At 51.4% G+C, this 57,671-nt stretch carries 53 protein-coding genes (1 of these 53 running past the window's edge); 32 read left to right on the top strand and 21 right to left on the bottom strand.

What is annotated here, in order from left to right:
* From GW590_RS03855 to GW590_RS03840, 4 genes are all read left to right on the top strand, one after another.
* A protein-coding gene (locus tag GW590_RS03855) for an iron-containing alcohol dehydrogenase (RefSeq protein WP_211186630.1) crosses the window boundary here: on the top strand, window positions 1-617 show its 3' portion. It extends 550 nt beyond the left edge of the window; the window shows 617 of its 1,167 coding nt (coding positions 551-1,167); its start codon lies beyond the left edge, outside the window; its stop codon occupies window positions 615-617.
* A gap of 48 nt (window positions 618-665) precedes the next feature.
* The gene (gene attM / locus GW590_RS03850) at window positions 666-1,457 is read left to right on the top strand and encodes an AttM family quorum-quenching N-acyl homoserine lactonase (protein ID WP_211186629.1); all 792 of its coding nucleotides are present in this window, start codon (window positions 666-668) and stop codon (window positions 1,455-1,457) included.
* Between the two features lie 392 nt (window positions 1,458-1,849).
* On the top strand, window positions 1,850-3,280 hold the full coding sequence (locus tag GW590_RS03845) for a DNA cytosine methyltransferase (RefSeq protein WP_169401713.1): 1,431 nt from the start codon (window positions 1,850-1,852) through the stop codon (window positions 3,278-3,280).
* A 5-nt stretch (window positions 3,281-3,285) separates the two neighbouring features.
* A complete protein-coding gene (locus GW590_RS03840; RefSeq protein ID WP_169401712.1) occupies window positions 3,286-3,771 on the top strand; it encodes a very short patch repair endonuclease in 486 nt (161 codons plus the stop codon).
* 73 nt (window positions 3,772-3,844) lie between these two features.
* Here GW590_RS03840 and GW590_RS03835 read toward each other — a convergent pair whose 3' ends face one another.
* The 5 genes from GW590_RS03835 to GW590_RS03815 all read right to left on the bottom strand — a co-directional run bounded on the left by GW590_RS03835 (window position 3,845) and on the right by GW590_RS03815 (window position 9,116).
* Window positions 3,845-5,044 carry a type II restriction endonuclease gene (locus tag GW590_RS03835; RefSeq protein ID WP_169401711.1) on the bottom strand — a complete coding sequence of 400 codons (1,200 nt, stop codon included), beginning with the start codon at window positions 5,042-5,044 and terminating at the stop codon, window positions 3,845-3,847.
* Between the two features lie 335 nt (window positions 5,045-5,379).
* Entirely contained in the window at window positions 5,380-5,925 is a 546-nt protein-coding gene (locus GW590_RS03830) for a Fic family protein (protein WP_328803045.1), read from the bottom strand.
* Window positions 5,926-6,003: 78 nt separating this feature from the next.
* Window positions 6,004-7,965 carry a patatin-like phospholipase family protein gene (locus tag GW590_RS03825; RefSeq protein ID WP_169401709.1) on the bottom strand — a complete coding sequence of 654 codons (1,962 nt, stop codon included), beginning with the start codon at window positions 7,963-7,965 and terminating at the stop codon, window positions 6,004-6,006.
* Window positions 7,966-8,252: 287 nt separating this feature from the next.
* Complete coding sequence (locus tag GW590_RS03820) at window positions 8,253-8,474, bottom strand: hypothetical protein (RefSeq protein ID WP_169401708.1); 222 nt, start codon at window positions 8,472-8,474, stop codon at window positions 8,253-8,255.
* A gap of 141 nt (window positions 8,475-8,615) precedes the next feature.
* A complete protein-coding gene (locus GW590_RS03815; RefSeq protein WP_169401707.1) occupies window positions 8,616-9,116 on the bottom strand; it encodes a GNAT family N-acetyltransferase in 501 nt (166 codons plus the stop codon).
* A 254-nt stretch (window positions 9,117-9,370) separates the two neighbouring features.
* On the opposite strand from GW590_RS03815, the gene GW590_RS03810 reads away from it, so the two are divergent.
* Window positions 9,371-10,150, top strand: coding sequence for an ABC transporter substrate-binding protein (locus GW590_RS03810; protein WP_169401706.1), 780 nt, complete (start codon window positions 9,371-9,373; stop codon window positions 10,148-10,150).
* Window positions 10,151-10,209: 59 nt separating this feature from the next.
* Window positions 10,210-11,319, top strand: a complete 1,110-nt coding sequence (locus tag GW590_RS03805) for a DUF2817 domain-containing protein (RefSeq protein WP_169401705.1) — start codon at window positions 10,210-10,212, stop codon at window positions 11,317-11,319.
* A 38-nt stretch (window positions 11,320-11,357) separates the two neighbouring features.
* Here the strand turns inward: GW590_RS03805 and GW590_RS03800 are convergent, their stop codons facing one another.
* Window positions 11,358-12,137, bottom strand: a complete 780-nt coding sequence (locus GW590_RS03800; RefSeq protein ID WP_169401704.1) for a HalD/BesD family halogenase — start codon at window positions 12,135-12,137, stop codon at window positions 11,358-11,360.
* Between the two features lie 103 nt (window positions 12,138-12,240).
* The gene (locus tag GW590_RS03795; protein ID WP_211186628.1) at window positions 12,241-13,764 is read right to left on the bottom strand and encodes a glycoside hydrolase family 28 protein; all 1,524 of its coding nucleotides are present in this window, start codon (window positions 13,762-13,764) and stop codon (window positions 12,241-12,243) included.
* Window positions 13,765-14,030: 266 nt separating this feature from the next.
* On the opposite strand from GW590_RS03795, the gene GW590_RS03790 reads away from it, so the two are divergent.
* Window positions 14,031-14,753: a GNAT family N-acetyltransferase gene (locus tag GW590_RS03790; protein WP_169401703.1), complete on the top strand. Its 723-nt coding sequence runs from the start codon at window positions 14,031-14,033 to the stop codon at window positions 14,751-14,753.
* 105 nt (window positions 14,754-14,858) lie between these two features.
* On the opposite strand, the gene ada is transcribed toward GW590_RS03790, so the two are convergent.
* Both ada and GW590_RS03780 read right to left on the bottom strand, forming a co-directional pair.
* The gene (ada, locus tag GW590_RS03785) at window positions 14,859-15,929 is read right to left on the bottom strand and encodes a bifunctional DNA-binding transcriptional regulator/O6-methylguanine-DNA methyltransferase Ada (protein ID WP_169401702.1); all 1,071 of its coding nucleotides are present in this window, start codon (window positions 15,927-15,929) and stop codon (window positions 14,859-14,861) included.
* 89 nt (window positions 15,930-16,018) lie between these two features.
* Entirely contained in the window at window positions 16,019-16,540 is a 522-nt protein-coding gene (locus tag GW590_RS03780) for a GNAT family N-acetyltransferase (RefSeq protein WP_169401701.1), read from the bottom strand.
* A 74-nt stretch (window positions 16,541-16,614) separates the two neighbouring features.
* On the opposite strand from GW590_RS03780, the gene GW590_RS03775 reads away from it, so the two are divergent.
* Both GW590_RS03775 and GW590_RS03770 read left to right on the top strand, forming a co-directional pair.
* A complete protein-coding gene (locus GW590_RS03775) occupies window positions 16,615-17,211 on the top strand; it encodes a helix-turn-helix domain-containing protein (protein ID WP_169401700.1) in 597 nt (198 codons plus the stop codon).
* Window positions 17,180-17,662 (top strand): GNAT family N-acetyltransferase, encoded by a 483-nt coding sequence (locus tag GW590_RS03770; RefSeq protein WP_169401699.1) that lies wholly within the window; start codon window positions 17,180-17,182, stop codon window positions 17,660-17,662. Before GW590_RS03775 ends, GW590_RS03770 begins: the two co-directional genes overlap by 32 nt.
* Here the strand turns inward: GW590_RS03770 and GW590_RS03765 are convergent.
* Window positions 17,659-18,297 carry an NADPH-dependent F420 reductase gene (locus tag GW590_RS03765; protein ID WP_169401698.1) on the bottom strand — a complete coding sequence of 213 codons (639 nt, stop codon included), beginning with the start codon at window positions 18,295-18,297 and terminating at the stop codon, window positions 17,659-17,661. The genes GW590_RS03770 and GW590_RS03765 overlap by 4 nt on opposite strands.
* 135 nt (window positions 18,298-18,432) lie before the next feature.
* On the opposite strand from GW590_RS03765, the gene GW590_RS03760 reads away from it, so the two are divergent.
* Entirely contained in the window at window positions 18,433-19,362 is a 930-nt protein-coding gene (locus tag GW590_RS03760) for a LysR substrate-binding domain-containing protein (RefSeq protein ID WP_169401697.1), read from the top strand.
* Here the strand turns inward: GW590_RS03760 and GW590_RS03755 are convergent.
* Genes GW590_RS03755 through GW590_RS03745 form a run of 3 tightly spaced genes read right to left on the bottom strand, consistent with a single transcriptional unit; the run spans window position 19,299 to window position 23,063 of the window.
* Complete coding sequence (locus tag GW590_RS03755) at window positions 19,299-21,041, bottom strand: M28 family peptidase (RefSeq protein ID WP_169401696.1); 1,743 nt, start codon at window positions 21,039-21,041, stop codon at window positions 19,299-19,301. The genes GW590_RS03760 and GW590_RS03755 overlap by 64 nt on opposite strands.
* A complete protein-coding gene (locus GW590_RS03750) occupies window positions 21,041-21,841 on the bottom strand; it encodes a transporter substrate-binding domain-containing protein (RefSeq protein WP_211186627.1) in 801 nt (266 codons plus the stop codon). The genes GW590_RS03755 and GW590_RS03750 overlap by 1 nt, the downstream gene beginning before the upstream one ends.
* Window positions 21,842-21,875: 34 nt before the next feature.
* On the bottom strand, window positions 21,876-23,063 hold the full coding sequence (locus GW590_RS03745; RefSeq protein WP_169401695.1) for a M20 family metallopeptidase: 1,188 nt from the start codon (window positions 23,061-23,063) through the stop codon (window positions 21,876-21,878).
* Window positions 23,064-23,251: 188 nt separating this feature from the next.
* Here GW590_RS03745 and GW590_RS03740 point away from each other — a divergent pair, with 188 nt between their 5' ends.
* Both GW590_RS03740 and GW590_RS03735 read left to right on the top strand, forming a co-directional pair.
* The gene (locus tag GW590_RS03740) at window positions 23,252-24,106 is read left to right on the top strand and encodes a LysR family transcriptional regulator (RefSeq protein WP_169401694.1); all 855 of its coding nucleotides are present in this window, start codon (window positions 23,252-23,254) and stop codon (window positions 24,104-24,106) included.
* A 44-nt stretch (window positions 24,107-24,150) separates the two neighbouring features.
* On the top strand, window positions 24,151-25,434 hold the full coding sequence (locus tag GW590_RS03735) for a lysine N(6)-hydroxylase/L-ornithine N(5)-oxygenase family protein (protein WP_408014907.1): 1,284 nt from the start codon (window positions 24,151-24,153) through the stop codon (window positions 25,432-25,434).
* Window positions 25,435-25,443: 9 nt separating this feature from the next.
* On the opposite strand, the gene GW590_RS03730 is transcribed toward GW590_RS03735, so the two are convergent.
* Together GW590_RS03730 and GW590_RS03725 are read right to left on the bottom strand one after the other, a co-directional pair.
* Window positions 25,444-26,325 carry a PhzF family phenazine biosynthesis protein gene (locus GW590_RS03730; protein WP_169401692.1) on the bottom strand — a complete coding sequence of 294 codons (882 nt, stop codon included), beginning with the start codon at window positions 26,323-26,325 and terminating at the stop codon, window positions 25,444-25,446.
* A 22-nt stretch (window positions 26,326-26,347) separates the two neighbouring features.
* Complete coding sequence (locus GW590_RS03725; protein WP_169401691.1) at window positions 26,348-26,881, bottom strand: class IV adenylate cyclase; 534 nt, start codon at window positions 26,879-26,881, stop codon at window positions 26,348-26,350.
* A gap of 145 nt (window positions 26,882-27,026) precedes the next feature.
* Between GW590_RS03725 and GW590_RS03720 the strand changes: the two genes are divergently transcribed.
* Window positions 27,027-27,467: a DUF1198 domain-containing protein gene (locus GW590_RS03720; RefSeq protein ID WP_169401690.1), complete on the top strand. Its 441-nt coding sequence runs from the start codon at window positions 27,027-27,029 to the stop codon at window positions 27,465-27,467.
* A 51-nt stretch (window positions 27,468-27,518) separates the two neighbouring features.
* On the opposite strand, the gene GW590_RS03715 is transcribed toward GW590_RS03720, so the two are convergent.
* Both GW590_RS03715 and GW590_RS03710 read right to left on the bottom strand, forming a co-directional pair.
* Window positions 27,519-27,854 (bottom strand): DUF2002 family protein, encoded by a 336-nt coding sequence (locus GW590_RS03715; RefSeq protein ID WP_169401689.1) that lies wholly within the window; start codon window positions 27,852-27,854, stop codon window positions 27,519-27,521.
* 135 nt (window positions 27,855-27,989) lie between these two features.
* Window positions 27,990-29,183: an MFS transporter gene (locus tag GW590_RS03710; protein ID WP_169401688.1), complete on the bottom strand. Its 1,194-nt coding sequence runs from the start codon at window positions 29,181-29,183 to the stop codon at window positions 27,990-27,992.
* A gap of 367 nt (window positions 29,184-29,550) precedes the next feature.
* Between GW590_RS03710 and GW590_RS03705 the strand changes: the two genes are divergently transcribed.
* The 5 genes from GW590_RS03705 (at window position 29,551) to nrdF (ending at window position 34,235) form a co-directional block, all read left to right on the top strand.
* Window positions 29,551-29,859 carry a DUF883 family protein gene (locus GW590_RS03705; protein WP_169401687.1) on the top strand — a complete coding sequence of 103 codons (309 nt, stop codon included), beginning with the start codon at window positions 29,551-29,553 and terminating at the stop codon, window positions 29,857-29,859.
* A 573-nt stretch (window positions 29,860-30,432) separates the two neighbouring features.
* Window positions 30,433-30,672, top strand: coding sequence for a glutaredoxin-like protein NrdH (gene nrdH, locus GW590_RS03700; RefSeq protein ID WP_169401686.1), 240 nt, complete (start codon window positions 30,433-30,435; stop codon window positions 30,670-30,672).
* A 7-nt stretch (window positions 30,673-30,679) separates the two neighbouring features.
* On the top strand, window positions 30,680-31,090 hold the full coding sequence (nrdI, locus tag GW590_RS03695) for a class Ib ribonucleoside-diphosphate reductase assembly flavoprotein NrdI (protein WP_169401685.1): 411 nt from the start codon (window positions 30,680-30,682) through the stop codon (window positions 31,088-31,090).
* Complete coding sequence (gene nrdE, locus GW590_RS03690; protein ID WP_169401684.1) at window positions 31,066-33,216, top strand: class 1b ribonucleoside-diphosphate reductase subunit alpha; 2,151 nt, start codon at window positions 31,066-31,068, stop codon at window positions 33,214-33,216. Before nrdI ends, nrdE begins: the two co-directional genes overlap by 25 nt.
* Window positions 33,217-33,251: 35 nt before the next feature.
* Complete coding sequence (nrdF, locus tag GW590_RS03685; protein WP_169401683.1) at window positions 33,252-34,235, top strand: class 1b ribonucleoside-diphosphate reductase subunit beta; 984 nt, start codon at window positions 33,252-33,254, stop codon at window positions 34,233-34,235.
* 162 nt (window positions 34,236-34,397) lie between these two features.
* Here nrdF and GW590_RS03680 read toward each other — a convergent pair whose 3' ends face one another.
* Window positions 34,398-35,918, bottom strand: a complete 1,521-nt coding sequence (locus GW590_RS03680; protein ID WP_169401682.1) for a lytic polysaccharide monooxygenase — start codon at window positions 35,916-35,918, stop codon at window positions 34,398-34,400.
* A 44-nt stretch (window positions 35,919-35,962) separates the two neighbouring features.
* Window positions 35,963-36,898 (bottom strand): lytic polysaccharide monooxygenase, encoded by a 936-nt coding sequence (locus tag GW590_RS03675; RefSeq protein ID WP_169401681.1) that lies wholly within the window; start codon window positions 36,896-36,898, stop codon window positions 35,963-35,965.
* A gap of 860 nt (window positions 36,899-37,758) precedes the next feature.
* Here GW590_RS03675 and proV point away from each other — a divergent pair.
* From proV to emrB, 10 genes are all read left to right on the top strand, one after another.
* Window positions 37,759-38,958 carry a glycine betaine/L-proline ABC transporter ATP-binding protein ProV gene (gene proV / locus GW590_RS03670; RefSeq protein ID WP_169401680.1) on the top strand — a complete coding sequence of 400 codons (1,200 nt, stop codon included), beginning with the start codon at window positions 37,759-37,761 and terminating at the stop codon, window positions 38,956-38,958.
* The gene (gene proW, locus GW590_RS03665; RefSeq protein WP_408014911.1) at window positions 38,958-40,148 is read left to right on the top strand and encodes a glycine betaine/L-proline ABC transporter permease ProW; all 1,191 of its coding nucleotides are present in this window, start codon (window positions 38,958-38,960) and stop codon (window positions 40,146-40,148) included. Before proV ends, proW begins: the two co-directional genes overlap by 1 nt.
* Window positions 40,149-40,161: 13 nt before the next feature.
* The gene (proX, locus tag GW590_RS03660; protein WP_169401679.1) at window positions 40,162-41,172 is read left to right on the top strand and encodes a glycine betaine/L-proline ABC transporter substrate-binding protein ProX; all 1,011 of its coding nucleotides are present in this window, start codon (window positions 40,162-40,164) and stop codon (window positions 41,170-41,172) included.
* Between the two features lie 226 nt (window positions 41,173-41,398).
* Window positions 41,399-42,589, top strand: a complete 1,191-nt coding sequence (locus GW590_RS03655; protein ID WP_169401678.1) for an MFS transporter — start codon at window positions 41,399-41,401, stop codon at window positions 42,587-42,589.
* Window positions 42,590-42,769: 180 nt separating this feature from the next.
* Window positions 42,770-43,528 (top strand): AzlC family ABC transporter permease, encoded by a 759-nt coding sequence (locus GW590_RS03650; RefSeq protein ID WP_169401677.1) that lies wholly within the window; start codon window positions 42,770-42,772, stop codon window positions 43,526-43,528.
* Window positions 43,518-43,862, top strand: coding sequence for an L-valine transporter subunit YgaH (gene ygaH / locus GW590_RS03645; RefSeq protein ID WP_169401676.1), 345 nt, complete (start codon window positions 43,518-43,520; stop codon window positions 43,860-43,862). The genes GW590_RS03650 and ygaH overlap by 11 nt, the downstream gene beginning before the upstream one ends.
* A 168-nt stretch (window positions 43,863-44,030) precedes the next feature.
* Window positions 44,031-44,546 carry a transcriptional repressor MprA gene (mprA, locus tag GW590_RS03640; protein WP_169401675.1) on the top strand — a complete coding sequence of 172 codons (516 nt, stop codon included), beginning with the start codon at window positions 44,031-44,033 and terminating at the stop codon, window positions 44,544-44,546.
* Between the two features lie 27 nt (window positions 44,547-44,573).
* Window positions 44,574-46,028, top strand: coding sequence for an efflux transporter outer membrane subunit (locus GW590_RS03635; RefSeq protein ID WP_169401674.1), 1,455 nt, complete (start codon window positions 44,574-44,576; stop codon window positions 46,026-46,028).
* 26 nt (window positions 46,029-46,054) lie between these two features.
* A complete protein-coding gene (gene emrA, locus GW590_RS03630; protein ID WP_169401673.1) occupies window positions 46,055-47,233 on the top strand; it encodes a multidrug efflux MFS transporter periplasmic adaptor subunit EmrA in 1,179 nt (392 codons plus the stop codon).
* Between the two features lie 17 nt (window positions 47,234-47,250).
* Entirely contained in the window at window positions 47,251-48,786 is a 1,536-nt protein-coding gene (gene emrB, locus GW590_RS03625; RefSeq protein ID WP_169401672.1) for a multidrug efflux MFS transporter permease subunit EmrB, read from the top strand.
* A gap of 174 nt (window positions 48,787-48,960) precedes the next feature.
* Here emrB and GW590_RS03620 read toward each other — a convergent pair whose 3' ends face one another.
* Window positions 48,961-50,094, bottom strand: coding sequence for a tRNA/rRNA methyltransferase (locus GW590_RS03620; RefSeq protein ID WP_169401671.1), 1,134 nt, complete (start codon window positions 50,092-50,094; stop codon window positions 48,961-48,963).
* Window positions 50,095-50,310: 216 nt separating this feature from the next.
* On the opposite strand from GW590_RS03620, the gene trxC reads away from it, so the two are divergent.
* The 4 genes from trxC to pssA all read left to right on the top strand — a co-directional run bounded on the left by trxC (window position 50,311) and on the right by pssA (window position 55,950).
* Window positions 50,311-50,730: a thioredoxin TrxC gene (gene trxC / locus GW590_RS03615; RefSeq protein WP_169401670.1), complete on the top strand. Its 420-nt coding sequence runs from the start codon at window positions 50,311-50,313 to the stop codon at window positions 50,728-50,730.
* A 165-nt stretch (window positions 50,731-50,895) separates the two neighbouring features.
* Window positions 50,896-51,600: a tRNA-uridine aminocarboxypropyltransferase gene (locus tag GW590_RS03610; RefSeq protein ID WP_169401669.1), complete on the top strand. Its 705-nt coding sequence runs from the start codon at window positions 50,896-50,898 to the stop codon at window positions 51,598-51,600.
* 60 nt (window positions 51,601-51,660) lie between these two features.
* On the top strand, window positions 51,661-54,336 hold the full coding sequence (locus GW590_RS03605) for a bifunctional acetate--CoA ligase family protein/GNAT family N-acetyltransferase (RefSeq protein WP_169401668.1): 2,676 nt from the start codon (window positions 51,661-51,663) through the stop codon (window positions 54,334-54,336).
* Between the two features lie 258 nt (window positions 54,337-54,594).
* Entirely contained in the window at window positions 54,595-55,950 is a 1,356-nt protein-coding gene (gene pssA, locus GW590_RS03600) for a CDP-diacylglycerol--serine O-phosphatidyltransferase (RefSeq protein WP_169401667.1), read from the top strand.
* Between the two features lie 88 nt (window positions 55,951-56,038).
* Here pssA and hpxO read toward each other — a convergent pair whose 3' ends face one another.
* Window positions 56,039-57,196 carry an FAD-dependent urate hydroxylase HpxO gene (gene hpxO / locus GW590_RS03595; RefSeq protein WP_169401666.1) on the bottom strand — a complete coding sequence of 386 codons (1,158 nt, stop codon included), beginning with the start codon at window positions 57,194-57,196 and terminating at the stop codon, window positions 56,039-56,041.
* Window positions 57,197-57,671: the final 475 nt, after the last annotated feature.

Below are 57,671 nucleotides of genomic sequence, written 5' to 3'. Positions count from 1 at the left end.
CCGTTGGACTGCCTGCGACACATACCGCGGCGACGGGTATTGATGCGATGGTACATGCCATCGAGTCTTACACCAGTAAGCACAAAAAAAATCCGTTATCTGATGCATTAGCCCGGGAAGCTTTACGCCTGATCTCACAACATCTGGTCACGGCCTGTCATGACGGTTCGAACCGACAAGCCCGCGAATCCATTCTATTAGGTGCAACACTCGCCGGTCAGGCTTTCGCCAATTCACCGGTCGCGGCGGTACATGCGCTGGCCTATCCGCTCGGCGGTCATTATCACATTCCTCACGGCCTCTCGAATGCACTGATGCTGGGTGTGGTATTGCGTTACAACGCCAAAGTGGCGGCACCTTTATATGCGGAACTTGCCGACGTACTCAATGTGGGAAAAAAAGGAGATATACCGACGCGTTGCAACGCGTTTATTGATGCAATGATCAGCATCATGGATGAAAGCGGTGCGCCGAGACGGTTACGCGACGTCGGGGTGAAAGAGGATACGCTGGCCTTGCTGGCTTCAGATGCGATGAAACAGACCCGTCTTCTGACCAATAATCCAGTCGAGGTAAAAGAGGCTGACGCTTTGGCGCTTTATCAGCAAGCCTTTTAATCATCTCGCCAACACCCTACGAAGTGAAACGTGAAAGGACATAATAAAATGACCGATATTCGCCTATATATGTTTCAAACCGGCTCGCTGAAGTGCAAAGTTCACAATATCAAAATGAATCAGGGAAACGGGGCTGATTATGAAATCCCCGTTCCGTTTTTCCTGCTGACTCACCCTAATGGACATACGCTGATTGATGGCGGTAATGCCGTTGAAACCGCCACCGATCCTAAAGGGTATTGGGGAGGGATCACCGAGGTTTATTGGCCGGTGATGAATGAAGATCAGGGCTGTGTCGCGCAGCTAAAAAGTATGGGGATCAATCCCGAAGATATTCGCTACGTCTTACAGTCACACTTGCATCTCGATCATACCGGTGCGATTGGCCGATTCCCCAATGCGATACACATCGTTCAACGCAGGGAGTATGAGTACGCCTTTACTCCTGACTGGTTTGCTGCGGGAGGGTATATTAGAAACGACTTTGACCGGCCGGGCCTGAAATGGGAATTTCTGGAGGGTGAAAGCAATGATTTCTATGATATCTATGGCGATGGAACACTGAAAACGGTGTTTACTCCCGGCCATTCGCCTGGGCATCAATCAATCCTGGTCAACTTACCTAATTCAGGTCCGATGCTGCTGACGATTGATGCAGCCTATACAACGGATCACTGGGAAGAGAAAGCGCTGCCAGGATTTATGTCTTCAGCCGTTGAGGTAGTGCATTCAGTGCAAAAAATGCGCATGTTAGCGAGCCGGACAAATGCACAAGTAGTGACAGGCCATGACCCCGATGCCTGGAAAACCTTCAGGCACGCACCTGAATACTATGATTGACAGGCAGTTATCACACTGAGTGAATATTGAATATCACCCAGGAAAGCAAGGTGCTTTTCATTTTTGGAGAGCACCTTATTCAGCAGAGATGTAGGAGGCTGACGCTTTCACCCTCAATAATTCGCGTAAATGTTGTACATTGTTTAAGGGGGGTTGACCAAGGCACTGAAACTAGAGGTCACATCCCCTTGGTATGCAACCGCCCTGTTGGCAACATCGTTGTCCCCCTACATCAATACTTACGAGGACTCCCCCTCAATTTTATCAACACACTTCAGAATGTATTAAAACCCAGAAATAACTGTTTATGTATACAGTTACTTGACCTTTATTCTGGGTTAAGTTAGTGATAAACTATCACTAGAAAATCCCTTATGGAAATGGCATCGCACATGAACGAGTTAGAGTTACTTGCCCAAAACCTGATCGCTCAGAACGAAAAAGATCAGCAAAATAAGCTAGAAGAAGATAAAGCGTTAATCAAAAAACTCGTTGAAATCTATGATCAAAAGTATGTTGCCGAGGCTCTGCGCGCAGTTAGCCACAACGACTGGACTCGTGAAACACTAAACCGCTGGCTGAACGGTAAAACCGCACAGAAACCATTTACAGCACTTGAAGTGAAGATGCTGAACCGGCTTTTGCCTGAACCACCGAAAAACCATCCGAACTATAATTTCCGATTTATCGATCTTTTCGCAGGTATCGGTGGGATTAGAAAAGGATTTGAAGACATCGGTGGCCAGTGCGTTTTTACCAGTGAATGGAACAAGGATGCTGTGCGCACTTATAAGGCAAACTGGTACTGTGACTCACAAAACCACAAGTTCAACTCTGATATTCGAGAAATAACGCTAAGTGATAATGATAAAATAAGTGAACAAGAAGCATACGATAATATTGATCGTGAGATTCCTGATCATGATGTTTTGTTAGCAGGTTTTCCTTGCCAACCTTTTTCCCTTGCAGGTGTATCAAAAAAGAACTCTTTGGGTAGAGCTCATGGGTTTGAATGTGAGACACAAGGTACTTTGTTCTTTGATGTAGCCAGGATTATTGCATCTAAAAAACCTGCTATTTTTTTACTAGAAAACGTAAAAAACCTTAAAAGCCATGATAAAGGAAATACGTTTCGTGTAATTATGAATACACTCGATGAATTAGGCTATATTGTTTCCGATGCTGAACACATTGGTTCTGATGACCCCAAAGTTATTGACGGAAAACATTTCCTGCCTCAACATCGTGAGCGAATTGTTTTAGTCGGATTTCGCCGAGACCTTAACATTGATAAGGGATTCACTTTACGAAATATAAAAAATAGCTACCCGTCTCGCCGACCAACAATTCATGAAATTCTGGATGAAAAAGTAGAAAATAAATACATACTCTCTCCATTATTATGGAAATACTTATATAATTATGCAAAAAAACACCAAGCTAAGGGTAATGGCTTTGGTTTCGGCATGGTTTATCCTGAAAACCCTGAGAGTGTTGCACGAACTTTATCTGCCAGATACCACAAAGATGGGTCTGAAATACTTATAGACCGTGGATGGGATATGAATTTGGGAGAAATAGATTTTGATGATAAGAATAATCAGGAAAATCGTCCAAGAAGATTAACTCCTCGAGAATGTGCTCGGCTGATGGGATTCGAGTCACCAACAGGCACTCAATTCCGAATTCCGGTATCAGATACTCAGGCATACCGTCAGTTTGGAAACTCTGTAGTTGTTCCAGTATTTGCAGCAGTAGCAAAACTTCTTGAACCTTATATTGCTAAAGCTATTGAGCAAGATAAAAAGAAAAAGGTTGCGTAACTAGTATGGCTGACGTCCATAACCCTGCCACTCGCAGCAAGAACATGAAAGCGATACGGACTTATGGCACAGCCATCGAAAATACTATATCTGATGTATTATCAGAGTTAGGATTCGACTATCTTATTCAAGTAAAAGATCTGCCAGGAAGGCCCGATTTCGTTATAAGCTCTCACCAAAAAATTATATTCACTCATGGATGCTTTTGGCATCACCATAATTGTTACCTTTTCAAATTACCAGCTACTCGTACCGATTTTTGGCTGAACAAAATTAAAAGTAATATTGAAAGAGATCGAATAGTGAATGAAAAATTGATTAATAATGGATGGAGCATATTAATTATTTGGGAGTGTGCTGTCAAAGGCAGACTAAAACTATCACGAGAAGAATTATCAGCAAGAGTTGAAGAGTGGATTTTTTCGAGTAATTCATCGGCAGAGATAGATACTCATGGTATACATATTCTGGATATTGGGAAAGCCATTTAGACTTATTGATAGCAATCGAAAGCTTTCCCTGTTTTAAAAATCCAGTCTGACTTAACCAGCCTGGTGAATTTGATTATATATCTTTATATAATTCAGATAGTTCGGATATAAACTCACCAAGAGTCATAAGCTCATCTCGGATTGCTTTAGGATACTTCTCATGCAATGCTGCGGGCACTACAAGTTTGACTTGCTCTTGCTGCATTTCCCGAAATTGTGCTACTGAAACCCCTTCCTGGAGAGTAAATAAATGAATATTACCTATTCTGTCGGCCTCGTTGAGAATTTGTCTCCAGCGGTCTTTACAGGTTGTTTTCACTGCAAGCATTCTGAGGTTTTCGTCTGGAAAATTGTTGTTCTGATAAGCTACGGCTGAAGGGAAAAGAAAATCTGGTTTTTTATTACCTTCGGTCACAGCCTGAGTAGCAAAATGCCGCAGCCCATGTTCAGTAAATAGTTTTTCCAGGTGTATCTCAAGCGACTTCCCTGCACGAGATTTCCTACGGTTACTAACAGAATTTGCCATTTCAATAAATTCATTAACTGTTTCAAAGCCTTTACGAATTTTATCCAGGACATTTATTTCCTCAACCAAGAGGAAAATTTCATATTCTACACGCCGCCTGTCAAGAAGTTGCATATCAGGATCGGCATTACCCTTATTATAGTAATCGGCAGCATAAATAATAATATCCTTCCCAGAGGGGAACTTTTCTTTCCACAAATCCGGAATTTTATATTTAACATTTGGAAGATCTTTAACGGGTGCATAACCTCCGAGGATTGTATTAGCGTTTCCATGTAAATAATTTCCCGGGATAATCTCACCAAGTATGGATTCAACGATATCTTCCTCAGCTGAATTTTTACATACCCAGACGTCGACCTGACTAGCATCACTGCCTTCAATTAAATCAAAAGCCAAAATCGCAATAGTGCCAGTATTTTCGGGATCCTGGAGAGGACTACCTCCCCATCTGGTTATTCGTTTCTCATTTCTTGTCCCGCCAAAGAACTTACTGTTGTAGTAAATTGCTCTTGGGGTAGAATTAGAACATTGGTGGGAGGAAAAATGAGCATTTATAAAAACATCAGGATTTTTTTCACGAATATGGTTAATTGAGGGAAAAAGTTTGTCAACGACTTTAAATGGTATATAAATTCCGACCTGATGCCCCCCTGTTGCTCCGGTGTCGTTTGCCGATAGTCGCTTTATGAATAAATAACTATTTTTTTCTGTATTTTCCATCAACCAAGAATGTATGTCAGACATTAAATACCCCATAAAAATATTTTAAGTAATGTATCACTATACCGTCAGTTCGGCATATAGAATATATTTAACATGCTAAAAACCATACAAAGCTGCATTTTTGATAGTACTATAACTTTTTTTTAAGGGTCAATCCCCACGACTAACTTCGCACACAGAACTCTAAATTTATATCAAATTTTCATAGACATTTAGCTAAAAAATGCCATAGAACGTGATAAAAGAACGAAATTAACCACTGATAAGCATCGATGACATAAATATTTACTCTTAAGCAGTTATAGGTTACTAACCGAGTGCAGTTAAGTTATGGGAACTGACAGAAGAAGACACTCTCAAACCACCCGCCAACGGCCATTCTTGGTCGCGCCTATACGCTTGATTTTTTGATTATCCGGCAATACTTTTAGATGTCGCTCAATGGTCCGCGAGCTGATAACCAGTTCTGTCGCAAGCTGAGCAATGGTTAGCATCGGTTTGTCGGCCAATAAACCCAGAATATTTTGCGCCGTCTTACTTAACTTGGCTCGGTTTTCTTCCGACATTTCTTCCGACAGTTTGTCGTAGGCAAATGCTTTCCCTGCAAGCCCTTCGGCTAATGCTTCACGCAATTTATCCAGCATAAAGCTGATAAATGCACTGCAGTCACTAACCCGGTCGCACTCACCGAGTACGCGGTAATACTCCTGCTGTTGGTTGTGGATTAAGGTTTCTACCGGCAACCATGCCAGCTCTGCTCGCCATTCACTAAGAATTAACCTTTGCCACAGACGGCCCATTCTTCCGTTGCCATCAGCGAATGGGTGAATAAATTCAAATTCATAATGAAAAACACAACTTGCAACCAACGGATGGATATCCGTATGTTGTAACCAATGCAAAAAATCGCTTAACAAGCGGTATCGTTAACACTCGAGTATTTATAGCACGCTCTCTGCTTAGTGCCGCAAAAACACCTGCTAAGCTTTCAATTGCGCCAAAATTGCTGCATTCATCTGTACTTGGCTATATGGTTGAACCAGACTTTGCGCGGTTGGCTTTGGTTTAGTGGTATTTTGTATATTAATCAGTTGATCTTTGACAATTCTCAGTATACAGGGAGAATCGATCGGGGCAGATAGCACACTCTTTAACTTTTCTAATTCTGCGAGAAGTGACATATTCTTTTTCTTCACTGCTTTTTCAATTAATGGGTATATTTTATCTCTGATAACCCGATCAGCCTCCAACTCAAGATCAATAACTTTAAAATGCTTTATGGCAATATCTACCACTGTCCCACCAAGATTGGTATTGTCCTGATTGGTGCGAAGTGCGGCGGCCAGAGAATGATCATTCTGTGAAATCAGCAATTGCGCAATGGCTTGTGCTTTCTCCTGTTCTTTTTGAGAATCATTGCCGGAAGGGAGTAATGCATCAAGTTCATGGCTCAATTTTTTCAACACGCTGATATTGTGATGAGTATTCTTGACATGTAAAGATTTACTCGCTTCTGTAATCGCATTGCGCGCACTCAGACGTAGTTCCATCACGTTATCAAGGAGTTCACAGCCAATATCTCGGCAGGACTCTTCATTTGAGCAGACTTCAGTAAACAGCTCTTCTGGCATATTCAATAAAAATTCATGCATTGATGAAAAATGATACTCGGGCTTGATTTGTGCGCGCGAACTTAAATATTCCAAGGTATTTTGATAGGCATTTGCCTGTAATTGCTGTCTTATTTTTTCGGACATATTGAAATTCAACGTTCCGCTGATAAAACCACTATAATCCTTGCCATTGACGAAGGAATTAATATTAACGATATTATTACTCGCCATTAATTCAATGGTTTTTTCGTTGACGTAACCTACAGGATAGCTATTTTGTTTCGAGCCGGTTATATTTTTAGCGAGAAAATTTTCTGTTGCGTCGCGTGTGGCTAATGGATTTATTAGCGGCTCGCCGACTCGTATAGAAATACTCGTATCCTCAAACATTTTATTGCCATAACCCATCAGCGGTTCCATAAAACGCGGGGAGAGCATGTTTAAGACATAACCGCCGTCGGCTTCGTTTTTATTATTGGTATCATGCCTGTCAGCGGTTATGGCACTCGACGTTGCGGAGATACGCGCGATATCCTGTTCCCGACATCCTGGACTGTCGCTATTGTATAGCCGAAGCCCATCCTTACCCGAGGTGGTATTAATAACGAGTCGCTTAACCCCGCGGACGCCATGATCCTGCAACTGAGCCAAATCTTGAAAACTGACACGTCCTAGCGGAGAATTGAGTTTTTCATGAATATCTTTCACCGCATCAGGGATCTGCATATTTTCATCCAGAAATTTATTAATGCATTTCAAGACACTCTTTTTAGCCATTTCAGCCAAAAAATTTTCCAGTTTCTCATAGGTGCTAAAAACATATCCCCCCGTCATTATTCGCAATAAGGAAGCCCCTAGCGAGCTGTTACGCGCCGACTTGCTGCCAAGAATAACTTTACTGGTCAAGTTGAAAACTTCTTGGGTAATATCATCGGCAGACATCCCTGTGGCCACGGCCAAAGCGAGGATAGACCCCGCCGAGGTTCCTCTGACTTCGCGAATATCAGCTAAAGCGCCTACGTCTTCCAGTGCAGAAATAGCACCAGGGTATGAATATCCCTTAGCGCCCCCACCGCTAAATACTAATCTATGCAAAGGCGAGTTTTTTTCTAAAACAACCCTGATATGGCCATTCTCATCGGAAAAAACAGACAACCCCCTGATGCCAAAACCTCTTAGCACCGTGCATTCATTTGGCTGGTCGTAGTCAACTTTAACTGCAGGCACCTCTACAGCAGGCTGTGAAGAAGCTTTATCAATTTTATTTTTTTCATCATAGAGATAGAACGCAGGTTGCTGTGCGGTGCCCCCCGAAATTGCCTTTGACATGTTTAAAATCCATTTTAATCATCATGCCATAAAGATTGCCACAAGTGCGGGCAAGGTCCTTTCAGATTAAGAGAAAAACTATAGGAAAATGACATTCTCACAGGTCAGTCAGGGTGCTTAAAGTTATATAGCCTGAGCCTGCAAGCATCATAGACAACACTGTGGTAAGGAGGGTAAACGCCACCACATGCCGGAAAAAACAGGCGGCGTAAATACCTTCATATGTATTCGAACTGACCAGACCGTATCGCCTATGGGTAAAACACCGTTCTCCAGAGCGGTGAATATCACATTTTTGCCATGATCAGCGCAGAATTAAAAAGCTTTCTCAGAATGGTCAGATTATCGCTCTGGTTGTTGGCGATGAAAATTTGATACACCTTGGCATCCCATTCCCATATAAACCCCATGCCGACATTGTCACTCTCAAAAGTACATTTGGCCGCAGGGTTAGCCATACTCATCACTTGTTCCCAAGACACTTTTTCTTCTTCACGTTTTGCAGCCATTCCCTACTCCTTATCGTGCGGTCTTCTATCCACTTATCGTACACGGGGCCTATTAAAAGGCAATCGAGCAACGCGTTGAAAACGCTAAGACGATGAATTTATTTCTATCAGATTTTACGTACTTGCCTATTGCGCTAAAGACTATAGGAGATCACTGGCACTTTCGCCCTCTCTCAGCCAAATCATCTCCACACAGTCGAGATAGCTTTGGGTTGAAGATGAGAAATATTTGCCATTGCTGACAATGCTAAATCCCTGTTTTTGGTAAAATCCTACCGCATTGGGTGTAGAAGACAGGGTCAATTGGTTTATCCCCTGGCTTTTGGCCTGCTGTTTGATGGCGGCGATAATAGTCGATGCCAGCCCACGCCCCTGGTAGGCCGGCAAGGTAAAAATGGCCTCGACGTTACCGGTAATCAAATCCAGATAGCCACAGGCACAAGGTGTATCCCCCGCAGGTGCGGCAATGAGGTAGACCTGATTTTCTTCAATAACCTTGAACATACCGGCGGGCATAGTTTCGGGGGTAAAAGCTTGCAGAGTTTTAGCATCAAAAACCTCACAGCATCCATAACGTAATGCCTGGTTACGTAAGCGCCATAACCCCTGCGCATCTTCTTTTTTAGCGATGCTGATTTTCATTGTCCCCTCCCCTCAGTCACTAAAGATAAAGACGTTTATTGCCAGGAACCGTCCCACCCGTGCAGAGAAAGCCGCCCTGCACATGCTCCCCAACCTTATATTCTTCTTGTTCTATCACTCCCTGCCGGAGCAATAAACTGTTTTTAATACGCATATTTAGATCCCTGGTTTGCTGGGGTATTCTCAAAGTGAATCAATAAAAATGGTACGTATCTTGCTTACCTAAGCTATCTGTTTCTCTCGAGGATCTTTTAATGAAAAAAAGCGCGTTAGTCACCTTACTGGCTCTGGCCTCTTTTAGCTCGCTGGCCAATGCCGACGCGGTATTGCGCTTTGGGGTGGATCCAACGTTTGCCCCCTTTGAAACCAAAGCCGCCGATGGCAGCCTGGTGGGTTTTGACGTCGACCTGGGCAATGCCATCTGCCAGGAATTGAAGATGAAGTGTGTCTGGGTCGAAACCGGGTTCGACAGCATTATCCCGGCGCTGGATGCCAAGAAATTCGATGCGGTGTTATCCGCCATGTCGGTGACACCGAAACGTCAGGCTCAGGTTGATTTTTCAGACATGCTTTACCATATCCCAAGTGTGTTGATCGCCAAAAAGGGCAGCGGATTGTTGCCAACGGCTGACGGCCTGAAAGGTAAAAACATTGGTGTGGCGCAAGGCACCATTCAGGAAGCCTACGCCCAGGCACTGTGGCGCAGCAAAGGGGTGAATGTGGTTTCTTATCAGAACCAGGATCTGGTCAATCAGGATCTGCAAACCGGTCGGGTAGACGCCTCTCTGACCAACGCCGCCGCTGCGCAATCGGGTTTCCTCGATACAGCAGCAGGCAAAGACTTTGCCTTTAGTGGCGAGATGATCGACGACCCTCGCTATCTCGGCGTAGGCACCGCCATCGGGCTGCGCAAAGGGGATAAGGAGCATGTTGATATGATCAACAAGGCGCTGGCGGCTATCCACCAAAATGGCACCTTCGAGAAGATTGAGAAAAAATATTTCAGCTTCGAAGTTTATAATAAAAAACCCTGATTGCCGCCGGCCAGGTTACGCCTGGCCGATGGGCAAAGCCCCTAAACGAGGAGATAAGGATGCTGCAAGGCTACGTTCAGCTACCTGACTTTACCGAGCAACGTGAAGATTTTCTTTCTGCGGCACAACAGGCGGGAGCCAGAGTAACCAGCTATCCCCATCCCCTGGCTGGCCCCAACGGCGAAACACTGGCGACCGATGTTGCCGTGCTCGGTAACCCGCTATCCCCGCGATTGCTGGTGGTGGTCTCGGGCACGCATGGCGTCGAAGGCTATTATGGTTCGCAATGCCAGATTGACTGGCTGAAGGTCAATCACGCCAACGCCCTGCCTGCGGACACCGCCGTAGTAATGATCCATTTGATCAATCCCTGGGGTACCGCGCATCTGCGGCGGGTAAACGAAGACAATATGGATCTGAATCGCAACTTCGTCGATTTTAGCCAACCGTTGCCCGATAATGCGCATTATCATGCATTGCACGATATTTATCTCAGTCAGGATCTTAACGGCCCGCAGCGTGCAGCTGCCGACGATATTATCGATAACTATGCACAGGGTTCAGGTTCAGGCTGGGGCGAGGTGAAAAAAATCGTCGAAGCCGGCCAATACCATTATGCCGACGGAATTTTCTTTGGCGGTCAGCAGGCCAGCTGGTCTAACCTGACGCTGGGCAAAATCATTGCCCACCACCTGTCCCATGCCCAGGCGATGATCAGCTTTGATCTGCACACCGGCGCTGGCGCTTATGGTCATCCAATGCTGATGGCTATCGCCCGGCAAGCCTATCCGATGCTGCAGCAGGCGCGGGATATTTTTGGCCCCTGGTTATATGTGCTGATCACCGGAAAAAATATCGGTAGCGATACCGGCGTTACCGCCACGGCAACCGGCTATCTTTCGCAGTTTATGCTGGATAATCTGCCGCAGACCCGCCTGATCCAGTTAGTCATTGAATGTGGCACCTACGACAGTGAAACCATGCATCATCTGGTTCGCGACGATCACTGGCTGCATCTGTATGGCGATCCGCAAAGTACGCAGGGCAAAAGAATCAAAGGGGAGCTATTTGAAGGCTTCTATCCGCAGGATAAAGACTGGCAGCAATTGGTTAAGCTGCGTAGTCAGCAAATTTTCAGTCGTGCCTTTAACGCACTCTCCTCGCTGTAAAATGCTACGCCCCTGATCAGAGGGGCGTGCAATAACCGTCAGATACGTCCGTAAAAGGTCATTCTGGCGGTTTCTGACAAGGCGATATCCGGCTGTGAATTATAGGCCAAAACCACCAGCATACGGGTGGTATCCCCCTGGGTAGGTGTCACCCGGTGGATGGCATTACGCCCGCGAAACAACACCAGATCGCCGGGTTCAATCGCCAGCTTTTTCGGGGTAATTTGTTGTTCAAGCAATTGCTCGACGCCAGCAAAATTCATTTCGCCTTTATCGGCATCCCGCAGATTTTCGACATATTCAAATACGCCGCCGTCCTGAGGCTTTTGGATCAGCAGGGTAATGGCAAAGGAAGAGTTGTCAAAGTGCCAGCCCAGCTCCTGGCCAGCGCTGGCGTAATGCAGATTGATAGAAGAAAGTTTATCGGCATAGGGATAGAGCTGCTGTTCACCCAGCACCGCGCAGAGAAATGCTCGGAATGCCGGCGCGTCATACAGGGCGCGCAATGCCGACTCGGCGGGGATCTCTTCATCGGTGATACAGCCCTTGGAAGAGACAATCTGCCGGTTGCGCGGATGGGTCATGGGCAGCGTGTCATCGGGTTTCAGCAAATAAACATTGTGATTACTGCTGGTGTAATAAGCCAAGTGACGATTATCGTCCCCTTCCTGCTTAATGGCGGCGAGCGCCTCGGCATTGAGGAAATTATGTAAAACCAGTGCGCCCTTCTCATCCAACCGCTGTTTACACTGCGTCAGAAAATCGGCGTCGAGAATTGGGTTAGTCGAAAAATTAACGATTTTATCCAGTTGTTGCATTATAGCCCTCAGGAATTCATCCGCAGTCAGTTGAATTCACTTTATCGAAGGAGCGGCGGCCAGGGAAATAAAATTATGCGATCTCCCCGGCACAAAGGACACGCTACCAGCCCTGACTGGGCAGACGAGAATTCAGCCCCTGGGGTTTATTTTTTGGCTCAATCACCACATTGCGAAACGACACCGTGCCAGTGGTCGCCATCACCTCGCTGGACTCAATACCGCTAAAGGTCGAGTTGGCAAAGTTTATGCCGTCGATCTCCGCGCCTTTAAAAGACACGATATACATAACCCGTGGGCTGGCGCGGCTGATCACATTGTCGATATTGACGTTACGCACTACCGGTTTATATGGCCCTTTTTCGCCCTCTTCATACAAAAAATCGATGGTTAATATGGCTTCGCTGACTTGTCCGACACGAATATTGCGCATAAAAACGTTTTCGAGTTTGCCACCGCGCACCGCGTTATTTTTAAAGCGCAGCACCCGGTCGAGGTGCGGACTGTCCATCTCGCAATCCTCAACAAAGACATTATAAATATTGCCCGAGCACTCACTGCCCAGCACCACACCACCGTGCCCATCGAGCATTTTACAGCCACGGATCACAATATTACTTGCAGGCTTATTGACCCGGCGGCCATCGTTATTTTTGCCTGACTTAATGGCGATACAGTCGTCGCCGGTATCAAATACGCAGTTTTCTATCAGCACATCGCGGCAGCATTCCGGGTCGCAGCCGTCGTTATTGGGGCCATGGGAATGGATCTGCACGCCGCGAATGGTGACGTTTTCGCTTAATACCGGATGCAGTTCCCACATCGGCGAATTAATTACGCTGATATCTTCAATCAACACATTTTTACAGTGGTAGGGCTGAATAAAGTTAGGCCGCAGAAAATGCCCCAATCCAAAGATCCGCTCTGCCACCGGGGTGCCTTTTTCGCCCATCTGCATCAGCGATTTCATATCGTTAAACTGCCTGACCTGGGTGCCATCGGCCTGTTTCCATGCCCACCAATTGGCTTTACTCGCCTGACCGTCCAGAGTGCCCTTACCGGTGATGGCAATATTTTGCTCACCATAGGCATAGATCAGCGGTGAGAAATTGACACACTCAATCCCTTCCCAGCGGGTAAGCACATTGGGATATTTGGCCGGATCGGTGGAAAATTTCAGCGTCGCCCCGTCGGCCAGATGCAGGTTCACACCGCTTTTCAGCTGGATAGGACCGGTGTAGTAAACACCCGGCGGGATCACCACCCGTCCACCGCCCGCCTGGTGACAGGCAGCAATGGCCTGTTTAATGGCTTCCGACACCTCCTGCTCGGGGTGGTGAATACCAAAGTCGCTGAGCGGAAAATCGCGGGCAGCAAAAACAGGGGCTTTGATTCTGGCCAGTATCGCCGGCAAATCCTGCCAGCCTTCGGCCATGGCTGGCTGCTTGCCCAGGGGGGCAGACGGCATCTTGGGAGAGGCCCCTGCCGGGGTTGTTGTACTCGCTCGCGCCAGAGGAGATAAAAGGCTGGGTCCCAGCGTCAGGCTGGCAGCACCAAACTGCAATAAACGACGGCGTGAAAGCGGTGAATGCGGCTGATAATTTTCTTCAATATCTTGCTTTGCCATTTATGACTCCCTGCCGGTTGGCATTGAACGCTGCAAAAGTTATCACACAAGTCACATTGAAAAAGAGCTTGTTTTGGCTAATAAAACCTAACTTGTTATACAACACCTGCTAAAAACTGCCTGCGGTAAACACCCAGGTTGTGATTAAAATCGCAAAAACGACGCAAGCGGTCTGGCCCCGGTTAGCCACAGCGAAGGGACAAAGGTTGCGATAATGGGGTTCTTCTGTTTGTATAGAAATTCCTACCCGCACGACGAGAAAGCAGATGACCAATATCAATCACTTTGGGCAACCGGTGGGCGACGAGCTTGCCAATAATCAGCCGCGTAAACGCCCTGAACGCAGGACACTGGAAGGTCATTACTGCCAGCTCGAGCCTCTGGACTGTGACAAACACAGTGAGTCCCTGTTTACGGCCTGGCACAGTATTGATGACGAACGCGATTGGACCTATTTCTCCATCAATCGTCCCGCTACCCAGGCCGACTGCAATAGCTATATCAGCCATATTTCACGCCTGGAGGATCCGCTCTATTTCGCCGTCGTCGATCAACGTACCCGGCGCGCCATTGGCGGCGTCTCGCTAATGCGTATTGATGCGGTAAACGGCGTCGCCGAGATTGGTTGGGTGAACTGGTCGCCGCTGATGAAACGTTCCCGCTTTGGCACTGAGGCGATCTTTCTGCTGCTGAGCTATCTCTTCGATACCCTGGACTATCGGCGCTGTGAGTGGAAATGTCATAGCCTTAACGAAGCCTCTAATTTGGCCGCCAGACGTTTTGGTTTTCAGTATGAAGGCACCTTCCGGCAGGCATTGATCAGCAAAGGGCTTAATCGCGATACCTGCTGGTATTCCATGCTCGACCACGAATGGCCAGCGATTAAGACCGCCTTCCAGCAGTGGCTAGGTGAAGAAAACTTCGATGCAGACGGGATACAAAAACAAAAGCTTGAAGCTTTTCAGACCGCTGACAAAGTCCGAGATTAGGGAAAGTACGCCGTGGGGGCCGGAGCGCCCCCAACTGTGCCATGCCCGGGTATTTCGATCAGACAGGCAAGGTTGTCATCAAACTCCTTTTATGCCGATGGCTGATTAATTTTTTTCTTCCCGCTCAAGCAACCTTTTCTTGCGCGCAATCCCCCAACGGTAGCCGCCCAGGGCACCGTTGCTTTTCACTACGCGGTGGCAGGGAATAGCCACCGCCAGCAGATTGGCGGCACAGGCACTGGCCACCGCACGTACCGCTTTCGGCGAGCCAATTTTGGCCGCCACTTCGGCATAGCTTAGCCGGGTACCGAGGGGGATCTCCCGGAGCGCTTGCCACACCCTTTGCTGAAAGGCGGTACCGCGAATATCCAGCGGCAGATCGAGGCCGCTCTCGGGATCATCCACCCAGCCAACGATAATGGCGATACGTTGTTCGAAATCGGCATTATTGGCCAGCAGTTGCGCATGGGGAAAGGTGTCCTGTAAGCACTCCACCAGCGCCTGCGCATCATCGCCCAGTAAAATGGCACAAATCCCGCGACTGCTTTCGGCGACCAGAATATCCCCCAGCGAACAGCGCCCCACGGCAAACCACACCGTCATCCCCTGCCCGCCAGCCCGGAAGGCGCGTGGCGTCATGCCAAGACTGGCCGGTGAAGATGCGTAGAAAGTGCCTGACGAGGCATAACCGGCAGCCAGTATCGAAGTGGTTACCGACTGTTGGTCCGTGAGATTTTCCCGCACACGCTGCTGCCTTTTGGCCAACGCATAGGCCCGTGGCGTCAGCCCGGTAAAAGATTTAAACACACGGTGAAAATGAAAGGCACTCATACCGACCTGACTGGCCACCTGCGCCAGCGTCGGGGTTTTCTCGCTACTCTCCAGCAGGCGACAGGCTTGCGCAACCTGTTCAGACTGTTGTTGGTGCAATGAAATACGCCCCTGACGACAGCGTTTACAGGGACGATAACCGGCGGCTTCCGCCTGCGAGCCATCGCTAAAAAACTCGACGTTTTGCCGGTTAGGTATCCGCGACGGGCAAGCGGGAGCGCAGTAAATTCCGGTGGTTTTCACCGCATATACAAAAGCACCGTCCGCCTGGCTGTCGCGATCCACCACCGCCTGCCAGCGGCGTTCGTCCTGCTCTGCGGTGGTCTGGTTATGTTCATATTTCATGGTGGCTATGGCTCCTTGGCGGCAATATCGCTAACCATAAATCTGCGGCGCCAGGGAAACACTCTATCTCTTGCTTTTTCATTGCGCCATCACTGCGCAATGGGGCGATCGGGGGTAGTTAGAATAAGTTGATAGAATGCCAGATCCAGCCAGCGATCAAATTTATACGCGGCCTGCTTGATCAGCCCCGCCTCAAGAAAACCAGCCTGAGTATGCAGCGCAATACTGGCGATATTACTGGCATCAATGCCGCCAACCAGCGTATGTACCTGGCGTTGTTTGGCTTCTGCGATCAGCGCATTGAGCAAAATTTTACCCAGACCTTGCCCACGATGCTGTGGATGAATATAAATAGAGTGTTCCACAGAATATTTATAGGCGGGCCAGGCGCGGAAAGTGCCATAGCTGGCAAAACCAAGCAGCTTACCCTGCTGGTCTTCCAGGCCAATGACCGGAAAGTTTCCCTTATCTTTGGCGGTAAACCAGGGCCCCATGCTCTCTATCGACCTGACTTTATAGTCGTAAAGGGCGGTAGAATTGAGGATGGCATCATTAAAGATTTCAAGTATAGCCTCGGCATGCTTTTGTTCAGTGCAGGTGATCAGGTCCATGGTATTTTCCTTGCTTGACATCATTCTACTATATTAGAATTAATTCCACAAAAGTAAATAACAGGGAAGATAAAATGTCGATCGACGAAATAATTGCCCAACGGTTATGGCAACTACGGAAAAGCAAAGGTCTGAGCCTGGAACAACTGGCTGAGTTATCTGCCGTAAGCAAGGCGATGATTTCCAAGATTGAACGCCAGGAAAGCAGCCCCAGCGCCACCCTGCTGGGCAAGCTTGCGGCGGGGCTGGGGGTTTCTGTCACCCAGCTGTTGTCCGAAACCCAGCCCGCAGCCAAAAATCTGTGGCGACGAGAAGAGCAAAACAGCTGGCAAGATCCCGATATCGGTTATCTGCGCCGTCAGGTGATGCCACCGGAACCGTTGAACGGTCTGGAAATGGTTGAAATTACCTTGCCGCCCAAGGCACGAGTCAGCTACCCCAGTTGGGGCCACGCATCTTATCAGCAGCAGCTTTGGTTACAGGAGGGCGAACTTAGCGTGGATTATGGCGAGAGCCGCTATGCGTTAAATGCCGGCGATGCTCTGCGCTTTGGCGTCGATGTTGCCGTGACCTATGCCAACACCGGTAACGTCCCCTGCCGTTATCTGCTGGTGATCCATCACCCACAAGGAGTTTTATATGCTCAGGATCAGCCCGACAAGCGTCAGTAATCCGCAGTTTATTGAACTGGTGCGCCATCTCGACGCCTACCAAAGCGTGCTCTATCCGGCGGAAAGCGACTACAGCACGCCGCTTGAGAAAATGGCCGATCACGAGCACTATCCGTTTATTGCCGAGATAGGCGAGTTCGCTGTCGGCTGTGCCTGTCTGTTTATCGGACATAACCGCCTGGCGGAAATCAAACGGGTATATGTCAATGAGAGTTATCGCGGACAAAATATTGCCGCCGCGCTAATGGCCACCATTGAAGCCAAGGCGCGACAGCTGGCACTGCCGCGCCTGTATCTGGAAACCGGGATCGACCATCTGGCGGCAGTCAGGTTCTATCAAAAACAAGGATTTCAGCTAACCGACTGTTTTGGCGACTATAATTACGATCCTTTAAGCGTATATATGGTCAAACCGCTGGGTAGCTTAGCCCCGGACCGAGCGCGGCGCTAAATCCCCTCTGGACGGCGGGCCTGCGCCAGTTTGTTTGTCAGTTCAGCGGCATTGAGTGGTACGCAGTAGCAAGGCATGCCACGCTGAAAACGCCAGCCCTGATGCAGATCTCCGGCATCAACCACGTCAAAACCCATCTGATCCAACAGCGTTGACACCTGCGCTTTGGCAAGAGGATCGTCACCGGCGATAGGCAGCGCGCGACGATCGGGGGTACCGGCGGGTCGACCATCGGTCTCCAGATCCCTGGCATAGATGGCGTTAAACACTTTGACTATTGTTGCCGCAGGCAATTGCGCGGCCAGCATTTCACTGGTGGTCGTTTGCTGCTGATCTAACGCCGGATAATGCCCGTCGCGTTCCACATAATAGTTATTGGCGTCCATCACGATTTTGCCGCTAAAAGCAGCGGCAGGCAGATTGCCAATCTGATGAAAAGGAATGGCGACCAGCACTATTTCGCCAAAGGCAATCGCCTGTTCCGCCGTTCCCACCAGACAGCCCAGCCCGGGCACGGCACTGTATAGCGTCTCGGGTCCACGAGAGTTACTGATCATCACCTCGTAGCCCTGTTGCACACCCAATAACGCCACCGCGCGGCCAATAAATCCGGCTCCCACTATGCCTATTTTCATTGCTGACTCCTTTGATGCTGTTAAATAAATACGCCGTTTTTTTCCTCAGAAACCACTCTATTTAATGATCAATCGGCGATAAACAGGCAAAGTAGAGCGAGTATCGAAAGCATTAGTTTCTAATAGGCGGGGAGTATGGACAGACTAAGCAGCATGGCGGTATTTATCGAAGCCGCGGACAGAGGCTCATTTGCCGCGGCGGGCAATGCCTTGCAGATGTCAGCGCAAATGGTCGGCAAACATATTCTGTTTCTTGAGGAAAGGCTGGGCACCAGTTTGCTTAACCGCACCACCCGGCGTCAGAGTCTGACGGAAGCGGGAAGAGTCTATTATCAGCACAGCAAAAAGCTGCTGGAAGACGCCGAGCAGGCAGACAGTCTAATCGATGCCATGCACGCCGAACCCAGTGGTCTGTTACGGATTAATGCCCCGGTCACCTTTGGGGCCAGTCGTATGACAGCGCTGATCACCCGCTACTTGCAGCAATACCCAAAAGTGCAGGTGGAATTAACCCTCAACGACCGCTATGTCGATTTGATTGAAGACGGCTATGAAGCGGTGATCCGCCTCGGCGAACTTGATGACTCCTCGCTGATTGCCCGCCAGTTACAGCCTTATCAGTGCCTGATCTGTGCCACCCCCGGCTATCTGGCAGAGCACGGCACCCCGCAGATACCACAAGATCTGCAACAGCACGAGTGTCTGGGGTTTACCCACTGGGCGCGTCCCAACTGCGGCGGCGAATGGGAGTTTGTTCACCAGGGAAGAACAGAGCAAGTCAGCGTCGGCGGCCGCTTAAAAATAAGTGACAGCAAGGCGATGCTGGAAGCCGCATTACAAGGGTTTGGCATTCTCCTTGCCGCCGAGGTCCTGGTGCAGGAAGCACTGAGCCAGGGAAGACTGGTGGCGTTATTGCCGGACTACTCCATCCCCGCGCGCCCAATGCATATTGTGTTTCGCCCCGACCGTCATTTGTCGCCCAAACTGCGCAGTTTTGTCGATTATGTGGTGGCCGAACTGGGTTTGCACCCTGAGTCCAATTCGGCAGCCGCCATTTCACGCTGAATATCGGCGAGAATGTTTTGCAACAGCGAGCAGGCGCGATCGCGCTGGCGGCGATACTGGGTGATCATCATCAAGGTAGTTTCCTCACTGGTCTGACGCAGATCGGCCGCCAGTTGCTGCAAACCGGGATAGGCACCGCCGTGATAGCTCAAATCATAGTGAAAATCATCGGTAGAGCTGTAACCCACGCGGTGCAGCTCGGCCGCCAGCCGAATTAACAACGCTTGCCAGCGTTCGGGCTGTGCCGCCGTCAGTTGCGTCAGAGCCTGCGCAGGCTGGCGCAGTGCCAGCAGCCGGGCGGCGATCGGCTGCAGATCAAAACAGGGATCCAGCCGCTGTTGCAGGGTGTTTAACGCCAGCAACATCTTTTGCAGATAATCCGCGACATTAAGCGGTAATAGCGGCTGATGCAGTAAATGATCCAGCCAGTGAACGTGGATTTGGCAGTCACGCCACAGGATCGCCAGATCGACTTTATCGTAGCTGTCATCCCGGGTATGCCACCACCAGCCGCCACCGCTGCCGGGAGAATCACTGGTTTTCTCCAACGGGATCTCGCGCAGGGCAAAGTGCAACGGTATACCGCTGCCCCAAAATGACTGGTCACCCCCTTTACCCAAAGGAGTGATACGCAATGGCGGCTGACCGGTTACCGCCTGTACGGCCTGCTGGAGAAAGTCTGTCAACTCCGCGCCGCTGGCATTGATCACCACCTGCACCGCATCGCGGCAGCCTGGCGAGTCGACGTTGATATGGGCAATACAGTGCTCGCCCAGGACCTGGCGATAGTTATCGGCATACCAGGTGGAACCGCCGTAACGGGCATTGGAATGCCCCGGCCACCAGGCGATGCGCAGACCGCGTCGCAGCGTGGCAGACTGTTGCTGAAAATGCAGCGCCATCGCCACGCAGAGCGCATTACCGGTGGCGTTATCCGTCACTCCCTGATGCCAGGAGTCGTAATGGGAAGACAGCAACACAAACTCATCGCTGTCACCGGCAATGTCGACAATCGGTAGCGAACAGATGCGCACATGTTGTTGCAGCACAGTACGCAGGTCAGCCAGCAGCGGGCCGCTGGTTTGCCGATACAGCTCAAGCAGGCGCTGCCCGTCATGCTGGTTGATGGAAACCACCGGCAAGGTTGGATAGCGCAGGCGATCGTCGGGGGTCGGTGTGCCCCAAATCGGCCCGACCGTCTCCTCATGCAGAGCCGATTCCGCCGATCCCCAGATATGGACCAGACCGACGGCCTGCGCCGCTGACAGCCGCTGGACGTAGTCTTCAAACCCTTGATCGGCAATCACTATCTTGCCTTTAACCTGCAACGCCCACTGCTGCCACTGGCGATCGCTACGGGCGCTGGTCGACAAGGGATCATAAAACAGCGCTGCCCGTCGCCCTTGCGGGCAGTGTGCGGAAAAAGAGCGGGTTTTCGCCGCGCAGTGCCAGTCGGGAAAATCAGCCAATGCCAGTCCGCCTTCCAGCGGATCGCTGAGCAGCAACGGGCACTGTTCCAGCCGGGCATTTAGCCCATACTTTTGCAGCACACTGACCAGCAACGCAGCGGCTCGCTCAGCATCCTCGCTGCCCGATAAACGATGCAAATGGGCAAACTGTTGTAGCAGATCGTCGACGATCGGCATCAGTTGCTGATAGACCGGCGCTAGCGAGGGCATTAGTTGCTACCTGTTGTCTGGTGGACGGCGATATCAAGATCGGCAAAATATTTTGCACGGATCTTGTCCCAGGTGCCGTCGGCAATAATCTTCGCCAGCCCCTGGTTCAGCAAGGTTTTGGTTTTGCTGTCGTCTTTGCGCAACCCGTAGGCAGAACCGATGCTAAAGAGTTTATCGTCGCGCACCTCCGGGCCGGTAAGGGTAAATCCCTGTCCTTCCGGTTTGTTCAGAAAGCCATAGGTGACCGCCACCGCCGGGCTCAGTGCCCCGTCGAGACGACCCGCCGTCAGATCCTGATAGATGCTGTCCTGATCGGCGTAGGCTACCACCTCAACCCCTTTCGGCAGCCAGTAGGTATTGGCATACATTTCCTGAATTGATCCCTGCTGTACGGCAATGCGTTTCCCTTGCAAAGACTCGGCGGTCGGTTGCAGCGCACTGCCTTTATGCACCACCAGCTTGGTGGGGATGTGGTAAACAAAATCGCTAAAGTCGATCACCTTGCGGCGCTTTTCTGTCGCCCCCTGCGGCGAGATAAAATCGACTTTTTTCGCCAGCAACGACGGGATCTCGGCATCAAAACTGGTCACCACATAGTCGCATTTAACCTGCATCGCCTGACAGATAGCGTCGGTGATCTCTATTTCAAAACCGCTCGGCGTCCCTTTGCTATCGCGAAACTGGAACGGAGGGTAGCTGAGATCCGCCGCGACGCGCAGGGTTTCCCCGGCCGCCTGGGCCGCACCGCCAACCAGCGTCAGGGCCAAAAAAACCAGAGAACTTTTTATGATCATTTTCATTTTGTTTATCCAGGTAAGAGCTGCATTTCGCCAATTAGCGTTGGGCTTGCCAGTTCAGGAATTCTTCTCTGACCGCCCGCAGCATGGCCGGGTCGGTAATCAGATCGGCGGCGGTCATCGCCAGGGCTTTGGCCGCCAGGATCATTGCCGCAAGCCCGGCTTCAGAACCTGCCGCCTCGGCAAACTCAGGGGTATGGGGGATAACATCGCCAATGCGCAGATAGGGATGGATCGCTGCGGTGATCTGGCTGACATTGCCAATATCCGAAGAACCGATGCCGCCACTGCGCGGCGGGGGCACCACGTCCACCCCCAGGGTTTCGAGATTGTGTTGAAAGAAGGTCGCCAGTGTCAGGTTGTTATTGCGCTCGGCATAGGTCAGCCCCTCTTCAATGGTCAACTGCGCACCACTCATCGCTGCCGCCGCCTGCGCGGCGGCAAACACTTTCTGACGCACAATATCCAAACCTTTTACCGTAGTCGCACGCATCAGAAATTTGGCTTCGGCATAGGCCGGCACGATATTGGTGGCGCTGCCACCGTCGCTGATAATGCCGTGAACGCGCACGTCATCAGTAAAGAACTGCCGCAGGGCATTGACCCCGACAAAGGTGTGGATCACCGCATCCAGCGCACTGATGCCGTTTTGCGGTGCCGAGGCGGCATGCGCTGCTTTGCCGTAAAATTTAAATACCGCATCTACGCAGGCCAGTCCTCCGCGGGTGACCATAGTTTTATCGCGAGGGTGGAACATCATGACGGCATCATGGCCATCAAAGACTCCTTTTCCCGCCAGCAAAATCTTACCGCCCCCCTCCTCTTCCGCCGGTGTGCCAATCACTTCTATACGGCCATTGAGTTCAGGAAATCCTGCATGCAACGCCAGCGCGGCGGCGACCGAGGCGCTACCAATCAGGTTATGTCCACAGGCGTGGCCGAGTCCGATCAGTGCATCATATTCCGCCAGCAAGGCGATAGTCGGCCCCGGTTTACCACTGTCAAAGGTGGCGCGAAAGGCGGTGGGCAATCCTGCCAGTTGTTCCTCGATCACAAATCCCGCCTCGCGCAGAGGGGCGATCAACGCCGCGCACGAGTCTACCTCGGCAAAACTCAGTTCCGGATGGGCATGGATAGTTAACGCCAACTGCTTTATTTGCGGTGCCAGACGATCAACGGCATAAATAATTTTATTTTTTTGTTCCATATTGGTGCAAACGGTCATGGTATTTCCCTGGGCTGGTGCAAAGCGTGGTGAAAATAGTTTTTATCTTGCTGTAAAAACGGCGTTAATAATATTTATCACCACAAATAGGGGATTTTTTACGCCTCGTCCAATTCAGTGTTTTTATCCGCAGTCACTTCTGTGCAAAAATTCTTTTATGGTTATCGGTGTCAGGCAGGGAAAACAGCATGAATGAAAAAGATTGGCTGATTATTGCCAGCGTCTATCAGCATAAAAATATCACCCGCGCGGCGCAGCAGCTTTACACCTCACAACCGGCATTAAGTTATCGGCTAAAACAGATCGAGCGCAAACTGGCGATCCGGCTATTTGACGAAAGTCAGAAGGGATTGGTGTTCAGCGCCCAGGGCGAGTTTCTGGCGCAGCATGCGCAAAAGGTATTACGCGATTTACAGCAGCTAAAAGAAAATCTGCACAGTCTCGATCATACCCGGCAAGGGGAAATATCTATCGGCGTATCGAGTAATTACGCCGCTTATCGTCTACCGCCGTTGTTGAATCGCTTTCGGCAATCCCATCCTGGCATCCGCATTAATTTAATGAGTGGTTTAAGCGAAGATATTTTTACGCTGTTGCAGCGCGGAGAAATTGATATTGCCATCGTCAAAGATAATTACCACTGGAAAGAAGGTCAGCAATTAATTGATGAGGATGATTATTTACTGATTAGCGAACAGGACTTTGACTTTGCGCTGTTGCCGCATCTGCCACAAATTCGCATCGTGCATGGCCAGCATGTGACGCAGTTGCTGGAACGCTGGTGGAACGCCCATTTCACCCACGCGCCGAATATTGCCATGACGGTGGATAAGCTGGAAGTATGCCTGGGCATGGTCACTCACGGGCTGGGCTACGCCATTGTTGCCAGCTATCTGCCGTTGCCGGAAAAACTGTATCGCCGGGCGATAATCCTGGAGGGAAAAGCGGTTAAAAACCAGACCTGGCTGCTGTATCGTCACCAGATTGCCGCCACGCCGATGATGCAATCCTTTATTCATATTCTGCAGGGCAATGCGCATTAAGCGACGATTTTCGTCTACGCTTAAGGAAAATTAATTGTGGAGCAATGGAGATGACTCAGGATCTTATTGGTGTCGGTATCGGTCCTTTCAATCTCAGCCTGGCTGCCATGAGTCAAGACAGCGACCAGCTACAAAGCGCTTTTTTCGATGCCAATCCCACCTTTAGCTGGCACCCCGGCATGCTATTACCTACCGCCACCATGCAAACCTATGTGTTGCAGGATTTGGTGACCACCGTGGCGCCGCGCAGCGAATTTTCGTTTATTAATTATCTGGTTGAGCGCAAGAAGATTTATCGTTTTCTGGCGACGGAACAGCTGATCATCAGTCGCGACGAATTCTCGGATTACCTGCGTTGGGCCTGTGAGAAAATCCCTAATCTGCATTTTTCACAACCGGTAGAAAGCATTGATTTTGATGACCGCAAAAACCTGTTCAACGTACAGACGGCAACGGCAAGCTATCAGGCGCGCAATATCTGCCTGGGCACCGGCCATGCGCCCTGGGTGCCAATAGCGGCACGCCCGGCATTGGGCAAGCACTGTTTCCACGCCGCCGAAATTGCGCTGCGCGAGCCAGATTTTAACGGCAAGAAGGTGATGATTGTTGGCGGCGGGCAAAGCGGGGCCGATATTGTGCTTAATACCCTCGAGGGACATTGGGGCGAACCGGCGCAGTTGTACTGGCTATCACGGCGGCCCAATTTTCAACCGCTGGATGAGTCGATATTCACCAATGAGTATTTCACTCCGGAATACGTTAACTATTTCTATACCTTGCCCGACGATATTCGCCAGCAAGAGATCAAAACGCAAAAGCTGCCGTCTGACGGCATCAGCTACCATACGTTAGAAAAAATCTATCACCATCTTTATCATAGGTTTGATGTGTTGCGCCAACCGAGAAACGTCTCACTGTTGCCGCACCGCACCTTGCAACATATTCACCCGTTGGCTAATGGCAGTTTTCAGGTGCAGGCTAAACACGGTCTGGATCTTTGCGAGGAGTTTTTCGAAGCGGATATCGTCATCCTCGCCACCGGATACCGGCTTGGGCTGCCGGACTACCTGCAACCGCTGCTGGATCGCATTCCCTATGACCGGGAAAAACATTTGCCGCTGGCGGAAAATTTTAATCTGCGCTGGGAGGGGCCGGAGACTAACCGTATTTATGCCGTCAATGCCGGGATCCACAGTCATGGCAGTGCCGAAGGGCAACTGACCCTGACCGCCTGGCGATCGGCAAAAATTGTCAATCATTTACTGGGTTACGCGCACTTTGATATCAGCCCAAGCCACTCACTGGTGCAGTGGTGGCCGGGGAAATAAATCAATGAATTACAGCGTAATTTCACCGTCGATCAGCGTACAGCTTTCACCACCAATCCAGGGTTCCCCCTGAAGATAGGTGACCCTGACCCGACCGTCTCGCTGACGCTGTGTACCCTGACGAACCAGATATTGCTCCGCCGTCTGGCCACCGTCAGGGAAATTCTGTAGCGCCAGCACTCTGGCCAGGCAGGCATTGGCGCTGCCGGTGACCGGATCTTCAATCAGTTGCGACTGCTCAACCAAGAGGGCGCGTACCTCATAATCGATCTCTTCCCCCGACGGATAGGGGCCATAAAGGGCGATACCATCAACCCCGGCCTGCACCTGCAATGCCGCCAACGCGTTAATATCAAGGCGGGCCCGCAGGCAATCCTCGGCACTGCGCATTCTGACTACCAGCCAGCGAATACCCATATTGACGAGATAAGCCGGGGTGTCCGCATCCCGGCTGCCTTCCAGCAAAGTGGCATCGAGCGCAGCCACCCTTGCCGTTGCCAGCGGGGCGATTTCTGCGGGCGGTGCACGAAATGCCAGCCCACCCTGAGCCAACAGACGTACCGGTACCAGACCCACACCACACTCCTGTATCAGCACTCCGGGAGTTTTTGGCAGCCAGCCCGACTCCAGCAGCGCGTGAGCGGTACCCAGCGTCGGATGCCCGGCAAAAGGAAATTCGGTATCCGGGGTAAAAATACGCACGCGATAATCGGCGCTGGCATCCAGCGGCGGCAATACAAAGGTGGTTTCGGAAAGATTGGTCCAACGGGCAAAGGCCTGCATCTGCGCATCACTCAACCCGTGCGCATCAATAACCACCGCCAGTGGATTGCCCAACAGCGGTTGCGCGGTAAAGACGTCTACCTGCTTAAAACGGCGTTTAACTGACATACAACCTGCCTAAAAATTAAGATTAACGAGCGCTATGCGGGTGTGCCTTCAGCTTGAGCAAGTCGACGTAGGCCAGATCCACCAGCTCCTGACGCTCAATCTGCAAACGTTCCAGCAACTCTTCGGCGATAGCAATGCCCTGAGCTTCTGTTTGCTGGTCATCGAGTTCGACTTCAAATTCGAGGAAATCCCCCAACCCGCTGACCCGATCGAGATGCAGCCGCGTTTGCCCCAGTCGGAACAAAGTACGCTGCTTAATGACCCGACCGGCTGTGCCGTAGGCCAGGCTCAGCGTTTCCCGTAGACCATCAGGATCCTCAGTCACCGACAGTGCATAGAAGCTGGTCTTGGGGCCGGCTTTATCGGGGCGCTGATAGAAGATCAGTTCCCCCCGCGAACCGGCCAGGGTGCGCAGTTTCAGGCGACCATGGGGACAAACAAAAAAAGTGTCGTCCTGATCGATAATGTCCGGCACACCGTCCGCCAGCAGCGCGATTTTGGCATAGAGGGCAGAGAAATCATCAATGCGGGCTTTGATTTCGATATTGCGAGCCATGATCACTTCCTTAAAAGAGGGGGAGATTGCCGTTTATCATGCCACGTTCGAGCGCACAGGTCTGCGGGCTAATTGCGGTTGATTAAGCGCAGTAACCCTATAAACTCGTGGCATTACCAACCTGGGCCGGGAGCCAACAGCCAGAATGATATGGATTATGATTGCTGCCTTAGTGGCGGTTTTTGTGGTGGGATATTGGTTTATGACGGCTGATACCCGCAAGGCCAATGACTCGCTGGCCAGCCTGTTGAAAATCAAAGCGGTTTACATTGATTCCATGCTGCTGGAAATGGGGCAACGCCAGAGCGCGATGTTTATCCGCTCAATCAGCGGCGGCTATGCCGAAGAGATCCGCAAAGCGGCCTATATCGTATTTATATATCAAACGTTTATCAAAGATTCGTCCGACGAAAATATTGCCCATTGGCGCAATGTGCTGGTGCGCGCCCATCTTGACCCGCAACTGAGCAGCGAGCATGCCGAACTGGCATTGTTCTATTTTGCCGGACTGGATATTGAACCTTTCGAACTGGCGCAGTTTCGCCGCCGCTATAACGAAACCTTTAATCAACTCCCTTTGATGTAACGCTCTCGCCAAAAACAGCGGGCCAACGCGCCGCTGTTTTTTGGTGGCGGATTATCTAAAAACATTATCCAGATAGTTGGCAAGCAGCTGGCGTGAGCTGAAACCGTGACAAATACCATAATAGGTGGCGGTTTCACTCTTTAAATCCAGAGGGAATTGGGTATACACCTCGCAACTGCGAGAAGAGGCCGTCGGCTCGGCAAATCTTTCGCTGCGTTCTTTTAATGCCGGGTGGATCACCAACGCCGTGCGCCCAAAGCGCGCTTCGCGATTAACATACACATAGTGCTCACCGCGACGGTAACCGTAAGCCTTGTCGTCCACAAAATCCCGTTCAAATCCTGACTTTTCTAATACTCTTGCCACTTCATCGGGCCGTAAATACATGGTTTGTCCTCGCTCTAAAAACCGCAGAGCGACCTTACCGTAATAAAGCAGACAGACAATGCATTTAGGCCTTAATGACGGTTATTTAGGATTTATCTAAGCCGTTCGCCGCATAATTTTGAAAATTATTAATAATTACAGCTGCGCTTGACGCTTTTCAAGCCCCAGCATCCGCAGGGTGATCAACATTGCCAGCAACACCATCAAGGCCGCAGCCAGATAAATTGACGGAGTGCCAAAATGGGCGATCACCAGTCCGGCAATCGGCCCGGTTAACCCCAAACCGAGATCGAGAAATGCCGAGTAGGTGCCCAGGGCGGTGCCCTGATTTTGCTGCGGTACCTGTTTGACCGCCTCGACGCCGAGGGCAGGGAAAACCAGCGAAAAGCCGCAACCGGTGAGCAACGCGCCAATTTGTACGCTAAAGGGATCGAGCCCCAGCCAAATCAGCAGCAAACCGAGGATCTCAATCGCAAAAGAGACAATCGTCACCCGCAGGCCACCGAAACGCGCAATACAATTGGCAAACAGCAAACGCATGCCGACAAACCCCAGGCTGAATAGCGTCAGGGTAAAAGCCGCGCCGTCCCAGTTTTTATCGGCATAGTAGAGGGTGATAAAGGTGGCGATAACGCCAAAGCCAATGGTGCCGAAACCCAGACCAAGACCGTGCATCCAGATCCTGCCCACCACCGCGCGAAAGGCAATACGCTTGCCAGTGACCACTTTAATCGCCGGTTTTGAACAGGCCAGGGCGATGGCCAGCACAGCAATGATCATAATCACGGTCGCCACTCCGGTCAGCCGCCAATGCAGGTTGAGAAACACGCCGAGCGGTGCCCCGACCGCCATGGCGCTGTAGGTGGCGACGCCGTTCCAGGAGATAACGCGCGCGGTATGGATCGGGTTGGTGGCCCCAATGCCCCATAAAATGGTACCGGTCGCGGCCAGACTCTCCCCCACGCCAAGCAACACGCGGCCAACACAGAGAAAAATCAGGCTAAGCCAGGGGGTGGCGGTGGTCAAATCGGCAAAGATATAGAACACGCCGCTAAGACCGCAGCAGGCCAGGCCATAGATCACCACTTTTTTCGGGCCGATATTGTCGGCATAGCGCCCGGCATGGGGACGACTGGCAAGGGTGGCAAAATATTGCAGGCTGATAATCAGACCGGCGAGAACGGAATTGTAGCCCAACTTTCCGTGCACAAATCCCGGTAATACCGCCAACGGCAAGCCAATACTGAGATAGCAGACAAAGGTTGAAATAACGATCGACACAATGCGTTTATTCAACTGCAAATTGGTTTGAAACTTACTTGGGGACATGGACGAGCCTGGACAGAGATCACAATTTGAGGAATTCCCAGCATAAACAGGTTTGCCTGTGCTGCAAATGAAAAAACGTTTTAAAAATGTCATCAAATGTCACATCGCCGTTACCTTTACGGATAAATCCGAACAGCGCCTCGCCAGGCCGCGCCAAAGCTGGGGAAAACCCTGCTGCGTTAGCGGCAATTTCCTTTATTTCCCGCTAAAAAACAGGCCATAAGCGGTGATAGCGCTCACACAATAGAATCATGGACTATGCTTTTAACAGGCCAATAAAAATGACTGTAGTGATTGTGCCTTGGGTTTTTGGAGCAAATGCTTCAAGCATATAGGGCATAAGTACAGTGCCAACAAGGAGAAATTTATGTTTAAGAAAACAGATAAAGTCGAACGTGATATCGATCAGGACGTCAACTTGCTGGCCGATACTTTGGATGAAGTACTGAAATCCGGCGGTTCGAAAACCAAAGAAGAATTGGAAAAGATCCGTGGTAAAGCGGAAGGGGTATTACGTGATACCCGTGCCCGTTTTAATGGCAATAGTAATCTGACGCAGCACGCACGCGATGCCGCCAATCAGGCGTCTAACTATGTGAAGGAAAATCCCTGGCATGGTATTGGCGTCGGTGCCGCAGTCGGTATCGTTCTCGGTGTACTGTTAGGACGCCGTTGAGTGCAGGCCATACTGTGCTCAAAACAGCAAAAGTGTTATTTCCTGTGTCGGGTTAACACGAAAGGGATTTGACCCTCATTAAATCCTTAACAGCAGAGCCGCAAGGCTCTCAGACTGCTGACAAAGTCCGTTATTAGGGAGAGTGCACCGTTGGGGTCGTAGCGGGCTTGCCCGCCGGAGCGCCCCTAGGTGTGCTATGCCCGGATATCTCGATCATCAAGACGACTTTGTCATCAAACTCAGAGCCGCAAGGCTCTGTTTTGTTTTCAAGCCCCCCCCTGCTCCCCTGCTATAGACTTTATCCCTTACGTCTTTACAAAATAATTTCCCCAAAAAATGAAAAACCGCAAGCCAGAGAATACGCGGCCTGACAGCCCTTTGCGTGTAAATGATAACCATTTACATTTAAATCCTACATATTGTGCGGTTGATAAAAACAAACGCTACATCTAGTATTTCATTTATCGCCGGTTGCACCGGGTCGATAGTCACTTCACACCCTGTTTTCATCACCACGGCTGGAAACAAGGCGTGAAACATTGCGTAATGCCAGCTTAAAGAGAAATACGAATCATGAGCATAATCATTTACAGCAAGCCAGACTGCGTTCAATGCTCTGCCACTTACCGGGCAATGGATAAACAGGGTCTCGCCTATCAGGTGATCGATCTGACGCAAGATGCACAGGCTTTAGGGCAGGTTCGCGCCATGGGTTATCAGCAGGTGCCGGTGATTGTCGCCGGTGACCAGCATTGGTCAGGTTTCCGTCCGGATAAAATCTCCGCACTGCGTCAGTTAGCCGATCAGCACTGAGACCGCAATGAATAGCCTGGTCTATTTCTCCAGCAGCTCGGAAAACACCCATCGCTTTGTCGGCAAACTGGGGTTGCCCGCAGTGAGGATCCCCATTGCCGGGCAAGGCAACCTGCTGCAGATGGATTGCCCCTATATTTTGCTGGTTCCCAGTTACGGTGGCGGCACGGTGCGCGGCGCGGTACCGAGGCAAGTGATCCACTTTCTCAATAATGCACAGAATCGTGCACTGATCCGCGGCGTGATTGCCGCTGGCAATACCAATTTCGGCGCAGCCTACTGTCTGGCCGGTGATATCGTCTCGCAAAAGTGCCAGGTGCCTTACCTGTACCGCTTTGAGTTGCTGGGCACACCGCAAGACGTTGCGCGGGTAAAAAAGGGAGTCACTGAATTTTGGCAACGACAGAACGAGCAATAATCGAACCCGGCGTCAGCACGCCTGACTATCACGCCCTTAACGCGATGTTAAATCTGTTCGATGCGGATGGGAAAATTCAGTTTGATAAAGACAAACTGGCCGTCCGCCACTACTTCCTCCAGCATGTAAACCAGAATACGGTCTTCTTTCATAACCTGGCGGAGAAGCTGCGTTATCTGGTTGACGAAGGCTATTACGATGCCAGCGTGCTGCAACAATATGATTTCTCGGCCACCAAGCGCTTGTTTAAACAGGCCTATGCCTGGAAGTTTCGTTTCCAGACCTTCCTCGGTGCCTTTAAGTACTACACCAGCTACACGCTGAAAACCTTTGATGGTCAACGTTACCTCGAACGCTATGAAGACCGGGTGTGTATGGTGGCCATGACCCTGGCCCGTGGCGATACAGCCCTCGCCAGCCAGTTGGTCGACGAAATGCTCAGTGGCCGCTTTCAACCGGCCACGCCGACCTTTCTCAACTGTGGCAAAAAACAGCGCGGCGAGCTGGTTTCCTGCTTCCTGCTACGTATTGAAGACAATATGGAGTCGATTGGCCGCGCAGTAAATTCGGCGCTCCAGCTGTCAAAGCGCGGCGGTGGCGTCGCCTTTCTGTTGACCAATATTCGCCAGGTCGGCGCACCGATCAAACGCATAGAGAACCAGTCATCCGGGGTGATCCCGATTATGAAAATGCTGGAAGATGCCTTCTCCTACGCCAATCAGCTGGGCGCACGCCAGGGGGCGGGGGCGGTGTACCTGCATGCCCACCATCCGGATATCTTGCGGTTTTTAGATACCAAACGGGAAAACGCCGACGAAAAAATCCGTATCAAGACGCTGTCTCTTGGCGTGGTGATCCCGGATATCACCTTTGAACTGGCCAAAAATAACGAAGAGATGTACCTGTTTTCGCCCTATGACGTGGAAAAAGTCTATGGCATGGCAATGTCCGAGATCAGCATCAGCGAAAAGTATCGCGAGATGGTCAATGACAAGCGCATTCATAAAAGCAAAATCAGTGCCCGTGAATTTTTCCAGTTGCTGGCGGAGATCCAGTTTGAGTCGGGCTATCCCTACATGATGTTTGAAGATACGGTTAATCGCAGCAATCCGATTAAGGGCCGTATCAATATGAGCAACCTCTGTTCGGAGATTTTGCAGGTTAACGCCGCCACACTGTATAACGAAGATCTCTCTTATCAGCAGATTGGCAAGGATATCTCCTGCAATCTCGGTTCACTCAATATTGCTGCCACCATGGATTCACCGGATTTTGGTCAGTCGGTTGAGCTGGCGGTGCGTGCACTGACCGCTGTCTCGGATATGAGTCATATTCGCTCGGTGCCCTCGGTAGAACAGGGCAATCATCATTCCCACGCCATTGGGCTGGGGCAAATGAATCTGCACGGCTACCTGGCCCGCGAGCATATCTATTATGGCAGCGAAGAAGGTCTGGATTTTACCAATATCTATTTCTACACCGTGGCCTATCACGCCCTGCGCGCCTCTAATCTGTTGGCCAAAGAGCGGCAGCAAAGCTTTAGCGGCTTTGCCGACTCCGCCTATGCCGATGGTCGCTACTTCGATCGTTATTTAGAAGATATCTGGCATCCGAAAACGGCGCGCGTGCGCCAGCTGTTTGAGCAGGCCGGTATTGCCCTGCCCGGCGTGGCGGAGTGGACAGCGCTAAAAGAGGCGGTAATGACCCACGGTCTGTATAACCAGAATTTACAGGCGGTGCCGCCCACCGGCTCGATTTCCTATATCAATAACTCGACCTCGAGTATTCACCCTATTGTCTCGCCTATCGAAATTCGCAAAGAGGGTAAAATTGGTCGGGTCTATTATCCAGCGGCATTTATGGATCAGGACAATTTGCAGTACTACCAGGATGCCTATGAGATTGGCCCGGAAAAAATTATTGATACCTATGCCGAAGCCACTCGCCATGTTGATCAGGGTTTGTCATTGACGCTGTTCTTTCGCGATACCGCCACCACCCGCGATATTAACAAAGCGCAGATCTACGCCTGGCGTAAAGGCATCAAGACCATTTACTACATTCGCCTGCGCCAGATGGCGCTGGAAGGCACCGAGGTTCAGGGCTGTGTTTCCTGCTCGCTGTAGTCGCTGTTTAACTGAATAAATTTTAAGGAAATGCTATGAGCCCGGTGAATCCCCTGGTGCCTTCAGCGCCGATCAGCAAAGCCATTAACTGGAACAAGATCGAGGACGATAAGGATCTCGAAGTATGGAATCGTCTTACCGCCAACTTCTGGCTGCCGGAAAAAGTGCCGTTGTCGAACGATATCCCCTCTTGGGCAACCCTCAACGCAGAGGAAAAGCAGCTGACCATTCGCGTGTTTACCGGCCTGACATTGCTGGATACACTGCAAAATATCACCGGTGCCCCGGCGCTGATGAAAGATGCGGTCACCCCGCACGAAGAAGCGGTGTACTCCAATATCTGCTTTATGGAAGCGGTACATGCCCGTTCCTATAGCTCTATTTTCTCTACTCTGTGTATGACCTCAGACGTTGATGATGCCTACCGCTGGAGCGAGGAAAATGTCGCGTTGCAAAACAAGGCGGCGATTATTCTGGCGTACTATCACGGCGACGATGCCTTAATGAAAAAAGTCGCCAGCGTATTTCTTGAGTCTTTCCTGTTTTATTCGGGCTTTTATCTGCCGATGTACTGGTCCAGCCGGGCAAAGCTGACCAACACCGCCGATTTGATCCGTTTGATCATCCGCGATGAGGCGGTGCATGGCTATTATATTGGCTATAAATTCCAGCAGGCATTAAAGCTGCAAAGCGAGGAGCGCCAACGGCAGATAAAACAGCAGGCGTTTGATCTGATCCAGGATCTCTATGACAACGAAGTGCGCTATAGCGAAGAACTCTATGACGGCGTCGGCTGGAGCGAGGATGTTAAGTCCTTCCTGCATTACAATGCCAATAAGGCGCTGATGAATCTCGGTTACGAAGCACTGTTTCCGGCCAGCATGGCGCAGGTCAATCCGGCCATTTTATCGGCGCTCTCGCCCAATGCTGATGAAAACCACGATTTTTTCTCCGGCTCTGGCTCCTCTTATGTGATTGGCAAAGCGGTCAATACCGAAGACGAGGACTGGGATTTTTAATAAAAAAATATCCCCGATAAATCGGGGATACCAGGCATCTGACAAAGTCTGTTTTTAGGGAGAGAACACCGTTGGCGTCGTAGCGGGCTTGCCCGCCGGCGCAGCCGCAGCTGTGCTATGCCCCTGTATCTTGATCATCAAGAGGACTTGGTCATTAGCCGATTACTCGGCAATCCACACCGCGTGCTGACCGGGGATATCGCCACGTGTCCAATAGGCCGCTTTATACTTTTTGCCCTGGTAAGTGACATGATCGCCACCGTTGTACGGTGTTGAGGCACTCCATGCCGCCACCTGACTGCTATCGGCCAGTTTCCATGAGCCATCGCTGCCAGGCGCACTGCGCGTCCAATAGGCGGCAATATAGCGCACACCCTGATAGGTCACTTTATCACCCGCCACATAGGTGGCAGCAGATTGCCATGCCGGATATTCGCCGGTCGCCGGGATCTCAGGCTTATCTTCACCGCTGCTCTTGGCTTTCACCGTCACGGTGACAGTCTTTACATCCCTGGTGCCATCGGCACCGGTCACCGTCAATTGATAAACCGCATTGCCGGTAGTATTGGCCGGGATCAGCGCGCGCACGGTAGGTTTGGACAAGGTTGCGGTCCAGGGTTTGCCGGCCGCTTCCTGCAGCCAGAAGCCTTTGGTCAGGGATTTCCATTGCACGGATTTGGCGTTTTTACTGTTTGAACCATCCAGCGTATAGCCCGCCGAGACATCTTGCTCCTCGACGGTAAAGTTGGCAGGGACCACCGCGACCGGGGCGTTAACGTCAGCAGCCTTTACCGCCTTCAACGTTACGGTTTTGCTCGCAGAAATCTCTTTTGCATTGGTGACGGTCAATTTTACCTGCACATCAAAATTGCTGGTCGCCTCCTGTTTCAAACGAATACTGGCTTTACTGCCGGTGTTTCCAGTCAGGATCACTTTGTCGCTATTAGTTATCACCTGCCAACTGTAGCGCAATGACTCTCCACTGGAAGCGCTGGCATCCAGCATCAGATTGCCAGTGGATAAGCGATCGCTGCTTATCTTGATATCGGCCACCGGCTTGGCCGCCTCTTCTGAGCCATTGTCATTGCTGCCATCAAATTTGACATCAATAATCTGGTAGAAGCTATTGCCGGTATTATTAATACGCCAGACGGCATAAATCAGCTGGTTGCCAGTGCGCTCCGGAACATTACATTCATGAGTCACATTGTTTGGCGGGGTAACGCCGGCCATATCTTCCTGGCAAAACGGGGTATCTTCAAACATGCTGCGCGTCAAAGTGGCATTATTGGCATTACTCCAGCCAGGCTTGGTAATGTAATATTTAAAATTGGTGGTCGCATGAGGTGCAGTTAAATACCATTTAATTTGCTGCCATCCCGGCTTGATATTAATACGCTGCCAGTCTGAACGTTCATTATCAAAGGTGGCCGCGCCATACCAGCCGCCACTGGCTATTTTGCCATCTGGCGGGAAGTCACTGGCGGTTTTTGGGGCTTCTACACTCTGCGGCTCATAGGTCACCTGACCACAGTTTTTATTCAGCCCTTTCTGGCAATTTACCGCACGGCTGGCAGGCTGGCTAACATAACCGTGAGCGCTAACGGCAGCCGAATACAAGGCCGCAGAACTTGCGGACAGTGCCACCAGGGTAGCTAAAAAGGTTTTTTTAAATTGTGTCATTTCCATATTCCAAATAGAGAATTAAACAGATGCCAAAAGGTTTTTTAATTAACCGAAATAACGGCACTGGTTAAATAGCTGTCCTCAGCCACATAGATATTATTTATTTTATGTTGTGCAGGGGTCACATCTCCCTCTGTGCTGCGCACCCCGGCGCGAATATCAGCGTGTTGGCCATTAATGGCCTCGGCAAGGATTGCTGACCAGCGAGTTTCTTCCCCGGCCTTGATGGTCACTTTGGTTTCCAGGTTTGGCTCTTCATCCGCGCCAAAGAAGCGGGCACGCACGACATCCCCGGCTTTAACAGCGATTGGCATATCGATGGTGGCGATCTCTTTTTGCCAGTTGACCAGCTCTGCAGGGGCGACCTGCCCCGCCGACTTCGCCACCTTGACATCGATAATGTTATACAGACTTTGCCCATTGGCCTGATCCGCTACGGCATAGATCAACTGATAGCCCTCACGCGGCGGTAGCTGGCAATGGTGGGTGATGATGCCTTGCTGGATCTTTGTCTCATCGCCGGACGCCTGACAGAAAGGAGCGGCGGCGAAGCTGGCAGTCGTCAGACGATGTTTGCTGTCGAGGGTGTGCTGCCAGTTTGGTTGGGTGATGTAGTATTTCCAGCCGGTAATAGTAGAAGGGGAAGTGATTTGCCAACTGATATCCAGCTTACCGCCCGCTATGCTGTTTTTTTGCCAGCGGGTGGCACTCTCGCTATCCAGGGCCTGATAACGATCCAGCCCGCCACTGGCAATGGCGGAGGGTGGAAAACCCGTCGCCGTGGTTGCCGACTGGATTAATGCCGGTTGAAAGGCAGCAAAGTCGCCACAATTCTGGTTCTCACCGGTTTGACACAAATGTGCCCGCGCCGCTGGGGAGGAAACATAACCACTTGCTGCGGCGCTATGGATGGACATAGCACCAACAGGTGCCAGAGCAACCAATACAGCCAGTGTTTTTACGGGTAAAAGTGCCATCTCTTTATCCTTATAGAAAACAAAAATTACGTCCTTAAACCAACCCATTACGACAAAGAGGGTTTTCGACAGAAATATTCCGAAATAAAATGGCATATTGTTTGTTGAGAATGTTGGAGTAAAAGACGAGAAATTTCTGCTGCGTTAGAGGATAGAGAAAGTGCTGCCATTACTCAGGGGCTGAACGCTCAGGGACATCGCAGGCGGCAAAATAATCGCACAGCAATAGCCAACCTATTTTGCTGTTATCGGCACTGCAAACATGAAACTCACAGTGCAATATTTCTCGTAACCAACTGTTTTATCACTTGGCCGATTTAGCCAAAAATCCAGAAAAATCCCCCACCTATTTCCCGCAATGAGCTCAGGGCTACTTCCTTATTTACAAGTAACCGTTAGTCGCATTTCTCATCAGCGACAGGCAAAAAAAACGCCGATTATTATCCCCATAAGCACCTAACGAAAAAAATATCAAAAATCGACTTTTTCAGCTTATTTGCATCGTAATAACCACTCTTGCAAGGCAAAAATAAAATCATAAAAAACATACAGATATAACAAAATCACTCTATTAATCAACCAGGGAAAATATTCAAAAAACACTCAACAAGAGTAATTGCCATTTCAAATAATAATTAATATAGCTTGATCCGCAAATATCCCTTGCCGGGCAAGGGCTGAGAGACGAAGGATAATAATATAATCAGCACATTCCTAATTCTTAATCAAAATGAGTGAGACTTGTCTCAGAATCTGAGTGTGTTAGGGTATAGGCCGCTTGATATTCCGCTGACAGGAAATTTTATCACCACTATTCAAACAACAGTATTTGAAATACGACCAAGGAAACGAAAAATTGCATGGCAATTAAAATCGAAGTAAAGAACTTATATAAAGTCTTTGGCGAGCATCCTGAGCGAGCCTTTAAGCTGATAGATTCCGGCAAGGGTAAAGAAGAAATTTTTGAGAAAACGGGTCTGTCACTTGGCGTAAAGAACGCCAGTCTGGCCATTGAAGAAGGCGAGATTTTTGTCATCATGGGGCTTTCCGGTTCCGGAAAATCGACCATGGTACGCCTTCTCAATCGTCTGATAGAACCAACCCGTGGCGAAGTGCTGATCGATGGCGAAGATATTGCCAAAATCTCCGAAAGCAAGCTGCGCCAGGTGCGCAGAAGCAAGATCAGCATGGTTTTCCAATCCTTCGCCTTAATGCCGCACCTTAACGTGTTAAACAATACCGCCTTCGGTATGGAACTGGCCGGGGTGCCGACGCAGGAGCGCAATGAAAAAGCGCTCGATGCCCTGCGTCAGGTCGGCCTGGAAAATTATGCCCACTCCTACCCCGACGAGCTGTCCGGCGGCATGCGCCAGCGCGTTGGCCTGGCCCGCGCCATGGCAAATAATCCTGATATTTTATTGATGGATGAAGCCTTCTCGGCGCTGGATCCGCTGATACGTACCGAAATGCAAGACGAGCTGGTCAAACTGCAATCACTGCATCAGCGCACCATTGTCTTTATTTCCCACGATCTCGATGAAGCCATGCGCATCGGCGACCGCATTGCCATTATGCAGGGCGGCGAGGTGGTGCAGGTGGGGACACCGGAAGAGATCCTCAATAATCCGGCCAACGATTACGTACGCACCTTCTTCCGTGGTGTCGATGTCAGCCAGGTATTTAGTGCCAAGGATATCGCCCGTCGCCGTCCGGTGACGCTGATCCGTAAAACCCCGGGTTTTGGACCCCGCGCAGCCTTGAAACTGCTGGAGGATGACGACAGGGAATATGGTTATGTGCTTGAACGCGGACAGAAATATATCGGCGTAGTGTCGCTGGATTCGCTCAAAAGCGCGCTAAAAGAGAACCGTTCGCTCGACAGTGCCCTGCTGGAATTACCGGCACCGGTACCGGCTGACATGCCACTGAGCGAGCTGATTTCTCAGGTCGCCGCTGCACCTTGTGCCGTGGCGGTGGTTAGCGAAGAAAATAACTATATTGGCGTTATTTCCAAAGCCATGCTGTTGCGGGCTCTGGACAAAGAAGGGGCGACAGAATGATGCATTCATCAAGTAATTCTATCCATCATGCGGCAATGCCGATGCAAACCGTGGTTCAACATGCTCAGGCAGCACAGGCAGCCGATGCGGCCAGCGATCCCTGGGCCACACCGACGCAGACCGCAGCGCCAACCGATGCCGCGGCCACCAGCAGCGATCCTTGGGGCGGCAGTGACGCCGCCACCAGCACCACCCCGGATGCCGGTCATCACGCCGTGGCGCAAAACAGCGACAGCTGGCTGAACGTCGCGCCAGAACAGCATCAGCACTTCAATATTCTCGACCCGTTTCATAACACGCTGATCCCACTGGACCGTTGGGTGACCGAAGGGATCGACTGGCTGGTGATGCACTTTCGCCCGCTGTTTCAGGGGATCCGTGTACCCGTGGATTTTGTGCTCAGTGGTTTTCAACATAGCCTCGAGGCCCTGCCCGCCCCGCTGGCGATGCTGATTTTTGCGCTGATTGCCTGGCAAATGGCCGGTCTGGGCATGGGTGCCATCACCCTGGTTTCGCTGATTATTATTGGCGCCATCGGTGCCTGGTCACAGGCGATGGTCACGCTGGCATTGGTGCTGACTTCGCTGTTCTTCTGCGTACTGATCGGTCTGCCGCTTGGTATCTGGCTGGCACGCAGTAAAGGGGCGGCCAAAATTATCAGACCGCTGCTCGATGCCATGCAGACCACCCCGGCCTTTGTCTATCTGGTGCCAATTGTCATGCTGTTTGGTATCGGTAATGTTCCCGGCGTGGTGGTGACCATTATCTTTGCCCTGCCGCCTATCGTCCGTTTGACGATCCTGGGTATCAAACAGGTACCGGAAGATCTGATCGAAGCCGCCGAATCCTTTGGTTCCAGCCCCAGTCAACTGCTGTTTAAAGTTCAATTACCGCTGGCCATGCCAACCATTATGGCCGGGATTAACCAGACGCTGATGCTGGCACTGTCGATGGTGGTGATCGCCTCGATGATCGCCGTTGGCGGTCTCGGTCAGATGGTATTACGGGGGATTGGCCGGCTGGATATGGGTCTGGCCTCAATTGGTGGCGTGGGTATTGTCATTCTGGCGATTATCCTTGACCGCCTGACCCAGGCCCTGGGCCGCGACCGTCGTAGTAAAGGCGGACACCGTTGGTTTACGCATGGCCCTATTGGCCTGATAAGCAAACCTTTTATTAAAAAAGCTTAAGGACACCATGACTATGACGCAACACTTATCCAACAACAGCCTGTGGGCGATCGTCGCCCTGACCACTTTTAGCAGCACTGCCGCTTTTGCCGCGGATTTACCGGGTAAAGGCGTGACCGTAACGCCGATTCAGAGCACCATCAGCGAAGAAACCTTTCAGACCAAAGTGATTGATAAAGCGCTGGAAAAACTGGGTTACAACGTCCAGCCCATTCGCGAAGTCGATTACAACGTCGGCTACACCACCATTGCCGCAGGTGACGGGACCTTTATGGCCGCCAACTGGATACCGCTGCATGACAGCATGTATAACGCCGCCGGGGGCGACAAGGTGTTTTATCGTCAGGGAACCTATGTTACCGGCGCGGCGCAGGGTTACCTGATCGACAAAAAAACCGCCGAGCAGTATCACATCACCAATATCGCGCAGTTAAAAGATCCCAAAATCGCCAAACTGTTTGATACCAACAACGACGGCAAAGCCGATCTGACCGGTTGTACCCCGGGCTGGGGTTGTGAAGCCGCGTTGAATGCCCAGATTAGCGCCTATGGTTTGACCGACACCGTGCAGCACAATCAGGGTAACTATTCGGCGATGATTGCCGACACCATTACCCGCTACAAAGAGGGCAAACCGATCCTGTATTACACCTGGACGCCTTACTGGGTCAGTAACGTACTGGTACCCGGCAAAGATACTGTCTGGTTGCAGGTGCCGTTCTCGGTGATCCCCGGCGAGAAAAATGCCGATACCAAACTGCCTAACGGCAAGAACTACGGCTTCCCGGTCAGCACCATGCATATTGTTGCCAATCTGAAATGGGCACAGGCCAATCCGGCGGCAGCCAAACTCTTTGCGATTGCCAAACTGCCGCTGGCGGATATCAATGCGCAGAACGCCGCCATGCATGCCGGTAAAAGCTCAGAAGCGGATATCGAAGCGCAGACCAACGGCTGGATCAAAGCGCACCAGGCAACCTTTGATGGCTGGATCAACGAAGCCACCGCGGCTGCCACAAAATAAACCTGCTATTTTAATCATCGCCATAAGGCCGGGTGTCAAAACCCGGTTTTTTTTATTTTTTATCCCAGTCAACGGGTTGTTCCCTCTGGCGTTTAGCGCTGTTCTGCAAAAAATAAGCAACAAGAATACTTCTCACGGTAATTATTCATTGGATTATCAGTTTTACTCACGGATACTGGCAACCTGAAACCTGCATTAATATCGACTTATTTAACGAAAAAAGCCTATGACAACTGCAAGCCAACATCCGCTATCGATCCTGACTCCCGGTCTTATCCTGTTGATGTCCATCGCCACTGGCCTGGCTGTTGCCAGCAACTACTACGCCCAGCCGCTGCTGGAAACTATTGCCCGGGAGTTTCATTTATCGGTCAATCAGGCCGGTTTTATCGTTACTACTGCCCAGCTTGGTTATGCGTTTGGCCTGTTTTTCCTGGTGCCGCTCGGCGATATGTTTGAACGGCGCAGTATGATTGTGGTGATGACCTTACTTTCTGCGGCCGGTCTGCTGATCATCGCCAATGCTTCATCGATCACCATGATGCTGATCGGCACCGCGCTGACGGGGCTGTTTTCTGTCGTCGCCCAGGTGCTGGTGCCGTTGGCTGCCACCCTGGCGGAACCGGCACGCAGGGGCAAAATCGTCGGGATGATTATGTCAGGCCTGTTGTTGGGGATCTTGCTGGCACGCACCGTGGCCGGTCTGCTGGCCACACTGGGTGGCTGGCGCACTGTCTACTGGGTGGCCAGCCTGTTGATGACGATAATGGCAGTGGTGTTATGGCGCACGCTGCCGCGCCACCCACAGCATACCCAGCTTAACTATCTGCAGTTGATGAAATCGATTTTTACCCTGTTCTTTTTTACCCCGGTGTTACGTACTCGCGCGTTACTGGGCATGTTTATCTTTGCCAATTTTAGCATTATCTGGACCTCGATGGCCTTTCTACTGGCCGGGCCCAACTATGGCTATTCCGAAGGGGTGATCGGCCTGTTTGGCCTGGTCGGTGCCGCCGGTGCCCTGGCGGCAACCCGCGCCGGGCAGTTGGCCGATCGCGGTAAAGCCGCGTTGACCACCACCTGCGGGCTGGTGCTGTTACTGCTTTCCTGGCTGGCTATCGCCTACGGGCAGCATTCGGTGATCTCGCTGATTATCGGCATTATTTTGTTGGATTTGTGTGTGCAAGGCGTGCATATCACCAACCAGACGGTGATTTATAAATCGATGCCAGAAGCGCGTAATCGTCTGACATCCGGCTATATGACTGCCTATTTTATTGGCGGTGCGGTGGGTTCGCTGGTGTCGGCTTTTGCCTTTCAACGTGCAGGCTGGAATGGCGTTTGCACCGCCGGGGTGATTTTCTGCGTGATTAATCTGCTGATCTGGCTGCTGGGTCACAAGCATAAAATTGCCTGATTTTGCCGATAAACCAGAAACACATTGCCAGTGTGATAATCACGCCCCTAATTAGCATGCATATAGTTCTTTACGAAATTTTTTAACCTAAAGGGTGTCAAGAGTACTAACAGTCTGATATTATTTTCAGCATAAATTATACGCGAACGAAACATATTCCTTTAGCCAGTAAACATAATTATGCACAGCAACATCGCTCAAGAACATGCGTCAGCGCCTCGCGTTTCCACTTTTGCCCAAGGCATTTTTGACAGCTTGCCCATTGTTATTGGCTACCTGCCTGTCGCTTTTGCTTTTGGGTTAAGCGCCGTCAAACTGGGGTTTTCGCCCGCCGAGAGTCTGCTGTTTTCCATTTTGATTTATGCCGGTGCCAGCCAGTTTGTGATCACTGCGCTGCTTAGCGCTGGCATGTCGTTGTGGGTATCGGCTCTTACCGTGATGGCGATGGATGTGCGGCATATTTTGTATGGCCCCTCGTTGCGCAGCCGCCTGGGGAAAAAGATCAATGGGCCAAAAACTGCCATCTGGGCCTTTGGGCTGACCGATGAAGTCTTTGCCGCGGCAACAACCAAGCTGATCCGTGACCAGCGTAGTTGGAGCGCCGAGTGGATGTGTGGGCTTGCCCTCTCTTCATGGATTGCCTGGGTGATCGGCACTGGCGTTGGCACGCTGTTCGCCAATGGCCCGCTGGAAGCCTACCCGGCGATAGAAGCCTCGCTCTCCTTTATGCTGCCCGCGCTGTTTTTGAGTTTTTTACTGGCCGCCTTCAAGCGTCAACACAGTCTGGTGTTTATTGCCTCGTTAACCGGGGCACTGGCTGGCCTGATTTTTTACTCTATCCCTGTCGCCATTCTGTGCGGCATTGGTGGCGGTTGCCTCGCATCGCTGCGAAAACCGTCCCCTTCCACCTTGACCAGGAATGTCACTGATGAGCAGTAACGTGATTATTGTCTGCCTGGTAGTGGGCGCGGTGAATTACCTGTTCCGCTATCTGCCATTGCGCCTCGGTGCCGCGCGTAAAACCGCATCATCCACCCGACCTGCATGGATAAATCGGGTGTTGGACAGCATAGGTATTGCCTCAATCTGCGCGCTGCTGGTGGTCTCGAGCACGCCGGATATCCTGCGCGATGCCCATAGATTGCTGCCAACTCTGGCAGGTTTTGTGGTGCTGGCACTGATGTTCTGGCGCAGTAAAAGCATCATCTTCTCCACCCTTGCCGGCGCCGTCTGTTACGGGCTGGTCTTCAAAATCATGCTGCTCTCTGGATAAAAAATCTTAAATTACCGTGGTCAAGTCCGCCTGGTCACAAAATAAAAAGTATGGCACCTGCAACCGTTATGAGATGACACGAATAGCTAACTATTTCGTCGATCATAACATTTACATTATTAATTACACTGGTTACTATCTCAATTGTAACTAATGAGGTTTCTCACAATGGAAAGTTCATTCGCACCTATCGAACACATGTTAAATTACCGCGCTAAAAAACAGAAAGATTTCCCTTATCAAGAAATCCTGTTGACGCGTCTGTGTATGCATATGCAAAGCAAGCTGTTGGATAACAGAAACAAGATGCTGAAAGCCCAGGGGATCAACGAAACGCTGTTTATGGCGTTGATCACGCTGGATGCCCGGGAAACGCACAGCATACAACCTTCAGAACTGAGCGCTGCACTGGGGTCGTCTCGTACCAATGCGACCCGCATTGCCGATGAGTTAGAGAAGCGCGGATGGATCGAAAGACGTGAGAGCGATAATGACCGTCGCTGTCTGCATTTGCATCTGACTGCAGACGGAGAAGCTTTTATTCAGAAGTTGTTGCCACCTCAGCACAAAAGTTTGCATTTTCTCTGGTCAACCCTGGATATCGAAGAGCAAAAACAGCTGGAAACGCTTACGCGCAAGCTGTTGACACGCCTCGACCAGATGGATGCAACCTCAACACAATAACCTACTATTTGTTCAGGTAATTAAGCCATGTCACTTCCAGTCAGCTGGAGCTTTACGCCGCTGTTTGCTGTTTTATTGTTGGCGGGCTGTGCTTCCAGCAATAATATTGCACCTCAGTCCACCTTGCTGGATAACCAGCGGTTGAATTTGGCGCAGCACAAAGTCAGTTCATTGACCATCAGCCCACAGTGGTGGCGGAACCTGCAAGATCCACAGCTTGATAGCTTAATGACCGAAACGCTGCAAAGTTCGCCGTCGTTACGCCAGGCCGCGGCACGCGTGCGTGAAGCGCAGAGCGTTGTCGGCGAAGCCAATGCAGCCAATGGTCCTTATGTTGATTTAAACGCATCAAGCAATCGGCAGAAAATCTCTCAGAATACCTTCCAGCCTTTCCTTGGTGGCTATCCCGGCAATCCGGTGTATGAGACCACCAATAATCTGGGTGTCAATCTGAGCTACGAGTTTGACTGGTGGGGTAAATATCGTAATCAGGTCAATGCAGCCAAAGCCCAGGTGGACTCCGCCCGTGCCGAACAGGCACAGGCCGCGCTGACCTTGTCGAGCTCGGTGGCTGCCACCTACTACCAGTTGCAAAGTAACTATGCCGTACTGAAAGTGCTGCAGCAGGAAGTCGATAATAATCAACATTTGGCCGATCTGCGTAAAGCGCAGTATCAAGCCGGTGTTTACGGTATTGATATTCCTCAGCAAACCCAGGCCCAGGCGGATAGTGCCAAACAACAGACCATTGAACTGCAATCGCAGATCGACCAACTGAAACACCAGTTGGCGGCGTTGGCAGGCAGAGGCCCGGATGCCATGGACCATTTGCATGCCGTCGATCTGCCGGGTGACAGCCTGCTGGCACCGAAAGGCGAGCTGACCCTAGAGCTGCTGGGCAAGCGTCCCGATATTGTCGCCCAGCGCGATCTGGTGGAGTCTTATTCCCAGCGCATCCAGGCGGCAAAAAAAGAGTTTTACCCCAGTCTGTCGATCAGCGCCTTTGCCGGTTTGAGTTCGACCAACTATGGCAATACCAGCCCGAACCTGCTGGAAGCGGCCAGCCAGGCGTGGAATATCGCCCCGGCCATTTCGCTGCCCATTTTCCATGCTGGCGCACTGCGCAGCAAACTCGGCGAAGAATCGGCGTTATATGACCAATCCGTTGAATCCTATAACCAGACATTGTTAAACGCTATTCAACAAACTGCCGACGCCATGACCGTGCAAAAAAGCTCGGCAAGCCAGCTGCAGCAAGCCTTATCGGCTGAGAAATCCATGCAGGATGTCTATCGCGTTGCCAATGCCCGTTATTCAGCAGGCACTATCGGTCGCGATCAACTGCTCACCAGCCAGGCACAACTCCTGCAACAGCAACAGGCTGCGTTAAATGCCGCCAGCCAAGTCTTGCAGGCAAAAATTAGTTTAATCCGTGCGTTAGGGGGCGGTTATCAGGCCCCAGCCGCGGAAACAAAAGCATAATAAAGAGACCCAGCGTGGAGAAAAATATGAGCGCAAACGCGGCAGATCAGCAGCAGACCCCGCCACCAGCAAGAAACAAAAAGAAAACGCGCAGAGTCGCCCTGCTCCTTTTAACCGGATTTTTTGTCATTATCGCCATTGCCTACCTGATCTACTGGTTTTTGGTGTTACGTCATTTTCAGGAGACGGATGATGCCTATGTTGCGGGTAACCAGGTGCAGATTATGGCCCAGGTCTCCGGCAGCGTAACCGACGTTAATTTTGATAGTACTGACTACGTCAAAAAAGGCGATCCGTTAGTGGTGCTGGATCCGACCGATGCCGAACAGGCCCTTGAACGGGCCAAAACGGCGCTGGCCAACAGTGTGCGCCAGACGCATCAGTTGATGATCAACAGCAAACAGTTTCAGGCCAATGTCGGCCTGCGTCAGACCCTGCTTAGTCAGGCCCAGGCTGACCTGAAACGCCGGGTGATCCTTGGCAATGTCGACGCCATTGGTCGTGAAGAGTTGCAGCATGCCCACGATGCTGTCGATAGCGCCAAGGCGCAGCTTGACGTCGCCGTACAGCAGTTGAATGCCAATCAGGCAATGGTGCTCAACACCCCGGTGGCGCAACAGCCACAGGTGCTACAGGCTGCCGCTCAGGTTCGTGATGCCTGGCTGGCGCTGCAACGCACCAAAATTGTCAGTCCGGTAGACGGTTTTGTTTCTCGCCGCAGTGTGCAGATTGGTCAACAGATCAATCCTGCTACCGCACTGATGGCGGTGGTGCCGGCGGAACATATCTGGGTGGATGCCAATTTTAAAGAAACCCAATTAGCCAATATGCGTATTGGCCAGGCGGCGACCGTGGTCAGCGATATGTACGGCAATAACGTGGTCTATCACGGCAAAGTGGTGGGTATGGATATGGGCACCGGCGGGGCCTTCTCATTGCTGCCAGCCCAGAATGCCACCGGCAACTGGATCAAAGTGGTACAACGTCTGCCGGTACGTATTGAGCTGGATGCCAACGAAGTGAAACAGCATCCGCTGCGAATTGGTCTCTCTGCCCTGGTCAATGTGGATACACAAGATCGCAACGGCCTGATCCTCGCGGATACGGTACGCTCGGCACCTTTGTATCAGACTTCGGCCCTGACGTTAAATCTCGCACCGGTTAACGCCATTATCAATGACGTTATCAATGCCAATGCGGGTTGAGTTGATCGGAGGCCATCATGGCTAGAAAACCGCTGGAAGGTGCACCACTCGCCTGGATGACAGTGGCGCTGGCAATGGCTACCTTTATGCAGGTGTTGGACTCGACGATCGCCAACGTGGCGATCCCGACCATCGCCGGTAACCTGGGGGCGTCAAACTCCCAGGGTACCTGGGTTATTACCTCGTTCGGGGTCGCCAATGCGATCTCGATCCCCATCACCGGTTGGCTGGCAAAACGCATCGGTGAAGTGAGGCTGTTTTTGTGGGCCACCGGGCTGTTTGCCGTTGCCTCATGGCTGTGTGGTATTTCCAGCAGTCTGGAAATGCTGATCTTCTTCCGAGTGATCCAGGGCGTGGTGGCAGGTCCACTGATCCCGCTATCACAAAGTCTGTTGTTAAATAACTATCCCCCCGCCAAGCGAAGTACCGCCCTGGCGCTATGGTCAATGACGGTGATCGTCGCCCCGATCTGCGGCCCGATCCTCGGCGGTTATATCAGTGATAACTATCACTGGGGATGGATCTTCTTTATCAACATTCCTATCGGCATTGTGGTGGTCTTGCTGACGCTGAAGACGCTGAAAGGTCGTGAGACCGAGACGCAGATCAGACCCATTGATACCATTGGCCTGGTGTTACTGGTGGTCGGCATAGGCTGTTTGCAGATCATGCTCGATCGCGGCAAGGAACTGGACTGGTTTAGCTCGCCGGAGATCATCACCCTAACCATTGTCGCCGTGGTGGCGCTGTCGTTCCTGATTGTCTGGGAGCTGACGGATGACCACCCGATCGTTGATTTATCGTTATTTAAATCGCGAAACTTTACCATTGGTACGCTCAGTATCAGCCTGGCCTATATGCTCTACTTCGGCTCTATTGTGTTATTGCCGCAGCTATTGCAGGAGGTATTTGGCTATACGGCCACCTGGGCGGGTCTGGCATCGGCGCCGGTGGGGATCTTGCCGGTGGTGATGTCACCGATCATCGGCCGCTTTGCCCATCGTCTGGATATGCGCTGGCTGGTAACCTTCAGTTTCATTATGTATTCCGTCTGTTTTTACTGGCGTGCTTATACGTTTGAACCGGGAATGGGGTTTGGTGCCTCGGCGTGGCCGCAGTTTATTCAGGGGTTTGCGGTAGGTTGCTTCTTTATGCCATTGATAACTATTACGTTATCAGGCTTGCCTCCTTCGCGGATGGCGGCAGCATCGAGCCTTTCAAACTTTACCCGTACTCTGGCGGGTTCGATCGGCACATCGATCACCACCACTATGTGGACCGATCGGGAATCTTTGCATCATACGCATATGACCGAAAGCATCACGCCGTTTAATCCGGTGGCGACGCAGGCCTACTCGCAGTTGCAAGGTATGGGGATGAGCCAGCAGCAGGCCTCGGGCTGGATCGCCCGGCAGATAACCGATCAGGGGTTGATCATCTCGGCCAACGAGATCTTCTGGGCCGCCGGTGGGGTGTTTATTATCCTGCTGGTTGTCGTCTGGTTTGCCCGCGCCCCGTTTACTGCAGGCGGTGAAGGCGGCGGCGCGCACTAACGCTAGCGCTTGCTTGATAAACAAAACGGACGCCATTGGCGTCCGTTTTGTTTGATGACAAAGTCGTCTTGATGATTGAGATACCCGGGCATAGCACACCTAGGGGCGCTCTCCCTAATAACGGACTTTGTCAGCAGTCTGAACGGACGCCGTTTTTACTAGACCCGACGCCGATCAGGCCTGGTTTTGACGCCACCATTCGGCCAGCAGAATACCGGTTGCCACCGAAACGTTCAGGCTTTCTACTTTACCGGTACCGCCGATGGAGACGTTGAGGTCACCCTGCTGCCAGGCGCTATCGGACAAGCCGTCGCTCTCTTCACCCAGCACCAGCACCATTTTGGCCGGCAGTTCAGCTTTACCCAGAGCCGTACCCTTGTGACTGGAAGTGGTCACAATGGTGTAGCCCGCTTTACGGAAGCTGGTCAGCACATCAACAAAGTTATCGGCATTGATCGCTTTAATATGCTCAGCGCCGCCTTCGGCAGTGCGCACCGCCGCGCCAGATTCCAGCTGTGCCGGATCCTGGATCAACATGCCATTGATACCAAAGTGGGCGCAACTACGCATGATGCCGCCGAGGTTATGCGGATTACCGACATTCTCCAGCGCCAACACACAGTCTTTTACCGGTGCAGTTTGCAGATAGGTTTCTGCATCCAGTCCCTGACGTTTTTTAATCAGGAAGCAGACGCCACCGTGGTGCTCGGTCCCCGAGGCTTTAGCCAGCTCTTCGTCTTCGACAACATGGTAGGCTTTGCGGTTGGCCGCCATCCAGCGCAGAGCTTCACGAAAACGCGGGGTGACTGACTGGATAAACCAGGCGCGCACAATAGAGTCAGGACGGCTGGCAAACAGCGCCTGACAGGCATTTTCGCCGTAAACACGGGTCTCTTCCTGACGCTGACGACGCAGTTGATCGGGATCGATAAAGCTTTTGCCGCTAATACCACCGTGATCCGGCGCTGACTCATCGTCAGGAGCACGGGAAACGGTTTTCCACGGTGAGGAGTTTTCCCACGGTGAAGAAGAACCTGCGCCTTCATTGTCACGAGCAGGACGAGACGGACGAGGCGCACGTGAGTCACCCCGACGTGCATCCGGACCGCGAGATTCACCGCGTGAATCGCTGCCGCGACGCTCGTTGTTGCGACCTTCAAAGGGACGGGAAGCCGGGCGAGCTTTATCGCCAGGACGTCCTTTATTACTTGCAGGACGTTTATCGTTATTTCGGTTATCGCCGTCGTCGTCACTGCGGACGTACATCACTTTGACTTTGCCGTTCTTGCCATTAAAGGAATCGTTCATTATTTTCTCCACCTACGCGCTGGGCGCGAAGATTACCTGATGTCTGAGTGGTAAGCCACTTGCTTTGCACCAAAAGCTAAAAACTATCGTATCCATTGGATAAATCGCATTGTTCAGCCTCTGAGCAGACGCCATACTGATCACATATCTCAGTATCCTCATCACCCGCCAGGCTCAACGGTGACAGGATAGACGTCTATTACAGAGGCTAAACTTATGAATACGATTTGCTCATCATGCCAGGCGACGAACCGCTTGCCTGAAGACCGAATTGACGACGGAGCCAAATGTGGTCGCTGTGGTCAACCCCTGTTCCAGGGGGAAGTCGTGCACGCAACGGCAGCGACTCTGGATAAATACCTGCAAGACGATCTGCCGGTAGTTATTGATTTTTGGGCACCCTGGTGCGGCCCTTGCGTCAACTTTGCGCCCATCTTTGCCGATGTCGCGCAAGAGCGTGCGGGTAAAGTGCGTTTTATCAAGGTCAATACTGAAGCAGAACCTGAACTCGGTGCGCGTTTTCGTATTCGCAGCATTCCGACTATCATGGTGTACAATCAGGGTAAAATGGTCGATATGCTTAGCGGAGCTATGCCTAAAGCACCATTTAATAATTGGCTCAATGAATCATTGTAACGCATAACGACATTTACGGCCCATGCATTGTCTGATGGGCCGAGTTATTTCTGCTCTCTTCCAGCTCACCTTGTTGCCTTGCTTTATGCCGTGCGCAGAATGAAGGGTATATACCGCCGTCTGACATCTGATTAGAATAGCGGATTTACCGCAGCAGGACCTTTCATGCCAGACAATGCCGTACTGCGACTGCGCAGCCAGCGCCTCGCCAAATCTACCCGCCCCTATCTGGCCCGTGGCTCGCGGGTGATCCGCTGTCAGTCCTGTCTGCTGCCGAAGAGAAACTGTCTCTGTGGCCGGATCCCGGCACAGTTGGCCAATAGCCGCTTCTGCCTGATCATGTTTGATACCGAACCTTTAAAACCCAGCAATACCGGACGATTAATTGCTGATATTCTGCCTGATACTCAGGCGTTTATGTGGTCACGCACCGAGGTGGATCCCCAGTTACTGGCGGCGATTGCCGATCCAACGCGCCAACCCTATGTGGTTTTCCCCGCCTCCTTTGCGGACGCGCCACGCCAGGTATTTACCGAAATTCCCGCCAACAGCAAACCGCCGTTATTTATTATGCTCGATGGCACCTGGAACGAAGCGCGGAAAATGTTCCGCAAAAGCCCTTACCTCGACGGATTCCCGGTTTTTTCACTGGATGTCAGCGCCAGGTCAAGCTATGTGCTGCGCGAATCCCCCCGAGACGACCAGCATTGCACGGTAGAGGTCGCCGCCGCCTTGCTGGCAAAAGCGGGGGATATCGCCGCGGCGGAGAGCATGTCGGCGCTATTTACTTTATTCCGAACACAATATTTAGCCGGAAAACCTCATCAGCCAGTGCAGCAACTCACAGCATTGGGGGATGAAAGCCTCTAAACTCCGGGTAACGTAATCAGGCTGTGGCCCCACTGAGGACACAGCCAGACAGGAGACAGGATGAGCCAACGCGGGTTAGAAGCCTTATTACGCCCCAAATCCATTGCCGTGCTGGGCGCGTCGGATAAACCAGGACGTGCCGGTTATCTGATGATGCGCAATCTGCTGGGCGGCGGCTACAAAGGTCCGGTGCTGCCGGTGACCCCCGCCTGGCGCTCGGTATGTGGCGTATTGGCCTATGCCAACGTTGCCAGTTTGCCGATGACGCCGGATTTGGCGATTATCTGCACCCGAGCCGACCGCAACCTGGCCCTACTTGAACAGCTTGGCACGCGCGGCTGCAAAACGGTGATTGTGCTCTCTTCCCATCCCCGGCAATTTGCCGAGTTAAAAAGCACCGCCCAGCGCTATGCCATGCGCCTGCTCGGCCCCAATAGCCTCGGTCTTCTCGCCCCGTGGCTGGGACTCAATGCCAGTTTTTCCCCGGTGCCGATCCTGCCCGGAAAGCTGGCGTTTATTTCGCAGTCCGCCGCGGTGGCCAATACCATTCTTGACTGGGCGCAGCAGCGTTCGATTGGTTTTTCCTATTTTATTTCACTGGGTGACAGCCTGGATATTGACGTCGACGACCTGCTCGACTTTTTAGCCAGAGACAGCAAAACCAGCGCCATATTGCTGTACCTCGAACACGTCAGCGATGCCCGCCGCTTTTTATCCGCCTCACGCAGTGCATCGCGCAATAAACCGATCCTGGTGATCAAAAGTGGACGCAGCGCGCAGGCACAACGTCTGTTAAACAGCCCCCTAAGTCTGGATGCGGCCTACGATGCCGCCATCCAACGTGCCGGCTTGCTGCGCGTGCAGGATACCCATGAACTCTTTACCGCCGTTGAGACGCTAAGCCATATGCGCCCATTACGAGGTGAGCGCTTACTAATAATTAGCAACGGCGCTGCCCCGTCGGCCATGGCCCTGGATCAGTTGCTGCAACGTCATGGCAAGCTGGCGACTCTCAGTGAGGAAACCAGACAGCAGCTCGGTGCGCTGCTGGCCGCCAATATCACGGTAAGCAATCCGCTCGACCTGCACGACGATGCCAGCCCTCAGCTTTATAAGTCAGTGCTTACTGCGCTGTTAGATAGCCAGGACTATGACGCCCTGTTAGTGATCCATGCCCCTAGTGCTGCGGCACCGGGCACGCAGACTGCCGAACTGGTGATCGAAGCGCTACAGCAGCATCCACGCGGCAAGCGCGTCACCCTGCTAACCAACTGGTGTGGCGAATTCTCCTCCGTCGACGGGCGTCGCCTGTTTAGCGAAGCGGGAGTCCCCACCTACCGCACACCGGAAGGCGCGGTAACGGCATTTATGCATATGGTGGAATATCGCCGTAATCAGAAACAGCTAAAAGAAACCCCGTCACTGCCGCTGGATTTGAATAACAACACCGACGTGGCGCATCGACTGATCGGGCAAGCACTGAGCGAAGGTATCACCCGCCTGGATACTCATGAAGTGAAGGATATTTTGCAGGATTACGGTATGGCGGTGCTGCCCACCTGGATTGCCGGCGATAGCCAGGAAGCCGTGCGTATTGCCGAACAGATTGGTTATCCCGTAGCCCTTAAACTGCGCTCGCCGGATATTGATCACAACTCGGAAGTTCAGGGGGTAATGCTTTATCTGCGCACCGCCAGCGAGGTGCAGCAAGCCGCCGAGGCTATTTTCGACCGCGCAAGGCAGGCCTTTCCTCATGCCAAAATCAATGGCTTGCTGGTGCAAACTATGGCCAACCGGCCCGGCTCGCAGGAACTGCGGGTAGTGGTGCAATATGACCAGGTGTTTGGTCCGCTGATTATGTTGGGTGAAGGCGGTATTGAATGGCGTCCTGAGCAACATGCGGTGGTCGCTTTGCCGCCGTTAAATATGGCGCTGGCCAGATATTTGGTACTGCAGGCGCTAAAGAGTGGCAAAATACGCCAACGCAATGCGCTGCGTCCGCTGGATATCCCGGCGTTAAGCCATTTGCTGGTGCAGGTGTCCAATCTGATTATCGACTGCCCGGAAATCACCGAACTGACCATCCATCCGTTATTGGCGTCCGGCAGTGAACTGACCTTGCTCGACGTATCGATCCAGCTCAGCCCCTGTAGCGACGATCCGCAATCGCGCCTGGCAATCCGCCCTTATCCGCAACAGTTGGAAGAACGCGTCATTCTTAAGGATGGATCGGCTTGTCTGTTCCGGCCGATCCTGCCGGAAGATGAGCCGCTATTGAAAGCCTTTATCCAAAAGGTGACCAAAGAAGATCTCTACTATCGCTACTTCAGTGAGATTAACGAGTTCACCCATGAGGATTTGGCGAATATGACGCAGATCGACTACGATCGAGAAATGGCGTTTGTTGCGGTTCGCGGCCAAACCCATGATATTGAGATCATTGGCGTCACTCGGGCAATTTCCGATCCCGACAATATCGATGCCGAATTCTCGGTATTGGTGCGCTCCGATTTAAAAGGGCTGGGACTGGGCAGACGGCTGCTGGAGAAGATGATCGTCTATACGGCAGATCACGGTATTCTACGGCTGACCGGTATTACCATGCCCAACAACCGCGGTATGGTTGCCCTGGCCAATAAGCTGGGTTTTGACGTTGATATTCAATTATCCGAAGGTATCGTCAATCTTTCACTACCATTGCAAACCGCTTTTGTTAGCGCAACGACGGAAGAATAAGTGAATTTCTACCGTGCCTTTTTACAATGAAATGACAGGATCTGACAGATTTAGGACCATCCCTTAGGCAAATTTACGCACATCAGGGGTGACTAATGGTATTATCGACCGATTGTGCGGTCTGTTTTATTTGCCCAACGTCATGAAAAGTTGCAGCAAGGCAGTGAGCAAGTGTCGCTTATGCCCTGTCACCGCAACGATAACGGGTGACCCTGGACCGCAATTGCCATTCAATGAAGAGAGAAGAAGCGCACTGTGATGTTGTCAAAATTTAAACGAAACAAACATCAACAACATCTTGCTCAACTGCCAAAACTCCCCCAATCGGTTGATGCTGTACAGACCCTGTACAGTCCCGCAGATTTCCGTTCGACGCTGCTCGAAGCCATTGCCAACGCCACCCAACGGATTTATCTGGTTGCACTGTACCTGGAGAACGATGACGGTGGACGAGATGTATTATCTGCACTGTATGCCGCAAAGCGCCAGCGTCCGGAATTAGAGATCAGCATACTGGTTGACTGGCATCGCGCACAGCGCGGACGTATTGGTGCCGTCGCCGCCAATACCAATGCTGATTGGTATTGCCGTATGGCCCACGAAAATCCGGGCGTTATTGTGCCGATTTATGGTGTGCCGGTGAATACCCGTGAAGCGCTGGGTGTTTTGCATCTTAAAGGCTATATCGTTGACGACTGCGTGATTTACAGCGGCGCCAGCCTGAATGATGTCTATCTGCATCGTCACGATAAGTATCGCTACGACCGCTATCATTTGCTGACCAATCCGCAGTTGGCCAATACCATGGTCGATTACATTAAGAAATCGCTACTGGTCGCCAGTGCGGTGCAACGTCTGGATCGCGAAGATCGTCCGAAAAGTCCGGAGATCAAAAATGAGACGCGCCAATTCCGCCAAAGCCTGCGGGATTGCAGTTACCACTTCGCGGATCAGGCCTCAGCGAACGAACTGGCGGTAACGCCGATGGTCGGCCTGGGTAAACAGAATACCCTCAACCAGACCATTTATCATTTGATGGCCAGTACCGATGAAAAACTGACGCTGTGCACTCCCTACTTTAATATGCCGGCCCTGCTGGCGCGTAATATTATGGGTTTATTGCGTCGCGGCAAACAGGTTGAAATTATCGTCGGTGATAAAACGGCTAACGATTTTTATATTCCGCAGGACCAGCCGTTTAAAATTATCGGCGCACTGCCTTATCTTTATGAAATCAATCTACGCCGTTTTCTTAGCCGTCTGCAAAAGTTTATCGACAGCGGTCAGCTGATTGTTCGTCTGTGGAAGGATGGCGATAACAGCTACCATCTCAAAGGGATATGGGTCGACGATCGCTGGCAGTTGATCACCGGTAATAACCTGAATCCGCGGGCCTGGCGACTGGATCTGGAGAATGCGATCCTGATCCACGATCCCAATCAGGAGATGCTTGGCCAACGTCAGCTAGAGCTGGAGCATATTCGTCGACATACTGAAGTGGTTTCGCATTATATGGAACTGGAAACCATTCCTAATTATCCGGTAAAAGTACGCAAGCTTATCCGTCGTCTGCGACGTATTAGGATCGATCGCTTAATTAGCCGAATTTTGTGATCCGCCCGTAGCCTGATCCTATTAAGCCCGAGTATCTACCCGGGCTTTTTTATTAAAAAAATTCATTCAAATTACGACAACAGGCATTTTACTCCAGCGGTCCACCTAAAATGGTTTCGCACATCCCTGCCAGAATGCGCTCTCCGCTTTCCTGCCTGAGATCCTGGTACCACTGCTCGGTAACCGCCATTTCTTTACCGTGGGTAACGTCACAACGCTTACGGGCCTTGAGCACCAGATCTTTTACCCGATATGCCCGCTTTTGCTGATAACGCAGCAACGCATCTTCAATGCCCAGCGAATGATTTTGCAGCATATTAGCCAGCACCACTGCATCCTCCATGGCTGCACAACCCCCCTGGCCAATATCCGGCGTGGTACTATGACCGGAATCGCCAAGTAGTGCCACGCGGCCTTTAACCAGCTGCATAAAGGGATCGATATCGTGGATCTCTACGCGGTTGGTGGTCTGGGGATCAATCTGGGCGATCAGCTTCTGCACCGGATCTGCCCAGCCGGTGAAATAGCGCCGTAAATCGTCGCGAACCGTGCTGCGATCTTCGGCTAAACCTTTGGCCAGCGGTACATCAAAGAAGAAATAGAAACGGTTGCCGCTGACCGGCATCAGCGATACCCGTTTGCCTTCGCCAACAAAAGTGGTCCATTGATCGGCGGGAGCAATGCTTTCATCAATAGTTACCAGGCCGTTCCAGTTAACGTAACCGGCATAACGACGTTCGGTTGTATGCCCGAGAACATACTCGCGGACAGTGGAATGGGTACCATCGGCGGCGATCAGCAAATCACCAGTAGCCGAGCTGCCATCGTCAAACCAGGCGGTAACGCTGTCGGCATCCTGGACAACGCGCGTTACGCGTTTGCCAAATTGCACGCTATCGCGGCCATAGGTGTCGAGCAACATGTTCTGCAACTCGGCGCGCGCCACCGGATAAGGTTGTTCACCCACGCTGTCGATCAGCGGCTGCATGCTGAAACGCGTCATGGTCTGGCCCTGCCGGTAGTCTTTATACGCCATATAGCGCATTTGCCCGCCCAGCTCACGGATCGCCTCTTTCATACCAAGGTAATTAAGGCATTTCACCCCGTTTGGCCAAATGGAAATTGCCGCCCCCACCGGCTTGATCTCCTTTACTGCCTCGTATACAGCAGTTTCGATACCAAAACGCTTGAGCGCAATCGCCGCACATGCACCGCCAATACCGCCACCAATCACGATTGCTTTCATTTTTCTCTCCTCTAAGTCTTAAAGGAAAAGCAATTTCTGTACCAGAAAGCGGATTGGCAGCGAACGCCTTGTATACAATCTTAAGGGAAAGGATCAACAGCTATGGGCGGGAATATTGCGCTAAAAACAGGCAGAGAGTGGCCGTAATGATCCAGCCTGGTGCGGAGAAATAGTTAACCATATTGTCTTGCAGGCGACTCACCCAGTCCGATTTTAGGGAGAGTGCACCGTTGGGGTCGTAGCGGGCTTGCCCGTCGGAGCGCCCCCAGGTGTGCTATGCCCGGGTATCTCGATCTGCAAGACAACCTGGTGAGCGGTAACTCAAGCCAGACTCCCGTTTTTTCTGTTATTGCAGACAGCAAAAAGCCCTGTACGTCAGTACAGGGCTTTCCACTTATTTGATGCCTGGCAGTTCCCTACTCTCGCATGGGGAGACCCCACACTACCATCGGCGCTACGGCGTTTCACTTCTGAG

This window comes from Rouxiella aceris (genome assembly GCF_012933545.1).
Taxonomy (GTDB): Bacteria; Pseudomonadota; Gammaproteobacteria; order Enterobacterales; family Enterobacteriaceae; genus Rouxiella; species Rouxiella aceris.
Note: the sequence above shows the minus strand (reverse complement) of the source record. Positions and strands in the feature narration are given on the sequence as shown.

Excerpts from the sequence above, each read along its gene's own strand:
- nrdF (WP_169401683.1), top strand. The coding sequence starts at position 33,252 with ATGAGCCCGGTGAATCCCCTGGTGCCTTCAGCGCCGATCAGCAAAGCC.
- pssA (WP_169401667.1), top strand. The coding sequence starts at position 54,595 with ATGTTGTCAAAATTTAAACGAAACAAACATCAACAACATCTTGCTCAA.
- GW590_RS03760 (WP_169401697.1), top strand. The coding sequence starts at position 18,433 with ATGGACAGACTAAGCAGCATGGCGGTATTTATCGAAGCCGCGGACAGA.
- GW590_RS03835 (WP_169401711.1), bottom strand. The coding sequence starts at position 5,044 with ATGTCTGACATACATTCTTGGTTGATGGAAAATACAGAAAAAAATAGT.
- GW590_RS03815 (WP_169401707.1), bottom strand. The coding sequence starts at position 9,116 with ATGAAAATCAGCATCGCTAAAAAAGAAGATGCGCAGGGGTTATGGCGC.
- trxC (WP_169401670.1), top strand. The coding sequence starts at position 50,311 with ATGAATACGATTTGCTCATCATGCCAGGCGACGAACCGCTTGCCTGAA.
- GW590_RS03755 (WP_169401696.1), bottom strand. The coding sequence starts at position 21,041 with ATGCCCTCGCTAGCGCCGGTCTATCAGCAACTGATGCCGATCGTCGAC.
- attM (WP_211186629.1), top strand. The coding sequence starts at position 666 with ATGACCGATATTCGCCTATATATGTTTCAAACCGGCTCGCTGAAGTGC.
- nrdI (WP_169401685.1), top strand. The coding sequence starts at position 30,680 with ATGAATAGCCTGGTCTATTTCTCCAGCAGCTCGGAAAACACCCATCGC.
- GW590_RS03675 (WP_169401681.1), bottom strand. The coding sequence starts at position 36,898 with ATGGCACTTTTACCCGTAAAAACACTGGCTGTATTGGTTGCTCTGGCA.
- GW590_RS03840 (WP_169401712.1), top strand. The coding sequence starts at position 3,286 with ATGGCTGACGTCCATAACCCTGCCACTCGCAGCAAGAACATGAAAGCG.
- GW590_RS03745 (WP_169401695.1), bottom strand. The coding sequence starts at position 23,063 with ATGACCGTTTGCACCAATATGGAACAAAAAAATAAAATTATTTATGCC.
- hpxO (WP_169401666.1), bottom strand. The coding sequence starts at position 57,196 with ATGAAAGCAATCGTGATTGGTGGCGGTATTGGCGGTGCATGTGCGGCG.
- GW590_RS03725 (WP_169401691.1), bottom strand. The coding sequence starts at position 26,881 with ATGGCTCGCAATATCGAAATCAAAGCCCGCATTGATGATTTCTCTGCC.
- ygaH (WP_169401676.1), top strand. The coding sequence starts at position 43,518 with ATGAGCAGTAACGTGATTATTGTCTGCCTGGTAGTGGGCGCGGTGAAT.
- GW590_RS03795 (WP_211186628.1), bottom strand. The coding sequence starts at position 13,764 with ATGGCAAAGCAAGATATTGAAGAAAATTATCAGCCGCATTCACCGCTT.
- GW590_RS03750 (WP_211186627.1), bottom strand. The coding sequence starts at position 21,841 with ATGAAAATGATCATAAAAAGTTCTCTGGTTTTTTTGGCCCTGACGCTG.
- proV (WP_169401680.1), top strand. The coding sequence starts at position 37,759 with ATGGCAATTAAAATCGAAGTAAAGAACTTATATAAAGTCTTTGGCGAG.
- GW590_RS03610 (WP_169401669.1), top strand. The coding sequence starts at position 50,896 with ATGCCAGACAATGCCGTACTGCGACTGCGCAGCCAGCGCCTCGCCAAA.
- GW590_RS03820 (WP_169401708.1), bottom strand. The coding sequence starts at position 8,474 with ATGGCTGCAAAACGTGAAGAAGAAAAAGTGTCTTGGGAACAAGTGATG.
- emrB (WP_169401672.1), top strand. The coding sequence starts at position 47,251 with ATGGCTAGAAAACCGCTGGAAGGTGCACCACTCGCCTGGATGACAGTG.
- GW590_RS03780 (WP_169401701.1), bottom strand. The coding sequence starts at position 16,540 with ATGGACCTGATCACCTGCACTGAACAAAAGCATGCCGAGGCTATACTT.
- GW590_RS03740 (WP_169401694.1), top strand. The coding sequence starts at position 23,252 with ATGAATGAAAAAGATTGGCTGATTATTGCCAGCGTCTATCAGCATAAA.
- GW590_RS03620 (WP_169401671.1), bottom strand. The coding sequence starts at position 50,094 with ATGAACGATTCCTTTAATGGCAAGAACGGCAAAGTCAAAGTGATGTAC.
- GW590_RS03605 (WP_169401668.1), top strand. The coding sequence starts at position 51,661 with ATGAGCCAACGCGGGTTAGAAGCCTTATTACGCCCCAAATCCATTGCC.
- GW590_RS03705 (WP_169401687.1), top strand. The coding sequence starts at position 29,551 with ATGTTTAAGAAAACAGATAAAGTCGAACGTGATATCGATCAGGACGTC.
- proX (WP_169401679.1), top strand. The coding sequence starts at position 40,162 with ATGACGCAACACTTATCCAACAACAGCCTGTGGGCGATCGTCGCCCTG.
- GW590_RS03710 (WP_169401688.1), bottom strand. The coding sequence starts at position 29,183 with ATGTCCCCAAGTAAGTTTCAAACCAATTTGCAGTTGAATAAACGCATT.
- proW (WP_408014911.1), top strand. The coding sequence starts at position 38,958 with ATGCATTCATCAAGTAATTCTATCCATCATGCGGCAATGCCGATGCAA.
- nrdH (WP_169401686.1), top strand. The coding sequence starts at position 30,433 with ATGAGCATAATCATTTACAGCAAGCCAGACTGCGTTCAATGCTCTGCC.
- GW590_RS03655 (WP_169401678.1), top strand. The coding sequence starts at position 41,399 with ATGACAACTGCAAGCCAACATCCGCTATCGATCCTGACTCCCGGTCTT.
- ada (WP_169401702.1), bottom strand. The coding sequence starts at position 15,929 with ATGAAATATGAACATAACCAGACCACCGCAGAGCAGGACGAACGCCGC.
- emrA (WP_169401673.1), top strand. The coding sequence starts at position 46,055 with ATGAGCGCAAACGCGGCAGATCAGCAGCAGACCCCGCCACCAGCAAGA.
- GW590_RS03790 (WP_169401703.1), top strand. The coding sequence starts at position 14,031 with ATGACCAATATCAATCACTTTGGGCAACCGGTGGGCGACGAGCTTGCC.
- GW590_RS03770 (WP_169401699.1), top strand. The coding sequence starts at position 17,180 with ATGCTCAGGATCAGCCCGACAAGCGTCAGTAATCCGCAGTTTATTGAA.
- GW590_RS03765 (WP_169401698.1), bottom strand. The coding sequence starts at position 18,297 with ATGAAAATAGGCATAGTGGGAGCCGGATTTATTGGCCGCGCGGTGGCG.
- GW590_RS03650 (WP_169401677.1), top strand. The coding sequence starts at position 42,770 with ATGCACAGCAACATCGCTCAAGAACATGCGTCAGCGCCTCGCGTTTCC.
- GW590_RS03715 (WP_169401689.1), bottom strand. The coding sequence starts at position 27,854 with ATGTATTTACGGCCCGATGAAGTGGCAAGAGTATTAGAAAAGTCAGGA.
- GW590_RS03680 (WP_169401682.1), bottom strand. The coding sequence starts at position 35,918 with ATGACACAATTTAAAAAAACCTTTTTAGCTACCCTGGTGGCACTGTCC.
- mprA (WP_169401675.1), top strand. The coding sequence starts at position 44,031 with ATGGAAAGTTCATTCGCACCTATCGAACACATGTTAAATTACCGCGCT.
- GW590_RS03825 (WP_169401709.1), bottom strand. The coding sequence starts at position 7,965 with ATGTCAAAGGCAATTTCGGGGGGCACCGCACAGCAACCTGCGTTCTAT.
- GW590_RS03735 (WP_408014907.1), top strand. The coding sequence starts at position 24,151 with ATGGAGATGACTCAGGATCTTATTGGTGTCGGTATCGGTCCTTTCAAT.
- GW590_RS03635 (WP_169401674.1), top strand. The coding sequence starts at position 44,574 with ATGTCACTTCCAGTCAGCTGGAGCTTTACGCCGCTGTTTGCTGTTTTA.
- GW590_RS03800 (WP_169401704.1), bottom strand. The coding sequence starts at position 12,137 with ATGCAACAACTGGATAAAATCGTTAATTTTTCGACTAACCCAATTCTC.
- GW590_RS03720 (WP_169401690.1), top strand. The coding sequence starts at position 27,027 with ATGATATGGATTATGATTGCTGCCTTAGTGGCGGTTTTTGTGGTGGGA.
- GW590_RS03730 (WP_169401692.1), bottom strand. The coding sequence starts at position 26,325 with ATGTCAGTTAAACGCCGTTTTAAGCAGGTAGACGTCTTTACCGCGCAA.
- GW590_RS03810 (WP_169401706.1), top strand. The coding sequence starts at position 9,371 with ATGAAAAAAAGCGCGTTAGTCACCTTACTGGCTCTGGCCTCTTTTAGC.
- GW590_RS03775 (WP_169401700.1), top strand. The coding sequence starts at position 16,615 with ATGTCGATCGACGAAATAATTGCCCAACGGTTATGGCAACTACGGAAA.
- GW590_RS03805 (WP_169401705.1), top strand. The coding sequence starts at position 10,210 with ATGCTGCAAGGCTACGTTCAGCTACCTGACTTTACCGAGCAACGTGAA.
- GW590_RS03845 (WP_169401713.1), top strand. The coding sequence starts at position 1,850 with ATGAACGAGTTAGAGTTACTTGCCCAAAACCTGATCGCTCAGAACGAA.